The following is a 50075-nucleotide window of genomic DNA, read 5'->3' as shown; positions in this document are numbered from 1 at the left end:
GGCAGAGCTGATCGACGGCTGCCTCACCGAGACCGGATTACTCATGGGCGCCGGATGATCTACCGGCCCGCCACTGCGAGTTCAACCTCAGTACGACGGGTAGACGGGGGGTCGGCCGACCTGTCCTTCTTCGCGTGGTGGGAGGGCTTCGAGCGCGGTGGCGTAGAGGTCGGGGTTTCGGATGAGGTACTCGAAGCGCAGGTCGATCGTGAGGGGCGGGGCTTCGGGGCTACGTGGTGGCGGGGCATCGGAGGCGGAGCCGAAGGCGTCGTCGGGGATGGGGCCGAGTACGTAGCTCGGGTCTTCGGTGGTCTTCTTCTTCGCCGTGCGGCGTCGGCGCTTGGGGGCGCTCATGCCGTGTCCGCTTCGTCGGACTGCCAGTCCAGGGAGGCGAGGGCGGCGGCGCTGTCGAGGGAGGACAGGCCCAGGCGGCGGGCGACTTCCGAGAGCTGCCCGGTCTCCTCGAGGATGCGTCGGGCGACGTAGCGGGTGACGTCCTTGGGCTCGATGCGGCGCTGGGCGGTGGCCAGTCCGCTGCGCCGGGCGATGTCACCGAAGCCGGAGCAGACGCTGGCCTGCGACCGGTAGGCGGACGACGCGGCGGTGACCAGTCGCCGTGGAGAGCCGGTCTCGGTGCCGCGCAGCAGGTGGGCGCGGCGCAGCCACAGCACGCGTGCGCCCCATTCGTCCAGGGGGCAGCAGCGGCCGCGGGTGCGGGTGGCGCCGTCGGTCCATACCTCGGCTTCGAAGAGGTCGAGGAGGTTGAGTTCGTCGGTGGTCGCGGCGGCGATCTCGGCGCTGTGCAGGCCTGCCAGCAGCAGGGCCAGGAGGGCGGCGTGACGGGTGTCCGGCATACCGCGCTCCGAGTGGAAGCGGAGCAACTGCACGTCAGCGTCGCTCAGTTCGTTTCCCCTCTTGCGCGGGCTGCGCGGAATCGGCGGGAGATCCACGAGCGGCGCGGCCATGGTGATGCCGAGCGCCCGTGCCTCGGCGAACAGGGCCTCGAGCGCGGAACGGCGCTGCCTGCGGGTGCCGGCGGCCGGGTTGAGGATGATGCCCTGATGGCGGTCGTGGCCCGGCGCCTGGATGAAGTACAAGGCGAGGTCGGCGGTGATGTCGTCGAGCCGGGTGACGCCCTGCGCGGCTGCGAAGCGCAGGAGACGCTCGACGATCTGGGTGTAGAGAGTGACGGTTTCGAGACTGAGTTCTCCGGCTGCGGCGCGCTGCTGCCAGACGCGGGCAACGCACAGGAGCGCATCTTTGATCTTCGTTTTGGCCACGGAAGCCTTCCCGGTTCGTGACCGTGCCCGGATAACGGCACGGTGGATCACTGACATGAGGCGGCGCGGGCCCGCTACCGTGGGCGGTGCCCCTCGCCGTGTGTGAGGGCATGCCGAAGCCCCTCGTACGCGCGGTCCGTCCGCGCGGCGTGGTGTGGAGGCGGGGGTCCGGCAGCGCCACCCGGCCAAGGGAATGAGGCGCTGCCGGACCTGCTCTTTCCGGCGTTGGTCTTCTAGGGCATGGGGGGCCTCCTCAGCTTGGCGAGGATCACCGCCAGGTCCCGGATGTGGCCGTGGAGGGCTGTTACCTCCTCGGACGACAGGCGTGCGAGGTCGGCCAGCAGTACCGGCGGGCTGAGCAGGTTCATCAGGTCCTCGCCCGTCGGGGGCGCGGAGTTGTCGGCATGTGGGCGCGGTGCCGGGATCCCGCCCGCCGGTGCCACCGGAGCGTGGGCCTCCTCAGCGTCCGTACCGGCCACCTGGTCCTCGTTGGGCGTGGGGGCCTGGGTGCGCGGCTTGGGGACTGCGGGATTCTCGTGCCAGCGCAGGTAGCCGCCGTCTTCTGGGAGAAGCATGCCGACTGCCACCAACAGGTCGACCAGCACCTCGACGTGCCGGCGTCGTGACTCGCCGACCTGCGAGAGCGCCATCAGTTTGCTGACGAGACCGACCCGCAGCGCGGGCCCCTGCGCAAGCCGGGAGCGGGCGCACCGGGTGAACCAGGCCTTCTCCCAGACCTCGCGCAGCGCTCGCCGCCCGTTGCCTTCGCTCTGCCCCCAGGCCTTGGCCACGGCGGCGGCCGCCTTCGTCGCCCGGTAGGCGCCGCGACCGGGTGCCCGTTCGACCAGCCCGCAAGAGGACAGAAAACTCATGACGAGCCCGCAGCGGTGCGCCGAGATGCCGGTGAGCGCCTCCAGGTCGCGAGCGGTGAACGGGCCTTGGGTCGAGCAGGACGCCCGGGTGATCGCCAGATGCTCACCCGCCAGCACACGGTCCGTGGGCACCGGCTTCGCGGGTGCCGCGGAGACACCCTTGCGAGTGCTCACCACCGCTCACCTCCTTCCTCGCTCGCCCGGCTGATGACGACGCGGGACAACTTCCGCGTACGGGCGCGGGCGTAGTCCCTCACGAGCCACTGCAACTCAAGTAGCATGTGGGGTGGGTGGACGCACCTCGGCGGCCGCTCCGTCACACTGGTCGCATGCCTGGAGGAACGAGACGTGGCAAGAAGCCCCGTGAATATGCCGAAGACGGCGTCTGGCCGTACGCGGTGATGGACGAACTGCTCGGAGCGCGGGTCGCGCAGGCCGTTTCCCGTGCGCTTGCGGAAGCCATGGAGCGGCAGAAGATCAGTGCCAACGCGCTGGCCCAGGCGAGTGACGTCAACCGGCAGGTCATCGCCAACGTGTTGGCCGGGGTCGTGTGGCCCGACCTGCTGACGGTGGCGAGCCTGGAGGGGGCTCTGAGGGAGCGGCTGTGGCCCGATCACCTGGGCTGGCCGCAGGACGGGAACGGGAACCAGGCGCAGCCCCTGCCTGAGAAGATCAGGCGGCAGCGCGACCTGGAGACGGCCGAGCGCGAGGAACGCCGACCGCACACAAGCTAAGCGAATGGGCATGGGTGTTCGACCCTTCGGTGGGTGAGGTTGGCCGAACGCCCGACGAGCGCCACCGGAAGCCGGTAGCGTCGAAAGCGGCGGCCTGAGGGGCGCCGACCACCGCCGTGCCGAGGCTGCAGGGTTCCAATCCACGGGCCAAGGTGCGGCGGCGGTCATTTATGAAGTTGTGGGCTGGGTGACGGCTTCAAGGCCGTAGGGCGGTAGTCGTCAAGCCGCCTGCCAGGGGGCCGCGAGCTGGTAGAAGACCTTCTTCTTGCCCCGCCGGTCGCTGTCGTCGCTCTCCTGGCGTACTAGCGCTCCCCGGTCGCACAGAGTTTCGAGGACGGCGCGGTTGCGGCGTACCGCGTCGCGGGGCTCGCCGAGTTCCTCGGTGACGGCTTGTACGCTCCAGTGCCGGCGCGCGTCGGTCGAGATCACCTTCATGATGGTCACGGACCGTTCGCCTCCGATGCGTACGACCGGATTGCCCTCGGGCAGTGCCGGCGCTTCGCTCACGCTGCCTTCCGGAGCTGTGGGCGTGGCGGAGGGGTCCTCCGCATTGGGGACCACGTGCAGGTGTGCGTTCGGGGACTGGCCGCGGGCGGCCCGCAGCTGTTGTCCTTCCCGTACCGCCGAGTGCAGTGCGTCGAGCACCTGTTGGGCTTTGTTGCGGTTGTCGCACGCGCATTGGCGGTCCGACTCGATCTGGGCGATCGCAGTCCGGAGCCTGTGCAGTTGTTCGTCGTGGGACTCGATGAGGGCATTGCACTCGCGGAGCATCTGCTCCATCTCCTGAGCCACCCAGTCTGCCGAAGGCGGGCGGCCATCGTGCTGACTCATGCTGCAACAGTAGCGGTGAGGCAGGCGCGCCGTCTGCCCTTCGGGGAAGTGGAAGGCTGACACGGCTCCGCGGCGCTGGAAGCCGACGTAGGTGGGAAACCACGGATGGTTTGGCGACCTGCTCATTCAACTCTGTTGGTCTTAAGCGTCATTCGCCATTGGGGTTGCTCATCCAACCTGGTCTTTTGGGTCACACACTGCCTCCCTGCCCTGACACATGGGAGCAGCGGAGCGGACCTGCTTACACAGCGATGAGTTCGAGGTTCTGCTCGGTGATCTCCTCGTTTCCGGTGAGGATCGCCTCGATGGCCGCGGAACGCACGAGGTGGGCAAGGGCTCCTGGCCAGCCGCCGGTTATGGCGTGCAGCTCCTGCGCCAGCCGCACCAGAGAGCCAGGCTGGTGGTGACGCAGATGCAGGGCCTGGTCCAGAGTCTCCACCATCCGCACCCAGCCTGTCCCAAACGGGACAGGGGCTGCCCGCAAGTGAGTCAGGCGACCCTGACTCCTTCGGAAGGCGCTGCTCGGCGAGCTCTCCTGCTCTTCGACTCCCGCATACACGAACGTGGCCGGTACCTCGTCAGCCAGACTGCGCAACTGGTCAACTGGAGACGTACGGCCGGGAGATGAGGGCCTTGCGGCGAACGCGTCGTCCACCAGGACCACGCCGGTCCCCGACGAGAGCAGAGCGTTGCGCACCGTCTCGGCGACCAAGGCCGTACTTGTCCTTTTCGGCAGGCGGGCGATGGGCAGAAGCTCTGCCAGTTTGAGGAACACCATGCGGGTGCTGTCACCCGGCTGGATACGCAGGTAGATGGCCGGGACGCGGAGGAAGTGGTCAGGGTGACGGGAACGGTCGGCTTGCTCGAAACGCCGCCCCAACTCCTGCAGTGCAGTTGTCTTCCCGCTGCCGGGTGGCCCGGTGATCAGGAGGCCGTGGTGGCCGCCGATTGCCGCACGGTTCATCACGAAAAGCCGCTGTCCCAGCCTCAGGGCATCCTGAAGGAACGGCGTTAGCAGCAAGGGGAGTTGGGCGTGGTAAGCCAGACGCTCCTGGTCGTAGTCCAGGACAGGATGCGATGGTGGCATGAAGGTGATCGGAGGGCTCCAGCCCGCTCGGTAGACCGCGCTCTCGTCGTCAGTGCGCAGAGAGTGCAGGCCGCGGGACTCGGCCCCGGCCAACGGTACGCGGATCCGCACGGTGTCGCCGGTCTGCACCCACACCTGGCGCACGTCGTGCGGATCAAAACGCACCTGTACCTCAGGAGTTGGGGCACCCGATGCGCGCGAGACGGCAGCCCGCAAAGGGTCGAGGTCAGGGCAGTCGTAGCGGTGACCCCCGACATATACGCCGTTCCTGGAAACCCGCCGCTTCACACTCGGCAGGAAGGAATGGGCGACATTCGCGTCGGGAGGCAGGTGCACCCACCCCAGCCGCGCGACGCACGCGTCGTACGCCGCGCTGGGGGTCGGCTGTGCACCTCGGCCGGCCACGGTACGAAGCTCCTGTTGGGGTCGGTGCTGCCAGAACGACTCCACCCACCGTTCGGCACGTGTCTGGAGCCAGGCGATCAGTGACGCCTCATCAGAGATCCGGTCCGTCTCAAGAAGCGGCAGTTCCGCGTTGAACAGGGAGACGAGCTTTCCGGTAACGCGTTCACCCCGTGCCTTTCCCACGGGGTCCGGGGACATGACATTGATCCCCAAGCGGCGGCAGGCGTCTGTGAACGCACGCGGCCGACGGAGCGATCTCCGGTCGAGCAGCAGCGATTCGGGCATGATCAGAGGTACAGCCTCCTCCCGCATGCCAGGATCGGCGTCCCGCATAGTGGGTGGATCGCACAGGCGAGCCAGAAGGAGGACGCCGTCCAGCGGTCGTCGGGACGAGTGGACCATCACCGTGCAGACAGACATGGTCAGTTCGTCCACCGCGACCGTCATGACCACGGGCTGTGAGGCAAGGCGAGCGAGAGGCTGGGGGATTCCGAGGGCGACGGTGTCGACGTAGACCCGCTCACCGGGGCGGGACGACCGGATCCCCTCCTTGTCCGCCACGGGAACGCCCCTCACCCGGCCGCGCTTCGAGGTCAGTTCCTTCACCAGCCGCTGGAACGTCGAACGGGACGGCAGCTTCACAACCCCCGGGCCGTAGAGCGACGCCAGCATGGTGCCGGTGGCCCGCCGGTAGGCCTCCACCGAAGTGGTCCGCCGGTACCAGGTGTCGTCGACGACGATCATCGTCAGCACCTCCAGCACGCGCGGGTCCTGCCGAGAGCCTGGGGCACGCTTCCTGACCGCGCGTCCGTCGATCAGCCCCTCGACACCCAGTGCCTGGTAACGCTGACGCCGACGCCTCACGGTGCGCGCCGAAGCCCCCGACACGCCCTCCGCGGTGAGTTCGGCCGCCTTGGCCGCTTCCCGCTCCCCCAACGAGTGGACAGCCGGGTCGAACTCCGGACGAGGCGTGGCGTGGTCATCCGCCCCGGGCGGCAGGCCGGTGATGACCTCCACGATGTGCCGCTCCCACCACCGAGCCCGTTCCAGCGCGTCCCGCGGCAGGGTGCGGACGGAACGAGAACGAGGGCCGCGCTCCAGCACGTCGAAGTCCCCGGACAACACCAGTTTCGGCACGGCAAGCCAAGCCAAATCGCCCAAAGGGTCGGCGATTTCGACGCCCCCGTGGCCGAAGCCGGACACCACCCAGGCGCGGTCCTGGAACCGCACTCGGTCCCCCACGCCCAGACGCGGAGGCCACGACACATCCATCGTCCTTCCTCACCCGGTGCCAGACGGACTGACGGCCCGCACACCACCATGTGCCGCCTTGTGCACAAGGCGAGGGTGCAAGAATAAAAAGAATTAAGCAATTACGTCGACGCAACGCTGAAGACGCAACGCTGACGGTGCAACGGCCGCGATGTGCGTTCCACGGCGGCCCTGTCCGAGAGCGGCCGGCGCCGGAACCGCGGTCGGGCTCGGCGCTTTCCCGCCGCGTCGGCCGAACCGCGAGCACACCTGCGAGACCGAGAGGGACACCTATGAAAGTGTCCTGGTAGCACCGACGGAGGCGCTTCTTGATCCGGTCTGCTTTCTTCTGGAGCTTGGCGCCGTTCTTGTCCTGCTGAGTGGGGGCGAGGTCGCCGAGGACGAGGGGGTCCTTGTGTTTGGTGGTGCGGACGTGCCAGGCGGCGTCGGGGTCGGCGGAGGTGACGGGGCTGTCGGGGGCGAGGCCCTTGGCGTAGGTACCGATGACGGTGGCGTCGGCACACACCGAGCCGTCCCAGTGGCCTTCGAGGAGGGGCCAGGCCTCGCGCAGGGACATGGCGAGGATCATGTTTCTCACGCGGAGCATGAGCGTGCATTTGCGGGCGAGCTCGTCCGGGTTGGCTGGGGCGAGCAGTTTCTCGGCGTGGCGGCGGGCCAGGCGGTGGTTCTTGGGCAGTGGTGAGGGGTCGATGGCGTCGACGACGGCGGCCATCGCCCAGGCACTGGCCCGCGACCGCTCCACGCGGCGGGCACGGCTGGCCTGCGCCCTGAGCGGACTGTTCCGTGAGTTCACGCCTGAGGAGATCACGGTGGAAGCGGCGCAGAGGATCAACCGGATCTGACGAAGTCGTGCGCCTGCTCGCCGACGGTCACCGGGTTCCCTCCAGCGTGCGGTGATAGGGCGCGGCGCCGTTCGTCATCTACTGAGGTCGACGTCGGATCGTTGGCCGAAAACACCTATCGGGACGACGCTGCTGGACGTTCACGTGACCTGGCGGAGCTGGAGACGGCCCTCACATGATCTACCGTAGGCGGCAAGTAACGCTGTGAATACGTGAGTTCCGTGACTGACGACGAGACAGGGGCGGTGTGGTGCGGACCGGGTTTGTCGACCGCGTGGAGCACATGGACGAACTGCGCACGCTGATGGCGGACGTGGTTGCGGGGCGCGGCGGCCGGGCCGTCGTGGTCGACAGTGTCTCGGGCATGGGTAAGTCGGCGCTGCTGCGTGCGTTCGAGGCCGAAGCCGCCGCCTCTCAGGAGCCTGGCGCTCGGCGAGTGGTCTCCGTACGGTGTCAGCCGTCGATCGGACCAGGGCTGACCTACGAGGCGGTTGCCGATCTGCTCCTGCAACTGGCCCGGGACCAGGAGAACAAGCAGCCTGGCCGCTTCCGCCGCTTACTGAGGTCCACCCGAGAGGGAGCCGTCCGCTCCGCCCCGGAGATGCTGTCCGCGATCGTGCCCGGCCTGGGCGCGTTGTTCACCCTCGGCAGGGAAGTCGCGGAAGCATCTTTGGCGTCCGGATCGATGCCGTTCGACAGCCTGCTGCCTTTCCAGCAGGGAGTTGTCGCACAGATCGTGGACGCCCTGCTGGATCTCGTCCGGCAGGGTCCGCCCACGGTCGTGCTGATCGACGACATCCAGTACAGCGATCCGAGTAGCCTGCTGGTTCTCGACCGGTTGCTGCGGCGGTTGCCCGGTGAGCCGTTCGGACTGGTGCTCAGCCACACCACCGACGGGGCTTACGCCGACGGCCCGGGATCCGCGGTCGAGGATCTGCTGCACGACTGGGCGAAGGACGGACTCCTGCGCCGGCGGCTGATGCAGGGCCTGCCACGGGAAGCCGTCGCCGAGCTGGTACGTTCCCGGCACCCGCAGGCGCCGCCGTCTCTGCCGGAACAGCTGACCCGGCTGACCGCTGGACACGCCGTCTTCGTCACGCTGTGCCTTGAGGAGTGGCGTCCGGGTGACGGGTCCTCCGTCGAACTGCCCGGCACCCTGTCGCGTGTGGTGGAGGACCGCCTTCGGCTGCTCGCCGAACCGGATCGCGAACTGCTCATGATCGGGGCGACCCAGGGTGAGACATTCCTGTCCCGTACGGTGGCTGAGGCCAAGGGGATGCCGCACGACGAAGTGATGGAACGGCTGCGCCTCATCGCCGACCAGCACAATCTCATCCGGCAGGCTGACCTGCCCGGCTGGGCGCGGCGGGAGGCGTCCGACTGCTACCGCTTCGAGCACGGTGCCCTGTGGGGCGTGGTGTATGGGCGGCAGACGCCGCAGCAGATGCGGTCCCGGCATGCCCGTGTGGCGGCGGCGCTCACGTCCGGACCTGTGGACGGCCTGCCGCTGGAACGCCGGCTGGAGATCGCCCGCCATCTGCGCAGCGGCGGCACCGACTGCCTGCTCGCATCGGCCGAGGTCCACTACGGCCTGGCCAGGGACGCCGCGATGGAAGGGCTGTCCTTCGCCGAGGCGGAGCGTCACTGCGACGAGGTGATCAAGGCCGTCCAGGACCTGCCGGAGCAGGACGAAAGCCGGGACCAGTGGCTGATCCAGGCGGTGGAGCTGCTGCTGTCGCTGACAGAGGTGCGCTGGCGGGGCCAGCACCAGCCGGCCGGCGGCCCGGACATCGACGCCCTGGCCGCTGAGGCGGAAGCCGCAGCGAAGCGGCACGGTACGCCCGAACTGGTGATCCGTACGACGCTCCTGCGAGGCAAGACGCTGCTCGCCACGCAGGGTCTGGTGCCGTCCCTGGACAAGCTTCGCGCGGCCGTGGAGCTGGCCGAGCAGCACGGCGATCCCGTGCCGCTCTTCGTGGCGCGTGTCGAATACGGGCGGCAGGTCTCCAAGCGGCGGCTGGCCGACGGCCTTGCCCAGTTGCGGGAGGCAGAGCGTATGTACGCCTCCGACCCACGCCTCGGCGGCACCAGTGACCCGGTGCTCCAGCACGCTCGCAACCTCGGAGAGATGCAACTCGGCATCACCCTCTATGACAGCGGACACCTCAGCGAGGCGCTGACCCGGCTGAGTCGCTGCGTCCAGCGGCTGCGCGACGAACCGCTGAAGGCCGAGCTGCCCATCGCGCTCAACTACCTGGCGCAGGTGAACACGGGCCTCGGCGCATACGAGGATGCCGACGAGGCGCTGCGCGAAGCTGTCGCCTTCGAGACCGACCGCGGAGGCGACAGCGGCTGGCACGCCTACAACAAGGCCCTCCTCGCGCATCTCCTCGTTCACCAGCCGGCGCAACGCGACCAGGCCCTGGAACTGATCGCCGACGCATGGGCGGAGACAGAACGGACCTGGCTGGCTAACCTCGTCCCCATCGTCCGCAACCTGTACGCCGAGATCCTGCTGCTCGCCTCTGACGGAACCGGAGACCTTCTGGAGCAAGCCGACCGTCTGGCGGTGGCCACCTGTGTCGAGACCCAGCGCAGCGGAATGATCCGTAGCGAGATCGCCGCGCACTCCCTGCGCAGTCGCGTCCTCCTCCGCCAAGGCGACAGCGCAGGAGCCGAGGAACAGGCCCGCCAGGCGGTTCGCATCCTGGACGAGGTCGGGGCCATGCCGGCCCTGCGCACCGAGGAAGTTTTCTACCACTGCGCCGCGGTGCTGGCGGCCGGAGGCGCACGGGAGGAAGCGTCCGCACTTCTCGAGCGGGCCCGGCTCGAGCTCGCCCGCAAGGCGGAGCAGATCACCGACCCTGTGCTGCGCGACCGGTTCCTCACGCGCATTCCTCTCAACCACGCCGTTCTCCATGGCGAAGGGGTCGGCCAGTGACCAGGGCGGACGGCCAGCCAGGGGCTCTGACAGCAGGTGGCAGACTGGAGCCGTCATGCTGACGATCACCAAGGAGTTCCACTTCTCGGCCAGCCACGTCCTCGACCGGCTGCCGAGCTGGCACCCCTGCGCCCGCATGCACGGGCACAACTACGTCGTCGTGTTGGAACTGTCTGCCCGCCGCGAGGACCTCACCGAGGCAGGCTTCGTCCGCGACTACCGCGAGCTCGATGCCTTCAAGAAATGGATGGACGACACCCTCGATCACCGCCACCTGAATGAGGCGATGGGGGGGGTATCTCGCCGTCGGCAGAGAACCTCGCCGCGTGGATCTTCGACCTCTGGATCGAGCGGTTTCCTGAGCTGACCGCGGTCAAGATCTCCGAGACGCCCAAGACGTGGGCGGAATACCGACCCTCGGAGTGAGGCATCGCGACCGGAGACGGGTGCGAGCCGGAGGCAGTGGCCGTGCGTCCACCATGCGACGCTCATGCAGCCGAGAAGCCCGGGCAAGCAGAGGGCGATCTCAAGCGGACCGGCGCTCGTGCATGCCACAGACGGGCGGCTGGGCGGAGGCACCATACGCCCCATGGGCGAGCACATGGCTGCCGATACCGGTCTCCCGTCCGCTCAACGGTAAAGCCTGCTCTGTGCGACTTCTCCCGGCGCCCGCCAGCGTCGGGGATACTGGTTCGTCGGTGATCTCCCTGGCGCTCGCGGCGCTCGCTGTGACACGGTCCACCGGAGGGGATCACGGGGCTGGGTATGAGGCGTCGAAGAAGGAGTTTCGTCAGGTGGCGACCGGTACGGAACGTCCGCAGGGAACAACGAGCGGAACAAGGCGGACGGTGGCGCTGCCGCCAGTCCCGGAGCCGGGGCAGGTCGTCAAGGTCCGTGGCTCCACTTGGGCAGTGTCCGACGTGCGTCGGCAAGGCCTGCCACGGAGTCCCGCCGACGAGGGAGTGCCGGGCCTGACGCACGCGGTCAGCCTGCAGTCGCTGGACGAGGACCGGCTCGGCCAGGAGTTGACCGTGGTCTGGGAGCTGGAGCTCGGCCACACTGTCGAACCGGATCAGGGGCTGCCGGAAACCGTACGGCCCGAGGCCTTCGATGATCCGAACACGCTGGCCGCGTTCGTCGACGCGGTGCGCTGGGGCGCGGTGACCTCGGCGGACGCCAACTCGTACCAGGCTCCTTTCCGTAGTGGTGCGAACGTTGAGGCGTACCAGCTGGAGCCGTTGCGCAGGGCGTTGCAGTCTTCGCGAACGAACCTGCTGCTGGCTGACGACGTGGGCTTGGGCAAGACCATTGAAGCCGGTCTGGTCGTGCAGGAGTTGTTGCTGCGCCACCGGGCACGGACTGCCGTCATCGTCTGCCCGCCGAGCCTGGCGTTGAAGTGGCAGGACGAGATGCGGGAGAAGTTCGGCCTGGAATTCGTGATCGTCAACAGCGCGCTGATGGCGAAGGTCAAGCGCAGCCACGGACTGAACGCGAACCCGTTCCGGCTGTACCCGCGCGTCATTGTGAGCATGGCCTGGTTGCCGTCGCTGCGGGCGCAGCGTCTGCTGCGTGAAGTCATGGCTGATGTGCGCAGCGCGTCGACTGCTCGGCGGTTCGCCTTCGACATGCTCGTGGTCGACGAGGCGCACCATGTGGCGCCGGCCAGTCCGACAACGGCTCCGGGACAACGCGGGTACGCGGTGGACAGCCAGCGCACCACGGCGACGATGAGGCTGGCGGAGGCATGTGAGCACCGCCTGTTCTTGAGCGCGACGCCGCACAACGGCTACTCGGAGTCGTTCACGGCCCTCTTGGAGATGATCGACAGTCGCCGGTTCACCCGGGGCGCCACCATCGACGAGAAGGCGCTGCGCGACGTGGCAGTACGACGCCTGAAGAGCGAACTGCCGGAGAAGGGATTCAAGGCTCGCCAGCTCAAGACGATTCAGTTCGAGCCGTCGCAGGAGGAGCAGAAACAGTTCGAGAGACTGGAGCAGCTGCTTGCCGAGAGCGCCCGCGCCAACGGAAAGGGCAAGGGCGGCGACATCGTCTCGATGCTGCTGAAGAAGCGTTTCCTGTCCAGCCCTTGGTCGTTCGCCCGGACACTGGAGCTGTACGAGGCAGCCGATCCAGGCGACCGCCAGCTGGACCTGGACGACGACGCTGGCTACTACGCCGAGGTCATGGGCAGCGGACAGTCGGACTTGGAGGAAGGCGACGCCGACCACCCGGAGTTCACAGCCCTTCGGCACTCCAAGGGCTCGGACGCGTTGGTCGCGGCCACCGAGAGCGAGATCGTCTCGCTGGTCGAGTGGGGTCTGAGCTACGAGCACAAGCCGGACTCCCGACTTGAGGCCCTCATCTCCTTCCTCAACGCCCACTGCCGTACGTCCGACGGGAAACTCTGGACGAACGAGCGTGTGGTGGTCTTCACCGAGTACGCCGCCACACTCGACTGGATCGCCGGTGTTCTGCGCCAGCGTGGTTACAAGGACAGGTTCGAAACGATCCAGGGCTCGACCCCGGCTGAAGAGCGCGAGAAGATCCGGGCGCGGTTCACCGAGAGCCCCGACAAGCATCCGGTGCGCGTCCTGCTCGCTACTGATTCTGCGGGCGAGGGCATCGACCTCCAGACGCACTGCTACCGCCTGGTCAACTTCGATATCCCGTTCAATCCTTCCCGCCTCGAACAGCGGATCGGCCGGATCGACCGGTACGGGCAGACACAGAGTCCCGAGATCTACCACTTCGTACCCGAGTCGACCTCCACGACGTATACGGCGGACATGCAGTTCATGGGGATCATCGCCACCAAGGTGGGAACGGCGACCAACGATCTCGTGGGCAAGGTCAACCAGGTCATCGACTCCGACGTTCAGGAGCACTTCAGCCCGTCCGGCGGGAGCCGTAAGGCGCGACCCACTCCGCCCGACGATGGAAACGAAGTCATCAACCAGGCACTGGCCGGCGGCGTCGGGCTGAACCGCCAGCTCACCGAACTCGCCCGAAGCTACGACGACCGCAAGACGGCGATGCACCTGACACCGGCCAACGCCCGACGCGTAGTGGACACCGCGCTCGCCCTGGACGCCCAGCCGCCTCTGGAAGAAATCGGTGACGACCGGACCGAAGCGCAGGTCTTCGAGGTACCCCACCTGGGCCGATCATGGCAGTTCGCCCTGCGAGGCCTGGACACACGGTTGGATCCAGGCGTGCTGCGACCGATCACCTTCGACGATAAGGCAGCACAAGGACGCACTGACCTCGTCCACATCCACCTCGGCCATGCCCTGATGCAGCGCGCCACCCGCACCCTGCGCAGCGCTCTGTTCAGCGTGAACTCGCAGATCAACCGGGTCAGCGCAGTCGTCACGCCCGGGCTCACGGAATCGTGCGTAGCCGCTGTATCCCGGCTCGTCCTGGTCGGCCGCGGAGGTCTGCGGCTGCACGAGGAAGTGTTCCTCACCGGCATTCGACTGCGCGGGCGGGCGCTCGCCGAGGCCAAGGTCGAACAGGTACTGGATGAGACCTTGGACGCCGACAACCTGGAACTGGCCGACGAGCAGGTACGCGCCCACCTCGCAGCCCTCTGGAACGACGACGGAGCCCGACTGCGTCCCCGTCTGCTGAGCGCGATGGAGCGCAAGAGCGAGACTCTGCAGGAGAAGGTCACGCAAACCCTGAAAGACCGCGAACAGACAGACATCAAGCGGGCTCGCGAGATCTTCGACGCGTTCCGAGTCAACCTGCGGGACTCTCGCGACGCGCTGGAGCGGGCCATCCGTGCGGAGGAAGAGGACGTCCTCTTCAGCGACGACCAGCAGAAGCAGCGCCGCCGGGACCTCAACCACATGAACGAGCGCCTCGAGAGCTTGGACAACGAGGAGGCCCGCGAGATCGCCTCGATCCGGGAGCGCTACAGCGACATCAAGCCGTACGTTTCGGCCGCCGCCGTGGTGTTCGCACTGACCCCTGACGACGCGAGGAACGGAATGGTCGAGGCATGAGCCGCAAGTACCCCCCGACTGCCGCCGGCTTGCACCGCGGCTGGCTCGAACTGGTGGACACAGACGGCCCGTTCCTCGCCGTGCCCGCCCTCGAACGCGTCTGGCCCCAGGGAATCCCCCAGCCGAACCCCCGGGCCCTCGACGCACTCAAGGACGCCAAACCCGCCTTCGAGAAGGCATGGGAGAACTGGGACACCCACCGCGAAGACACGGCCGCCCTGGATCTGTACCGCGAGGCCCGGGACACCTGGGTCGACCTCGTACTGCGCCAAGGGCTGCGCTGGATCAACTCCTACACCGTCCCCGCGCCGGCCGCTGCCGAGGTGCGCTCACCCGACTACACGGTGACCGTCCGTGCCGACGGCGCCCTCGTCGAAGGCGAGACGACGGGTGCGCTTGTCCTGGTCACCGACCCCGTCGACTCCCTACGTGATCCGCTTACCGATGGCTGGTCCGCGAGCCCGATCGACCGCATGGAGGAGCTGCTGCGCGCCTCCGAGATCCCCATCGGCATCGTCACCGACGGTCGCTGGTGGGCGATCGTCAGCGCCCGCCCGCAGACCATGGTCGCCTCCGGAATCGTGGACGCCCAGGACTGGATCTCGGAGCCTCAAACCCGCAATGCCTTCATCGAACTCCTCCAACGCCGGCGCTTGGTCGGCGGCAAACCGGCCGACCGTCTCACCGAACTGTTCGGTGAATCCGTCACCGCTGCGGAGAAAATCACCGAGGCGCTCGGTACCCAGGTTCGACGCGCCGTCGAACTCATCGTGCAGGCTCTGTCGGAAGGCGGCCTTGACGCAGTACGCGGCGGCGAACCCGACCCGCTCCCCGACCGCCGTGGCGAGGTTTACGAGGCAGCCGTCACCGTAATGATGCGCGTCGTCTTCCTCCTCTTCGCGGAGGAACGAGGCCTACTCCCCGAGAACGAGCTGTTCGCGATGGGGTACGGCGTCAGCGACGAACTGGACCAGCTAGACGCCCGGCAGAACGAGGAAGGTGACCAGGCCCTCGACGCCACCTACCTCACCTGGCACCGCCTCCTGGCCACATCCCAGGCCCTCTACCAGGGCGCCACCTTCGAGGATCTGCGCCTGCCCGAGTACGGCGGCTCGCTCTTCGACCCCTCCCGCTTCCCCTTCCTCACCGCTCGCGACTCCCAGGGCGCCCTCGCCATCACCGTCAGCGACCGCGTGATGCACGAAGTGCTGCGCGCCGTTCAGATCGCTCAGCTGGCCGGTGGCGCCCGCCGCATCTCCTTCCGAGACATCGACGTCGAACAGATCGGCTACATCTACGAGGGATTGCTCGGATACTCCTGCGAGAACGTGGACGAGGTCATCGTCGGGCTCGCTGGCCGGGCAGGCTCCGAACCCGAGGTCCCGCTCGCCACACTCGAGGAGCTCGCCGAGGCAGCATCCGACGAGGTCGCTCTCGCGGAAGCCGTCCTGGCATGGGTCAAAGAGAACCAGCCCGCCGCCAAGCCTCCGACGAAGGCCGCTCTCACCAAGGCGCTCAAGGCTGGTGACACCCTTGACGACACAGAAAACGCCCTGCGCGACCTCACCGATGACGAACACCTGCGCGAGAGACTGCGCCCGTTCATCGGCATCATCCGCAGAGACCTGCGAAACCGGCCCCTTGTGGCTGAGCCTGGCGGTGTGCTTCTCGTTGAGACCCCCTCACGTGCCTCGGCCGGCGCGCACTACACACCCCGCTCGCTCGCCGAAGAGGTGGTTCGCCATGCTCTGGAACCACTCGTCTATTCGCCCGGCCCCCAGCAGACGGCCAATCAGGACACCTGGCAGCTGGTCTCCTCGGACGAGATCCTCGATCTCAAGATCGCAGACATCGCGTGCGGATCAGGCGCGTTCCTGGTCGCTGCAGCCCGGTACCTGGCCGCCAGGCTCGTTGAGGCATGGCGCCGTGATCATGTGGCCACCGGGAATGCACATGACCTGCATGTCCGCGCGATAAGGAAAGTTGTCGCGAGGTGCCTTTACGGCGCGGACATCAACGGCATGGCCGTAGAGATGTGCAAGCTGTCGCTCTGGTTGGTCTCCCTCGACCCGAAACTTCCGTTCTCGTTCGTCGACGACAAGGTGCTTCACGGCAACTCTCTACTCGGACTCACGGACGCGGAGCAGATCCGCGCGCTTCACATCACTCCGGGCAAGGGTGCGGCGACCCCCCTCTTCGACCTCGATGAGGGTGCAAGGGCGATCCGGCACCTTGACATCGACGGCGTACTCACCCGGGCGTCGAGGCTGCGCCAAAGTCTCGCGAGCGAGATCAACGTCGATGACCCACAGCGTTCAGCCACCACCAAGCGACGGCAGTGGCGCGAGTATCAAGACCTGACCCGACAGCTCACAGACGTCGCCGACGGTGTAATCGCGGCCGGCCTACGCGTCGGAGGCAAGCCGGGCAAGGCACTAACCGAGGCATACGAAAACCTCCGCTTCGCGGTCAGCCTGGCCCACCCCGCGGAGGAAGGTGGTAGGTCCAACCGCACCATGCTCGACGGCATCCTCGCCGCAGGCCTCACCCCCACAGTAGAGACCGACTACGCGCGCTGGAAGCCGTTGCACTGGATCCTCGCAGTGCCGGACGTCATGGAGCGAGGCGGGTTCGACGCGATCATCGGCAACCCACCGTTCCTGGGCGGCCAGAAGCTCACTGGAACCATGGGAACAAACGTCCGCGACTGGTTCGTCTCCGTGCTCGCGAACGGTCGCAAGGGAAGCGCGGACCTCGTCGCCTACTTCACTCTCCGGGCGCACCAGCTTCTCGCGGCTCGTGGATACACCGGCCTCATCGCCACCAACACGCTCGCTCAGGGCGATACGCGGGAAGTGGGGCTCGACCGCATCACGGAAAGCGGCGTGGATATCCGAAGGGCTGTCAAGAGCGCGCCCTGGCCGTCTGCCTCGGCGGCGCTGGAGTACTGCGCGGTGTGGACCAGTAAGGGACCGCTCGCGCCAGAGGCGATTCGTGTCCTGGATGGTGAGGAGGTATCCGGCATCACCTCCTCCCTCGACCGAAAGTCCCGAGTCTCGGGTAGGCCGTTCCGGCTGGTCGCCAACCGAGGCAGGTCCTTCCAGGGTTCCAACGTACTCGGCAAGGGTTTCATCCTCACGCCCGAGCAGGCCCAAGAACTCATCGAGCACGATTCCCGTAACAAGGACGTCCTCTTCCCCTACCTGAACGGCGAGGACCTCAACTCCCGGCCCGACTGCTCGGCGAGCCGCTGGGTGATCAACTTCCACGACTGGTCCGAGGAGCAGGCCCGGAGCTACCCCGAAGTATTCGACATCGTCGAGCGCCTCGTGAAGCCTGTGAGGATGTCGAATAATCGCAAAGTCTACCGCGACTATTGGTGGCAGTATGCGGAGAAGCGTCCGGCAATGATCAAAGCAATCTCGGGACTGGACCGAGTCCTGGTGGTAGCACGCGTAAGTCGAACGGCGATGCCTGCAATGGTGCCAACGGGACAGGTTATGAACGAGAAGATTGTCGTATTCCCAACCGATCAACTGGAGATGCTCACATTCCTTGACTCTACGTTCCATGTGCTTTGGGCTTGGAACTACTCAGCCACCCTGAAAGCGGACCTCCAGTATGCCCCGTCCGACGTTTTCGAGACGCTGCCTCGACCGGAATCGGGAGACGTCACCCTTCGAAATCTAGGGGATCACCTTGAGAAGACCCGAATTGAGATAATGCGAGACCGTAACGAAGGGCTGACTAAGCTATATAATGCGATTCACGACAGCTCCGTAATCGACAGTGACATTCAGCGACTGCGGAACATTCATGAAAACATCGACTATGCGGTCGCAGAGTCTTACGGTTGGCCAGATCTAGATACTGCACATAATTTCCATACATCGAGGCAGGGGCAGCGCCACACTCTCGCCCCAGACGTACAGGTTGAAATTCTCAATCGCCTTCTGGAGCTTAATCATAGTCGACATGGGTCAGAAAAGGAGGGCGCTGTGTCGTCAGCGTAACCCCACGGCATCAGCACGCTATCTCTCCGCCACCTCGCTGCGCTCATGGTTCAACTCTAGTAGACGATCGAGGATCTCTGTCTGAGTGGACTCACTAAAGGTTCGACGCGACCCGCCCTTGGTCTTTTGGAATACGTATTCCAGGTCGAGACCATTCCAGCCGTACGCGCCCGCTGCAGCTTGATCCACTTGAGTATGAATATTTCTCAGCTCAATTACCTCCCTTTCTCTTGCTGTAGGGTCATGAAATTTGCTGTACAGCTTCGTCAAGCCGAGGTCGAGGTCGAGCATTGTCGCAGATCTTGTCTCACTGAGGAGGCGCCCCAGGTCAGTTAGATTCTTCATCGCTGATGAGTCAGGTTGAGGGAATGTCTCGTAGACATCCGACGGTGTGTACCGCAGGTCTCCCTTTAGGCTGGATCCCCAAGCGCTGGCCCACAGGTAGTGGATATTGCTGCTAAGGAGTGCAAGTCCCGCGTGACCCTCCGCGAAAACTCCCAGCATATGCGAGAAGACCTGGCCAGTCGGCACGGAGCAGGGCATGGCTGTCTTGCTGACGAGCGCTACCACCAGGACACGGTCGATCCCTTGAACTGCCTCGTATAGCTTCGGCGCGCGCTCAGCGAACTGCCACCATCGTTCGCGGCGGGCCGCTCTGCTGTTCTTGGCGCGTACAGGCTTCACGAGGCGCTCGACGATGTCGAATACTTCGGGAAACGGAATCGGCACATTGTCCGACTGGATGGGTGGGCCAAGTTCGAGGAATAATCGACCTGTGATCGGTCAAGGATTGCGGCATGGTGATCGAGAGGTATGTAGCGGCTCAGCGTGCGGATGGCTACGCTGCCAACACCATCCGTGCTCGAGTGAACTGCATCAAGGCGATCGCGAAGTATTCAGGCTTGGCAGCTGACGCGATCCGTCCTGAGCATGTTCAGGCGTATTTCTCGACTCGTGCGCTTACGAACTGGACCCGGCGTACCTACCTCAACCATCTGGCGTCTTTTGGCAAGTGGCTCGGTAGTAACCTCATTGAAGGAATCCGGAAACCGCCGGCTCCCCGTGCCACCCCGGATCCCATTGCGGAGCGAGACCTCAAGGATTTGCTGGGCTCCACGGCTCAACCTGATCACCGTGCGTGGGTGCTACTCGGAGCCTACTGCGGGCTTCGTGCGCATGAGACGGCCAAGCTGGCTGCCGAGGATCTGCATGACAGCAGTGACGGGCAGACACTTCTGCGCGTAGTGGGCAAGGGAGGGCGGACCGACGTGGTCCCGGTGCCCCCTGTTGTGCTCGCTGCGCTCAACCGTCAGAGCAATGGGCGGTTCTGGCCCGATCTTCGTCCTGAGAAGGTCTCGCGCTCCATCTCGCGGGTGGCCAAAGCGATGGGGATGAAGATGCGCTATCACCAGCTTCGTCACCGCTTCGGGACCGCCGTCTACCGGGCTTCCGGGCAAGATCTCTTGATGACTCAGAGGCTCATGCGGCATGCATCCCCTGCGACCACAGCCGGTTACGCAGCAGTTGCTGATGATCGGTTCCAGGAGGTCGTCCGGGATCTTCCCGGTGCCCTTCACGTGTGATGGCCGATGTGCTGCGCGGCTGCGAGGGCGAGTGAAGTACATGCGCGATCGGGGTTCGACTGTCAGTGCGACCCGGTAGCGTCAGTCGCAGTGATCACGAAGAGGTAGGGGTGCGGCTGTGACGTTCACGAAGGTGGCCGGAGGCGCTGCAGTACGCTGCAGCCGGGCCCGCTATGCGGCGCAGGAACCACCTCGGACGGCTTTTGACAGGCTGCGGACGAGCCTGGGCGAGGAGTATGCCAAGTGAGTGTCCCCCACCCTCCGCACGAGCCGTCCTACTCGCTCGACTTCGAACCGGACGGGCGGTCCTGGACTGTCCGGGAGAACATGGTCGACATCCTGAGGCGTGAACTCCTCGGTCCGGCTGACGGCCCCGAAGAGATCATCGAAGGTGCTCCTGACTCCGCGTACCTGGTCGGCCGTATCGCCCCGGAGCGTCTCACGGCCGGCGAAGCCAACCCGACCCAGACAGATTCCGACGATGCCGCCACCGATGTCGGAGATGCTGTCGATGCGGCTGAGAGCCGGGGCATCCCGCTGACCGCAGTCGACGACAGCAGCGCGTCTTCGGAGGAAGACGACGTGGACGACCAGCCGCAGAAGCGCGGGCTGATGATTCCGGCGTCGATGGGGCTGCGCTGCCAGATCCCGGAGGACGTGGATGCGTTCACGGTGGTCACCGAGTTCGGGACGTATGAGCCCGTGAAGGAGAAGCAGGGTGAGGGCGACGAACCAGCGTCGCGCCTTCGTCGGTACCAGCGTATTCCGCACCGCTTCAGCACGACGATCAAGATCGCAGACCTTACGCCGTCTCAGACCAAGACGTACGTGTTGAAGGACCAGGTCCTCCTGCGCGTGGACCGCTATGACGACGGCGAACGGGGCTGTCGTCTGATCGAGATCGCCCTGTGCAATGACAAAGAGACTCCACGCCAGATTCCAGTGGAAGCGTGGCTCTACCAGACACAGCTGACCGCCAGGGCGTTGGACGGGGCACCCGTGTTCTTGCCGGTGAACGACGTACTCCTGGACACCCACGAGGAGCAGGACGACGAGATGCGTCGACTGCGGCTGCAGTACAGGAACCGACTGGAGTTCGCGGTGGGGCGGACGTGCTCGGTGGACTGGACGGAAGTCAAGGGCACTCGCCGTGCCTCCGAGGTCCGGACTTCGTGGCTGCCGGTTGCCGAGACACCGCAGACAGCAGCCGAGGAAATCAGCTCTGCCATGCTCGACATGCGGGCGCTGGAAGTGGCAACCCCAGCTGAACTGCGTGCTGGTCTGGAGCCCATCGTCGAGGGCTATGCCACCTGGCTGGACGCCGAGGAGCAGCGTGCTCGTGAGCTCCCGGACCACCTGAGCCCGGAAGGGCTTGAAGCCGTCGCCGACGCACGCCAGGTACAGAAGCAGCTCAGGGAGGGCCTGGAGTTCCTGCTGGCCGACGGGGAGAACTCTGCTGAAGCCTTGCGCTGCTTCCGATTCATGAACCGAGTGATGGCTGACCAGCGCGTTCAGTCCCAGGTGGCTCAGCGGCGCGCCGGACAGAGCGAGGAGAGCCGGGAGACCATCGACGAGGCCATCAGCGCGATCATTGAAGCCGAGGGCGTCAGAGCTCACTCCTGGCGAACCTTCCAGATCGCCTTCATCTTGATGCAGTTGCCGCTGCTGTTCGACCCGGCAGCCGACAAGAGATCAAGTGACCTTGCCAACGCCCAGCTGCTGTTCTTCCCGACCGGTGGTGGCAAGACAGAGGCATACCTAGGACTCGCCGCGTACACCTTTGCCGTGCGGCGGCGCCAAGGCATAGTGGACGCCTTTGATGGTCCACTGGACGGCCGTTCCGGCGTGGCTGTGCTGATGCGATACACGCTTCGGCTGCTCACCGCTCAACAGTTCCAGCGAGCCACCGCTCTGGTGTGCGCGGCGGAACGGGCACGTATGCAGGAACCGGAGATCTGGGGCGATGAGCCGTTCCGGATCGGGTTGTGGGTCGGCACGGACGTGAGCCCCAAGCGATATGACGAGGCCGCCAAACAGCTGGAGAGGGCCAATCAGGGGCATGGCTTTCGCCTGACGGTGCTGCAGGTTCAGCGCTGCCCCTGGTGCGGTACTCCCATCGAGGCGCGGAACGTCCGGGCCGATGAGGCCCGACGCCGGGTGTATGTGTACTGCGGTGATGAGCTCGCGGACTGCCCCTTCGCGGACGGTGGGGAGATCGACGAAGGGCTGCCTGTCCTGACCGTCGACGAAGAGATCTACCGCCTCGTCCCTGCCTTCGTGATCGCGACAGTGGACAAGTTCGCCCGCCTGGCTCGTGAGGGAGAGGCAGCCTCGCTGTTCGGGTACGTTTCGCGGCGCTGCGAGCGACACGACTTCGTCCACCCCGACTACTCACAGTGCTCGATCAAGGACGGCAGCAAGCATCCGAAGAAGGACGGCATGCCGGCCGCCTCAGTGCACTCTGTGCCCCGACTGCGGCCCCCGGACCTGATCATCCAGGACGAGCTGCACCTGATCACCGGAGCTCTCGGTACGACGGTCGGCCTGTTTGAAGTGGCAATCGACGTGATGACGCACTGGCAGACCGAGGACGGACGTCCTGTGCGCCCTCTGCTGGTCGCTTCCACGGCGACTGCCCGCAATGCTGCGGATCAGGTGACGGCACTGTACGGGCGGGGCACCACCATCTTCCCGCCGCAGGTTCTCGACGCCGGTAACACCTTCTTCTCCAAGGAGATCGATGTCTCGAAAGAGGCTCCCGGACGCCGCTACATCGGGATCAGCACGACCGGCGTACGGCTCACCACGGCCGAGATCCGCGTTGCCGAAGTTCTCATGGCAGGCGGCCAGTTGCTGCTTGACCGCTCGGGCAAATCCGCGGATCCGTACATGACCCTGGTCGGCTACTTCAGCGCGACCCGGGAACTGGCCGGTATGGCCCGGTACATGGGCGACGACATCCAGACGGCACTTGCCAAGCGCCGCCCCTGGTCCAGGCTGCCCAGCCGTACAGGCACCAACTTCGGTGCCTTGCATGTCGCTGAGCTGACCTCCCGCGTGGCCAGCGCGGACATCACCTCCACCCTTGACCGGATGGCCGTCAGGTTCGATCCCGACTTCGACTCCACCGCCGGAAAACGGAACTTGCGTGCCCTGAGAGACAACAAGGCCCGTACACCCGAGAGGGACGTGAACCCGTACGACGTCGTGCTCGCGACCTCCATGCTCCAGGTTGGTGTGGACGTAACCAGGCTCGGACTGATGCTGGTGGTCGGTCAGCCGAAGAACACCGCCGAGTACATCCAGGCCTCCTCGCGTGTCGGCCGTGACGGAGACCGCCCCGGACTGGTCGTGGCGCTCGGCAACTGGGCCAGGCCCCGAGACCTGGCGCACTTCGAACAATTCCGCCACTACCACGAGACGTTCTACGCCCAGGTCGAAGCACTGTCCGTCACCCCGTTCTCGGTGACGTCGCTCGAGCGTGGCCTGGACGGTGTTCTGGTCAGCGCGGCCCGCGTTCGCCAAGCGGTCCGGACGCAGAGCCTGTCCCCGGAGTCCGGAGCCGACCGGATCGAGACCGAGCGCCAATTCGCTGTGGATCTCGTTGACGCGCTGGCACGGAGGATTGCCAAGGCCGGGGACGAGGCCGCGGCCGAACGGGCATGGGAGCTATTGACTAACCGACTCGACCAGTGGAGCAAGCGCCGCAGCCATCTCATGGTCAACCGCAAGTCGCTGGTCTACGAGAAGGTACTCGACGACTCTCAGCACGAGGCGCTCATGATGAGCGCCGAGGATGCCAAGGCCGGCCGTTACAGCCAGGACGCTCCGCCGTTCGTCGTTCCCAACTCGATGCGCGAAGTACAGCCCGAGATCAACCTGCTGGTCAGCCCTATCAAGGAACGACTCGTGTATATCGAGCCCATGACTGCGCCCCAGTGGGAGATGCGGGAGGAGAGCTCGTGACTGACGACGGTCGCTTCGTCTACGACGCGAACAGGGCGGTCGACCCGCTGGGCGACCTGGATGAGGAAGCGGAGCGCCAGGCCAAGCACAACCGGGCCAAGGTCGGCTCGGCCAGGCCTTCCTCCCTTCTGTACACCTACGGCCCCGGTTCGATCATGGACCTTCCGCAGTTCACGATCATGTCCACCGGTCTTGATGACTGGGAACGCATCTGGCGCAGACGCGATTCGCTGCCACCGGTCATCCACGCACCGAGGCTGAAGGGCGTCGTACGGATGGCGCTCAGGTCGAACGACGTGGAGCTCCGGCCACACCCTTGGCAACCGAAGAAGCACAGCCGGTCTGCTGAGGGCAATGACCTCGGAGTGCCGGCCCGGGTCTTTCCGCAGTGGTTGCGGTGCACGGGTTGTGACCTGCTGGGAAAGCTCTCGCAGTTTGACTACAAGAACACTCATCCATTCCGTACAGACCTGGCCACGTTCGAGCACACGAAGTGCACGGGCCGTTCCGGCAACCGGAACAGACGGCCGATGCGCCGCCCCGCAGTGCCCGCGCGCTACCTCCTGGCGTGCGCCGACGGGCACCTGGACGAGTTCCCGTACGACCTGTGGGTTCACCACGGCCAGCAGTGCGCCAATGCAGAGCTTCCGGTCCTCAAGATGACCGACCACACCGTTGGTAAAGGCGCCTCGGCCGTCATCCGCTGTGAGTCCTGTGGGATGCGCAGGCCGATGAACGAGGCCCAGGGCGAGGCCGGCAAGAAGAAGCTGCCGAAGTGTCGCGGGCGTCATCCGCACCTGGATGCCTTCGATCACCGGGGCTGTCGGCACCAGACGCGCCTGATGCTGGTGGGTGCCTCCAACCTGTGGTTTCCCGCCACCTACTCGATCATTGTCATGCCGGAGTCTCAGCAAGAGCAGGAAAGTGACCTGGCCGATCGGATCCGCACCACACTGGGGGAGCGCCTCGTCAAGTATCGGGATCATCTCGACATGATTCGGGACTTGCTCGTGGATCGGGTGGACGTCACTGGACTGTCGGATTCCGAACTCGCTGCAGTGGTCGAGGCTGCCTGTGCTCCCCAGCCCACGGAGGAGGAGCACGCGGAACGGTTCAGTGACTGGGACCCGGTCGACCTGCTCGTGCCCGAATGGCGCTACCTGCTGCTCGATATCAATGGTTCTCGAGTTGAAGACCCCAAGAGCGGTCTCACGCTGGCCACGAGGCAACGCGGCCCCGAGCTCAGGCCAGAGATCACCCGTGTCCTCGCCGTGGAGAAGCTCCGTAAGGTCAATGCGCTCGTCGGGTTCACACGGATCGATGCCATGGACCGCGCCGGAGACCTGCAGAGCCGCTTGGCACCCCTCACCAGAACCCGCCGTCCCTCGTGGACAGTGGCGACCGAGGACCGCGGCGAGGGCCTCTTCCTGCAGCTCGACGAGGACTCCGTCACCGCCTGGGAGGAGCGCATCCTCAAGTCCGACATATGGGAGGCTCATCGCGCAGCCCATGAGCGGAACTTCAACCGTCGCTTCTCGGAGACTGCCGAGAAGGTCAAAGCCAACAGCAGGCTCAAGCCCCCGCGTTACTGGCTGATCCACACCTTTGCCCACACTCTGATCCGAGAACTCGCCCTCAGCTGCGGCTATTCGGCTGCCAGCCTCAGCGAGCGCTTGTATGCCTGGCCCGCCGAAAACCGGGAGCCCGCGGCTGGCTTGCTCATCTGCACCACGGCCTCCGACAGCGACGGAACCCTGGGCGGCCTCGTTCAGCTCAGCGATCCTGAGCGGCTGCAGCGCGTCGTAGCCGACGCCCTGCGCAAGGCACAGCGCTGCTCCTCCGACCCAATCTGCGCAATGCGCACCCCGCAGCCCCCGGAGGACTTTCTCCACGGCGCCGCCTGCCACTGCTGCGTCATGGCCTCGGAGACCTCCTGCGAACGGGCGAACCGGTTCCTCGACCGTCGCTTCCTGATCGACCTGCCCGGCAGCAACCTCGGATACTTCTCAGCCGATGAGTGACGCCCAGGCTGCTCTGCTCCTGGGCAGACTCCTCACTCGCAGTGAGGCCAAGGGCGTCGCAGACAGGCTCGCGGACGGCGACACGCTCACCGCTGCCCTCAAAGCGGTTGCCCCAGCCCGACGAGTTGAGGCGAGGAGATTCCTGGCGGCGGCTGGCGGAGGCCCTGGGGTGGAGGCCCAGCGCATTGCCCTGCTCCGGGCGATAGAGGGGGCACGGACGCTACCGACCACGCTCACACCATTGTGGACGATGCCTGGTCACCTCGCCCGGAGCGGGCCACTCACTACGTCCGTGCCCTATCTGATCGCCAACGCGCGCCTTGCGGTGACCTGCTCCACCTTCAACTTCCAGCGAACTTCTGGCTTGTGGACCGCTCTCCAGGACGTCGCACAGCGCTCCGAAGTCGCCGTACGGGTTTACCTCGACACCCGTGCGGCAGACGACCCAGGTGTCGTCCGAGCGCCGACGACCTCCGAGGTCGGCCAGCATCTCAAGCCGGCCGAGGTGTGGCGCACCAAGACGTTCGACGGCACGTACGTCCGCAATCACGCCAAGTTCCTTGCCATCGATCACCACCTGCTCCTGGTGACCAGCGCGAACTTCTCTTGGAGCGCGGAGAACAGCAACGTCGAGTTTGGAGTCGTGATCGACAACGCGAATCTCACGGAGACCGTCGAGCGCGAGATGCGTGAAGTGGAGGGAATCCTGTACGAACGAGTACAGGAGGGGTAGGCCGGTAGAAGCCCAGGGGTTCTGCAGCTGCTGCTGAGGGTCAGTCGGTGAGTCAAAAACCCTGCTCATCAGGTGACTTGAAACATCACAGCACCTGCTGTCACTCCTTGTGCAGTGCGCAACGAGCCGACTACTGTCCTAGCGGTGTCCAGCATTCCCGACCGAGTCCTGAGCCTGATTGAGAAGTCAGGTATGAGCCGCGCTGACTTCGCTCAGCAGATCGGCTTGGCCGAAACCCAGCTCACCGATTCCCTCGACGGTCCACGAGGGTTCTCGACCGTGGAAGTCGCGCGCATCGCGCAGGTGTGCGATGTCTCCGTGAAGTGGCTGATCACCGGTGCAGAGCCTCCACTGGCAGTGGCGGGCAGGACGACCACAGGGCAGGCCGGTGAGGCCGTTGCAGCGGCCCGCCGGTACACCTCGCGGCGTGCGGACCTGGCAGGCATCGGTTATCCCCTGCCCTGGCAGCCTGTATCCGTGAGTCTGAGCGAGGGAAGCTACTCCGACCAAGGAGAGAGGCTGGCCCGCAAGGCCCACGTTGCAGTAGTCGGCGCGGGCCGTTCGGCATGGGACGGCGATCTGGCGGAGGTCCTCGAAGAGGTCTTCGGTGTCGAAGTGGCTGTCGAGGAACTTGGTGAAGGTTTCGATGGCCTTGCCACGGCAACCAGCGAAGCCAAGCTGATTCTCCTGGCCACCACCTCGAATCCGGCGCGTCAGCGCTTCACGCTCGCCCATGAACTGGGGCACCTTCTTGCTGAGGACGATCAAGAAGTCCACCTCGACCGAGACATCTTCGACCCGGCCCAGAAGAAGGCGCCGAGCGAACAACGTGCCAACGCCTTCGCATCCGCGTTCCTCATGCCAGAACCTCTCCTACGAGAAGACATCGCGCGCCGTGGCAGCCTGACCCAAGCTGATCACGCTGCCCTGGCCAGTCGGCTGATGGTGACACCCGAAGCGCTCGCCTACCGGCTGCTTCGCCTACGAATCATCGACGCAGGTACCTGCGACCGCTACAAGCGCATGTCTGCCAAGGAGGCGGCTGACCTCATCGGCCGGGGTAAGGAGTTCGAGCGGCGATCAGCCGAATCGACAACGCGTAGGCTCCCAGGCCCACTTCTACGTGATACGCGCGCGGCCTACGATGCTGGCCGGGCCACGCTTCGACCGTACGCCAGCCTGATCGGGGTGGATGTCGACGAGCTCAGCCGCAGGCTCGAGGAACAGGCAGCCGGTGGTGAGTCATGAGCGAGTTCCTCTTCCCTGACAATACGGTCCTGTGCAACTTCGCCGCTGTCGACCGCCTTGATCTCTTGCGTGCAGCCTTAGACGGCCGAGGTAGATGGACGGCCGCCGTCGCCAACGAGGCCCAGAGCTCGGCGAGATGGATCCCTGCTTTGAGCAGCCTCGAACGGCAGGGGTGGCTGGGAGAGGCCATCCGGATCACGACTGCAGAGGACATCGACAAGGTTTTCGATGAGCGGAGCGCCGTGTTCGGCGGTACTCCCGAGAGGCTCCTCCAGCACCTTGGTGAGGCCGAAACGCTCTACATCATCAAGAACTGGGACGATTTCGCCGGCTCCTGGTGGATCTCGGACGACCGGGAGTCCCTGCGCTACGCCCAGCGACAGGGCATCACGACTGCGGAGACGGTCGACATGGTTCGTCTTGCGGTCGGCGACGGGCACATCTCGGCCCAGGATGGCTTCGATCTGATGAAGCAGATGTGGGATGTAAATCGTCGCCCGCGGCTGCCTGACTCTGTCTCAGATCTGAAGCCGTAACGAATTTCGTGCCGAAGTCCGTACTCATGGGGGAGTGACTCTGTGGAAGCTGAGTTGACAGCTCTTGCAGTATCCGGGGCCACGACACTTGTCGGGCTGATGGTTTCGGAGACCTGGACACAGGCGAGGGATCGAGTCGCTCGATTCTTCGCACGTGGTGGGGGCGAGGGACTCGCTGTGGAGGAACTGGGACGGTCTCAACAGGAACTCGTGGCAGCTCGTGCTGCCCAGGACGAACTCGCCGGAGCGGACATCGAGGCCGAATGGCGGACGCGACTGCGTCGCGTTCTGCAGGCCGACCCCCAAGCTGCCGAAGAACTGCGGAGTTTGCTCGCCGAGTTGGAACCGAGTATCGATGATAAACACGGCGCTTCCGTGCACAACAGCATCAGCGGGGGCGTGCAGAACGGCCCGGTCATCCAGGGGCAGCACTTCTCTGGCCTGACCTTCGGCAGTCCCGAACGAGTTTCGCCCGAGCAGGGGGCTGGAGGACAGTGAGGAGCGAGGGTCCTGAGGGCGTGCCCCGAGGATCGCAGGTCAGGAACGAGCTGTCCGGGAACGTCGACGGACCGGTCGTTCAGGCCCGGGAGGTCCATGGCGGCATCACGTTCCACGTCCATTCGGCACCGCTCGATGATCCGCTGTCCCGTCCTGATCAGATGCCACCGCTGCCCGGGCGGTACGTCAACCACACGGATGCGCTGTCGTTCCTGGACTCGGGTCTGGCCGATGCCACGCCTGATTCCTCCGGCATCGGCTTCAGCGTGGTCTCCGGCATGCCCGGTGTCGGCAAGACCACGCTGGTCTGCCGGTGGGCTGGCACGGTGCAGGACCGCTTTCCGGACGGACAGCTCTTCATTGACTACGCCAAACTGCGTCGGAAGAAGGGTGGCGCCGTGTCGGCAGCGGTCACAGCGTGCCTGAAGAGCCTCGGGGTACGCGACGCGTTCTTGCCGAAGTCCCTTGAGGACCTGACCGCGCTCTTCCGGACCCGCTCTGCCGGCCGCCGGATCCTCGTCGTGCTCGACGATGTCGACGAGCCTGCCCAGGTGCTGCCGCTGGTGCCGAAAGGGCCCGGTAGCGTGCTGCTGGTTACCAGCAACATCAGGCTGGGGGAGCTGAGTCTGGACGGCGCCCGCCCGCTGTACCTCGAACCGTTGGGCATGGACAGTGGGCTTCGGTTGCTGGCACAACGGTGTGGTGAAGAGGCTGTGGAGGCGGAGCGTGACGCTGCCGAACGACTCGTCGTGTTCTGTGCGGGCCTGCCGAAGGCGCTGCACCTGGTGGCGGCTCGCTTCCTGAACAGCAAGCGGATCACGATGAGCCGACTCGCCGAGGAACTGGCCGATGAATCCCGACGCCTGCGAGGGCTGTCTCTGCGAGGAGAACACTCCGTGGCCGCAGCGCTCGAGCTCGTTTACCGGGCACTCCCGCTCGATGCAGCGCGCCTGTACCAAGCCCTGGGCTGGATCTCGGGCCGTACCTTCGACGCCGGCACGGCTGCTGTTGCTGCGCATCTCGACACGGCACAGACAGATGGGCTTTTGGAGGTCCTGGAGGAAGCCAGTCTTGTTGATGTGACCGAAGATGGCCGCTTCCGCTTGCACGACCTAGTGCGCCTCCACGCACGCGAGCGCGCGACCGGAGCAGCCGCGCAGGACCCTGAGGTCGGCCAGCTGGCCGTGGTGGAGCGCGTGGCCACCCACTACTTGGCCCTCACTGCTTTCGCCGACCGTTCCATCAGAGAGGACCGGCTCAGGATCGGGGACTTGGCGGGCCTCCAGCGAGGTGTGCCAGACCCCTTCGCCATGGACGGCGGACCGGATCCGCTGGCCTGGCTGGAAGCCGAGTGCGCCAATATCCTGGCCGTTCTACGGGATGCGTCACGGCTCGGGCTCCACGCGTACGTATGGCAACTGGCGGAATGCTTCACGGTCCTGTTCCTGCACCGCAGGTATCTGGAGGAATGGACAGAGTCCCTGGAACTGGGCGTGACGGCAGCGGCCAAGGCAGTGGTGCCAGCCGCGGAGGGCCGGTTGCGCAGCCTATTGTCGAGGCCGCTCATGGACCTTGAACGGTACGAGAGGGCACGGGCAGAGCTGGAGAAGGCAGTCGCCTGCGCCGAGGTGTCGGGGCACACCGCACTGCAGGCTTCTGTGCAGGAGTTCTTCGGACGCTACTGGGACCGCTTCGACGCCGCCCGTGCGGTGGAGGCGTACCGGCAGTCCGTCGAGCTCAACATCGAAGCCGGGGAATGGCGAGGGGTGGCCATTGCTACCTACTTCCTCGGCTGTGCGCAGGACGCCGCCGGCCACCACGAGCAGGCACTGGACACACTCCGCCGGGCCCACCACGACCTGCTGGCCCGCAACGACAAGCGGATGGCTGCCAGGGCACTGGCTGCGATCGGGGCCGTCCATGACCATCTGGACGACCAGGACACGGCGATGCGCGTGCTCGGCGAGGCAGCAGACGCGTTGCGTGAGACGAAGGCGAGCCACTACGAGGCGCAGGCCCTGGTCCTGCTCGCTGACATCATTCAGCGCACCGGCGGAGCCCTGGAGACCGTACGGGAGCATCTCCGCCAGGCCTACGAGATCTACAAGACAGGCGGAAGCCTGGAGGCGGCCAAACTGCGGGAACGACTCGATCTGCTGGACGGAATCGGCTGACCGCTTACCTCAGCGCCCCGAGGCGGCGGGCAGAAAGCGCCTCAACCGAAGCCCGACGTCCTCCTTCATGACATCGCCGACGCGTAGCGTCACCAGGGACTCGTCCAGCGGCAGGCCCTCGCGCAAGCATGTGTAGACGACGGCAGCGGGTAGCCCAGGGTCGACCGTGGGTCCCGTGACCGTGGTCTCCACAATCCGCCCGTCGCGCAGTCCCACCAGACAACGGTTCCCTCCCAGCGCCGCGGTGGCGAGTCGACAGCCGGGAAATCGGCTCAGCGTGTCCCGGATCCAGGAAAGAGCACTGACCGTGTTCGCCATGTGGTGGCGGTGCACGACGACCGAGGCGCTCTCGGCCAGCTGGCGATCCCGCTCCTCCTCGTCACAGGCGAGGTGTCGGAACGCCTCCGTTCCCTCGTCGCACGTTCTGGAGACGGCTGCGGGGTGGCGGCGAACGGTGATCACCGACTGCCCGGCTCCATTGGACGTGGCCGAGCTCTCCACCGTCCAAGAAGTAACGGTGGTTCCTTCCGGTGTGCCCGGACGAGGCAACGCAAGTACGGGCGGCGCGGTCGGCGTGGGCTCCGCGAGCTTCATCAGGCTGTACAGGACAGTACGCAGCCTCGCGAGCGCTCGACCAGGTGCAGCGAAGGCGAGTTGGGAGACCTGGGAGTAGAGACCGGGGGTGTGGTCTGCGACGACGGACTCGATCTGCACCCGTAGGTCCTTGTGGGGGCTGAGACGGGGCGCGGTCTGTCCGAGCGTGGCCATCGCCGTGCCCGGCACCGAATCGTCACCGAACGTGGCAAGGAGCACTGGCTTGCCCAGGGCGGCCCCGTACAGGGTGACGGACCCATGGTCTCCGATGACGGCCTGGGCTGCGACCAGCGCCGATCGCCAGGCGTGGACGGTCGGCATGAGCAAAAGGCCCGCCTCCAGCGCATCGGCCAGAACGGCACGGATCTGCCATGAGCCGTGCGCCGACCACACGTTAGGGTGGATAATTGCCGCAAATTGGTATTCATCGTACGGCAGCTCGGCGAGCGCCCGTGCAGGGAGGCCCGGGTCCCGGCCGAGCAGCGATGTCGGGCCCCAGGTGGAGCTGAGCACGATGAGCCGCTTGTCGTCCGAGACTCCCAACGCGCGTTTGTACGAAACGGCGTCCGGGAGGCTGGCGGACAGTTCGTCGAAGCACGGATCTCCGATGAGTACCGTGCGGCCGCGCACTTGCGGGTGCGCAGCGAGCAACTGTCGTTCCTGATCCGGATGGGAGACCGCGATCCATGTGCGTCCGGCATCGAGAAGCGCGTCCGGCACGGCACCCGACAGCCGGGTCCGCGCGGTGCGGGAGTCCGGAACGAGTTTCTGGAAGCCCACACCGTGCGGCAGGACGAGCACGGGGCAGTCACCTGCGGGCAGGTCGATGTTCTCGCTGGCGGAGAGAATGAGGTCGGGTGTGATGGTGTCGAGCTGCGACCAGGGCATGACCCGGCAGCCGACGTCCCGGAGCAGTTCGAGGACTCCGTCGTTGAACGCGGACGTGTGGTCATGGGCGAAGACGACGCTGACCCTGGTGTCCCTGCGAAGCAGTGCCGGGAGCGACTCCAGAACCCGTACGGTCGAAGTCACGGTACGGGCTGCTACGACAAGGGTCTTCTCACTGCGGAACGTGTTCCACCGGTGGGCGTCCTGTCCTACCGGAGTCCGGAGGTCCCGCAGATGCGAGCCGACATTAGCGCTCACGGCCACCCCGAACGACTACGGGCAGTCCGTGGTCGGTCAGCGGCGGATGGGCACGATAAGCAGGCTCGCGGCTCGCGGCTCGCGGCTCGCGGCTCGCGGCTCGCGGCTCGCGGCTCGCGGCGATGATCCCCCTACCGTTTTGCAAGCCGCTTCGCAACCTCTCGCCTGTCGTTCCCGTCCTTTGTCGCCACCCATACCGTAAGACACCACGCGGCGCCTGGGTATCGCCGGGAGGAGCCCATAGCCGGGGTCGAAAGGTCGAACCGCGGCTCGCGAGTGGGGCACGTCCCACTAGGATCCTGCCCATGGCGGACGGCATGCGTATCGGCTTGATCTCCTTCGGTGCGGCAGAGTTCGCCGCTGTGCACGAAACGTGCGCCGTAGCGGGCCATGACCCGGTCGTCTACGCGTTCTCCCGTTCGATGCGCCCCCGCAAGCCCACGGACGAGGGCGCGGCACGCGTTGCAGGCGAGATCACCGCAGCACTGCCAGCTGGCGTTGACCTACTACTGCCGGGCAGTTCCGAGGGACTGGGTGCTTCGTTACGCGGTTATGATCTTGACCTGCTTGTCTGCTATGGATTTTCGTGGCGGTTGCCACGCTCTGTACTGCAGATCCCGCGCTACGGCGTGCTCAACATTCACTCCTCGCTCCTGCCCAAATACCGCGGGCCGGCCCCAGTGCTCTGGGCGATCCGCAATGGCGACGCGGACCTGGGCGTGACAGTTCACCGTATGGAGGAGGAATTCGACACCGGCCCGGTGCTGGCCCAGCAAGGCGGCGTTCCGCTGCCGGACGATGTGACTCCCCGGAGCCTGTGGACTGATCTGTCCCCCGTGCTGTGCCGACAGCTGGGCATTGCCTTGAGCCGGGTGCGAGACCCGTGGGAAGGCGAACCGCAGTCCGCCGACGGCGTCAGTTATGCGGGGTTGATGGAACCGGAGTTCTTCGCAGTCGACACTACAATGACCGCGCGCCAGGTCCACAACCAGGTGCGGACGTTCCATTTCATGGGCCCGAACCTCGGCCCTACGGCAACGGTCAACGGTCGTCGGCTAAAGGTCCTGCGGACCAGCCTCACCCCAGTCGACGGAATCCGTCTGGACTGCGCCGACGCGCCCGTATGGATTACGGCTTCGGAGCCCGTAGCGGCTGACGATTAGCTATCTGCCGTCATCACTCAGGCACTGTGCCACCTTCTCTGTGAGCGTGATAGCTCTGGGATCGTCGAACGAATCGAGAAGGTGCAGCGATTCCCTTCGGGCAGCGCGTGCCGATGCGTGATCGCCCAGGGACGTCAGCGCGTCGGCCAGATGTGCCTGGGCACGGACGAGCTGCCAGGGGGAGTCCAGTTGGCGGTAGGTATCCGCGGCGCGTCGGTGCAGCTCTGCTGCCTCCTCGAAGCGTCCGAGCGACTGGCATGCCCCGCCCGCCCCGTCCAGTGCGGCAGCCTCCCGGGACGCATCACCGAGCTTCTGCTGAACGGCGGCGTACCTCTGGAACAGGCGGAGGGCTTCTTCAGGATTCCCGAGTGCACTCTCGACTCGTGCCGCTTCGGTCCCCCAATGCCCCTGCCATACCTGGTTGTTCTCGTCATCAGCGATCGACAAGGCATCGCGGATCGAGTGGGCAGCCGCTTCGGGCTCGCCTGATGTGCGCTGTGCCCAGCTCAGCAGGCACAGAGCATTGCCCTCGCAAGCGCGGTCACCAAGTTGGCGGAAGTCGTCCAGCACCTGCTCGATGAGGGTCCGGGCCTCCTCACCCTGGCCGAGTTCGCACAGCGTCTCCGCGAGGTTGCTCCGCACCAATGCCGTCCATCGGCGGTCGCCCAGTTCACGGAAGATCTCTGCGCCGTCCGTGAAGTGCGCCTTGGCCTCGTCGAGCCGTCGCCGACGCAGTCCGAGCAGTCCGAGCGCGTTGATGGACACCGCCATGCCACGGCGGTCGCCGATGCGCCGGCGAAGGGCCAGCGAGGCGCGGTGATGCTCCTCCGCCTCATCAAGGTGCAATGCCTGGAAGGCAGCCTTGCCCAAAGATTCGAGCGCCTCCGCCTCACCATGCTGCTCTCCGGTGCGCGCTGCGGCCTCGACGCCGATCCGGGCAGTCGCCTCCCAATCATCGAAGGCGTTCTGATGCATGTAGACGGCCCGCAGCACCACGGCCAATCGCCACGCGATCTCCGGGAATCCGGCATCAGCGGCGGCGCGAGTGGCGGTGACCAGGTTGGCGCTCTCCGCGCGGTACCAGTCGAACGCGGACTGGTAGTTCTCGAAGCAGAGGGCCGTGGCGGGTGCGGGGATCCGGTCGTCCAGGTCATAACGGTCGAACGGCGCCATGGCGCACTGCGCCGCGTACGCGGTGTGGAGGTACCAGCCGAGACAGCGCCTGAGGATCTCAGTCCGCTCCCTCTCGCTCTCCTCCCTCCGGACCTGCTCCGCAGCATAGGCCCGCAGCAGGTCATGGAACTCGTAGCGACCGGCGGGGCGCCGCTCCAGCAGATGGGCTCGCACCAACGTGTCCAACAGGCCCCGTACGTGGGCCGGACCGCTCCCGGCCAGGCTCACGGCGGCGGGCAGGCCGAACTCGTTGCCAGGGTGCAGGCCGAGCCGTCGGAACAGCTGGGCCGCGGGGCCGGACAGCGCTCGGTAAGACCACTCGAAAACGCTGCGCATCGCGTCGGACCCCTCCTCAGCCTCGGTTGTCAGAACGCTCCACCGGGCCGATTCGTCGCGCAGGTCGTCGATCAGCTCGCCGAGCGGCATGGATGGCCAGCCCGCCGCGCGTTCGGCGGCGATACACAGCGCCAAAGGCAGTCCCGCGCACAGTCGGGCCAGCGTCGCCAAGTCTCCCCGATGGTCGCTTGTTCGGTACTCGGCGGTGGCGGCACTCAGCAGCTCTACGGCGTCCGTCGTGGGGAACGTTGTGACGTCCAGGCGTAGTGCGCCCTCCTGGCGGACCAGGCCGGACAGGTCATCCCGGCTGGTCACCACGACGAGGCAACCGGAGGTGGCTGGCAGCAGCGGGCGGACCTGTGAACTATCCGCGGCATTGTCGAGTAGGAGCAGCATGCGGCGCTCGGCGAGCAGCGACCGGAACATTGTCTCCCGGCGTTCCGGTTCGGACGGCACATGTGTGGCGGGGACGCCGAGGTCCTCCAGGAAACGGCCCAGTACTTCCTGCGGTGTAGCAGGGGGGCCCGCAGTGTAGCCCCGCAGATTGGCGTAGAGCTCACCACCTGGGAAGTGCGACCGGATGCTGTGTGCCCAGTGCAGTGCCAGCGAGGTCTTGCCGACTCCGGCAGTCCCGGTGATAGCCGCTACGCGCACCGCGTGCGGCTCGTCATGGCGGTCTGCCACAAGGCTGCTGAGGCGAGCCCGCTCCTCGGATCTGTTGACGAAGTGACGTACGGAGCTGCGTAACTGATGCGGCACGATGACAGGCGCGGGCAGCGGCACCTGGTGATGAAAATGCACCCCGCCACTGACCTCGCCAGCCTGCACGACCGTGTGTGCCGAAGCCGAGCCGTCGAACCGGTTGACGTGTCCTGGGATGTCTTCTCTCATCTCGGCGCTTGGCGCTGCGGGGCCGGAAGGGGCGCCACATGTCCGTTGAACCAGTGTGCCAAGGGCTCACCGGCGTTGTAGACGCTCACGATGAGCTCCCGGCAACGCAGGACGAGCTCGCGGTCGACAAATTTCAGCGCAGCCACCAGGATGCCCCGCGCGTCGTAGAGCGCCTGATACATCACCTGGTCTCCGAGGGTGCAGATCTCAGGCAGCGGGCTGTCTTGCTCGTACTGGGCCACCTGGGACGCGTCAGTGACATGGATGGGACCCCCGCACTGGTCGCGAATACGCAGTGCGTGGAGTTCCCACTGCATGTAGTCGCTGAGCGGTTCCTCGACCACGCGGGCCCGCCGGGCCACGAAGCCGTTCTGCTCGACTTTGCGGTGGTACTCCGCCATGTCCGCGCGGCCCGCCTCGAGTAAACGCAGGGACTCATCCCAGTCGCCCCGCCAGAATGCCTCCCAGCTGTCGTAGCCGGGTTCCTGGAACGTCTGCTGCCGCTCAAGCTTCCAGAATCCGAGATCGCCGCAGTGCCAGAAGTACTTCTCGAAGTCGGCGTAGTAGTCCTTGAGCGCCATGCGCTCTCCCACCGCACCGTGTAGCGGACTACGCATCCGGGATGTCCGCCTTGGCCGCGAGGATCGTTGCCCGGGGGATGATGACCAGTCGCTCTCCCGGATCGACCCGTACATCGTCCGGAAGCCGCCCCTCGTAGGAAGCGGTCAGATCCGCACCGATGACCGCGACATCTCCGTTGTCCAGCTCCCACATGTCAGGACAGCCGGTGTTCCCGGAAGTCTGCCCCAGCTCAAGAGACGACTTGCCCAGCCGCCGCGCGAAGGACGCTTCGGGATCGGCTTCCCACTTTGCCATGTCTCCTCCAGGTGCCAGCATCTGATGAAGGCTCAGCTCTGAGCGTGACGACATTATCACCTAGAGTGTTTGTTCGACTTCAGGATTCCCGCTCCTTAGTGGTGGCAGGCATGCAATGCCCTACCCGCCGATGCGGTGGAGTAGTCGCCCAGGATGCAGTCAGCGGCGAACAGGGCCTGCCGCCACCCGCCGAGCGGAACGATGGCATCGCACCTGGCGACCCACCTTGCTGTCGGCCTGTCGGCGCCCAGCTCGGTCACGTGCCGGCCGGGGGCCAGGCGTGGTGGTGGAGTTCGGCGGCGAGGGTGGTGAAGTGGCGCTGGTCGCGCCAGGCGTCGCGGTTGCCGATGACGAACAGGCGGCGTTTGGCGCGGCTGGCGGCGACGTTGAGGAGGTTGGGGCGGGAGGCGGCCCAGGCGCGGGCGCCGGGGCGGGCGGGGTCCGTGCCGAGGATCAGGATGACGACGTCGGCTTCCTTGCCCTGGGTGGTGTGGACGGTGCCGACCCGGTCCATGGGGAGCAGGCCGCAGCAGACCTGTCGGGCGCCGGCGACGACGGCGCGGAAGGGGCTGATGACGTACACGTGCCTGGTGGGATCGATGCCGTCAGTTGTGGAGAGGCGTTCCAAGATCTGCCGCAACGCCCGGCCTTCCTCGGGGATCCAGTGGCCTTCCGCCCGATTGGAGACGACGTCCACCCACGAGCTGGCAGGCCGGTAGCTGAAGGAACCGCGGTCGGGGGTGCCGTTGACCATGAGGCCGTCGTAAGCGATGGCGTTGTTGATGGTGAACATGGGGTCGTCGCAGCGGCGATGTACACGCAGTGGCGCGCCGACCCAGACCTCGGTCGAGCCGTCGGGCAGTTCGGCGGGCAACGTGGTGCCGAATCGGTTGCCACGGTCGGCCAGTTGCTGGACGGAGGTGCGGCCCGGCACCCACTCCTCGTCGACGCCGTAGTCGCGCCGCAGCGCCTGCTGGGCGGTCCAGGGCAGGGACACGACCGGCTCCAGCTCGAGGGGGTCGCCGACCACCACCGTGTGCTGGGCGCGCCACATCGCGCCCACGGCCATCTGGGGAGTGGCCTGCCCGGCTTCGTCGATGAACAGCCAGCCCAGCGCCCCGCGGCCGACTCCGGCGAACACACGGTCCAGGGAGGCGAAGGTCGTCGACACCACGGGGACGACCAGGAACAGGCTCTGCCAGGCAGCGCGCCGGACAGGCTCGGCGAGTGTGGCAGGCGCGCCGCCGGTGACCACGTCCATGGCGGCCATGAGATTGGCCCGCATGGTCTTGGCGGTGCATCGCAGGAACGCCTGGTGCAGGTCGAGCGCGGCGAAGAACAGCTCGGAACGGGCCTGGGTGATCTGAGGATCGGCCCAGGGCGCGGCCAGCTCCCGGGTGCTGTCGTCCGTGAGCCAGGCATCCTGCGGGACGTGCGCGCCTCAGGCGATCCGGGCCTCGGACACCGTATGGTCCAGAGCCTGCGTGTGCTCCACTGCGCTGGTGAGGGACTGCCGTCGTTCGCCGAGTTCGACGTCGGCTCGATCGGCGGCTGCCCGCGCGCGTCGAGCGGCCGAGTCTGTTTCCTGCCATGCTTCCTAATGCTGTTGTCAAGCTGCTGCGGCGGCCGGCGGGGCGACTTCGTAGCGCCGCCGGTCGCGGATCAGTGCCCAGATGACGTTGACGCGTCGGCGGGCGAGGGCGAGGACGGCCTGGACGTGCTTCTTGCCCTCGGCGCGTTTACGGTCGTAGAACTTTCGCGAGTTGGGGTCGTAGCGGACGCTGACGAGCGCGGAGGTGTAGAAGACCCGCTGGAGCCTTCGGTGATAGGTGCTGGGCCGGTGGAGATTGCCGCTGACCTTGCCGAGTCACGTGGTGCCGGGGCGCCGCCGGCGAAGGCCGCCAGGGCGTCCGGGGAGCCGAACTCGTCCAGGCCGCCGCCGACAGCGGCGAGGAACTCGGCGCCGAGGGTTGCGCCGATGCCGGGGACGCTCAGGAGGATGTCGGCGAGTTCGTGCTCGCGAAACCGGCCCTCGACGAGCTTGTCCGGGTGGATGTACGTGCAGGACTCGGCAATCGAAAGTATTTGCCACATACCTGAACGCGTAATTCTCAACTGGTCGGAACCGGTCAGTCCTCGTGGGTGCGGTGTGGAGATGTGAGTCCCGGCGGTCGGTTAGGCGGGTGGTGAGTGAGCGGCACACGAGGCGCTTGAGCCATGGGTTCCGCTGATCGGGCACAGAAAGCGGTTCGTCCGGAGACCAAGATCTCTAAGAAATGGGTTAAGGGAGATTTTGGCTGGTCAGGGGTTCTGGTTAGGTGAGCGGGGAGGCGCCCGGGGAGTTTCTTCGGGCTACGGCTGAGCGAGGTTGACGCGGCGTTGGTGAGATCAGCGGCGTTCTGCGGGGCGTGTGGTCGTGGGCGGGCATGGGTGAGCCGGCGCCTTCGGGAGGCGCCGGCTCGGGTGCGCGGGGGAGGGTGCTGTTCAGCGGTCTTCTGCGTGGGGCCCCTTGGCGGAGGTGTCGCCGGAGGCGGAGACGGAGTCCGGGTCGGGGATCACGAACGTGCTCTCGGTGGTCAGTTCGAAGTGGAAGCGGCCGCGCATGTTGATGTGGTGGTAGATCAACGGGGAGAGCTGGCGGATCTCGCTGTCGGGGATGACCTGGCCCTGGGCGCGTAGTTTGTCGATGATTTTCTGGATGTAGATGGTGTTGAAGAGGGCCACGGCGTTGAGGACGAGACCGAGAGCGCCGAGCTGGTCTTCCAGGCCGGGGTGGTACTCGGGGAAGGGCCCGTCGGTGCCGTGGCAGATGCGCTTGGCGAGTTCGTGGCGCTCCTTGTGAAGGCGGCTTTGGGCTTCGATCCGGCGCCGGAAGTCGGGGTTATCGTAGAGGCGGAGCAGGTGGCGCGTCTTCGCGATGCGTCCGAAGGCGGCGATCGCCGCGCCGAGGCTCGTGGGCACACCGTTGCGGGTGAGGATCCGCAGGGCTGTGTGCGCGCTGACCGTGCCGTAGTGGATCGAGCCGATGACACGCAGGATGTCTTCCCAGTGTTCGGCGATCAGCGCGAGGTCGATATGCCGCCGCGTCGCGTCCTGGAGGGGGCCGTAGTCCGCCGACCTCTCGATGCGCCACAGCCTGGTGTCCCGGATCTGGTGCGGGGCGGGCTGGTAGGAGTAGCCCGACAGGGTCAGGAGGCCGAAGACGAGATCCTCGTGTGTTCCGGCCTCGGCGACGATGGCGTCGGGGTGTCCCGTGTCGGGGGCGGTGATCTGGCTTCGGTGCGCGGTGAAGGCGCTGAGTGCCTCCAGCGCGGCACTGGGGCGGCCGCTGACCATTCGGCCGGAGAGCTGGATGGCCTGCTCGGTCAGCACGGTCATCCAGGAGAGTTCCGTTTTCCCTTCGGGGGCGACGCGCACGGGTGGCTGCGGTGTGGGGATGACGAAGTTCAGGCCGTCCACGGAGGCGAGCCGCCCCCCGTTCCACTGCTCGGTGACGGGAATGGCGCCCTGTTCCTGGAGCATGAGGGTGTTCAGCGCCTCGATCGTCTCGGCCCGGACATAGGTGCGGCTGACGCCGTCGAGCCGACGGGGTGTCAGGGCTTCCTTGTCGCTTGCGACGGCTTCGAGCCCCAGGTTGCACCCCTGTCCGACCAGCACGGCCGCCACCGACAGCTCGAACTCGGTGTAAGGGGCGGACTCGCCGTTGCGGGTGGTGAAGGCGGCGATCCCGCCGGTGCGGCGCAGTACCTCCAGCACCACCTGGGGCAGCTCCACCCTGGGCAGCATGCTGTCCACCTGCCGGCTCAGTTTGGAAGCGCGCGTCGTCTGGCCCTTCGGCAGATCCAAGTTCCCGTCAGCAAGGCGGACTTGGGCCCCGTCGGGGAGCCGTGACGCGACCTCGGTGAGGGCGGCGTGCAGGTCGGTGCGGGCTTGATCGAGGTACGCGGCGGGGCTGTCGGGCAAGCCGAGGCTGGTGAGCAGGCTCAGGCGGACACGTTCCCATTCCTCTCCCGACAGCAGAGCCGTGCGCAGGTCTGACCAGCGGAAGGATCCCTCCACGAAGATCTCCCGCTTGCACAACTGCCGATAGAAGGTCTCCAGGACACACAGGGCATATGCCTGCAGGTTCACGGTGTCCGGGGACATGTCCGGATCACCGAGCACGAGGCGAGCCCAGGAGCCCTTCAACAAGGTGGTGTCGATGTCGTCCGACCCGGCTTCCTCGCGGTCCAAAAGGCGCGGCAGGGCATGGAGGGCGGTGAGCGCCGGCAGCCCGGCGGGGGTCGCGCCGAAACGCACTCCGTCGACCATGACGGGTACGAGCTTGCGCACGGCCGGGAACTGCTCCACTGCCCTGGTACGGCGGGCCTCGTCGGTGTCGGAGTCCGGGGCCGGCATGTGCTCCAAGAAAGTCTTGGCCGCCTGCGTGAGGGTGTTCCGGTCGGCGACCGTCTCGAGCGCCGCCCGTGTGGAGTCGGTGTCGGTGTGAGGGTCGGTGATCTCGCCCGTTTCCTGGTCGACGTGTTCCGCCACCAGCTTCAGTACGGCGAGCAGTGCGTGGGCGGCCAGCGTGCCGGCGGGAGCGAACGTCGGGTAGGCCTCGATGAGGACCTTGTCGGCCCACCTCTTGGGCCGGGCGATGAAGTGGCCGCTGATCAGCTTGTCGAGCATGTCGACGGCATCGTCCAGGGCGGTCTTCTCCAGGAGCTTGACGGCCGCCAGCACCGCGGCCCGCTTGCCGCTCTGCTGCTTGAGGCGGGTCACCCGCTCGGTCATGGCGCGGTCTGCCAGGTGCGCGAGTCTGCGCTCGGAGATGTCGGAGACGTCCACACCCGCGAACCCGAGAGCGCGGACGTCCTCCGCGCGGGACAGCGTCTTGGCGAAGTTCGTCCATGAGGGCACACCGACACCACGGCGCAGCTGGTCCAGCCGACTCGTGCGCTGACCGGCGGGTACGTCCATCAGCTGGTCGATGACGCGGATCTGGGACTGGGTCAGCTTCGCGCAGAGTCTCTTCACCACAGCGTCCTCGACCCTGGTGCAGCACTCCACCGCCACAGCGCGCACGGTCGGCTGGCTGGGCAGCAGAACCCGGTTTTCTCGCAGCCAGGCCAACGCGGTGAGCGTCATCGCCCGCGGGCCATCCGGGGTGATGCCCAGCCGCGCTTCCAGATGTGCGACGAGCCGGGGCCTTCCTTCCGCGAAGGAGGCCCAGCCGTCTTCGTTCGTGATCTCCCTGGCGTGTGCCTGGACGGTGGCGAGGTTGTCCGCGTAGAGCCTGATCTCGGCGCGAGGGTCTGCCACGCCGAGCTGCTCGCCCACGCGCAGCACCACGTCGTCCGGGATCCGCGCGATGTCCGTCTGGAACCGGCCCTGGTAGCGCACGACCGTCAGTTGCACGGCGAAGCCGAGTCGATTGTGCTCGCCTCGTTTGTTGCCGATCAGCCGCAGATCGTCCTCATCGAGCTGCAGACGGGCCCAGTCGCTCTCCGGAATGCCCTCGACCAACGACGGATAACCCGCGCTGTGTTGTTGCCGCCTCTGTGCGGTTGCCATTGCCTCTCCTCCGACGATCGGATTACACGGGAGGGCAGGTTCGGGCCGCCGATCGGGCCAGGTCAAACCGCTCTGAGCAGGCGGAACCGCCTTAACCCACGTTTTCGAGATCTTGGTCGTGGGCCGGTCCGGGGCGGGGCTGTCCGGGTGGATCTCGCACGGTGAGGACGTCCTGGACTCCTACCGTCCTCGCCCATGGAGAACGTGTGGATCGAGCCGGGCGGGAGCCCTGATCCCGGCTACACCGATGAGCAGTTCACCCGGGCGAGAGCGTTCGCGGCACAGGACGTCCAGGCGTCACGGACGCAGCTCGCGGCACGCTTCGGCCTCGGCGACATCTGCGCCGAGATCGTCGAGCAGTCCGGCCTCGGTACGGCTGGCGCCCTTCAGCCGCTGGCACGCCAACTCGGCTATGTGGCCCACACCTTGGAGAAGTACCTGCGGGTGACGCGGCTGGCGGGAGCGGGACTCCGCGAACGCCTCACCGCTTCTGCCGTTCACGTCCCGTGGACGTGCGTGGTTACGGCCTGCGTCACCGACCCCGCCGAGCACGCGCGCCGGGTCGGACTGCTGCTCGGGAGACTGTCCGGCGCCGAGAGGTCGGGATGGCCGACCGTGCTCGATACCGCGGAGTACTGCAGGGCCGTGGGCCTGGCGGACCCAGCAGACTGCGGCACCCCGATGGCGGACGAGATCGCCGCCCGGCTCGGCCGCGAAGACGTCCGAGAAGCCGTCGTCGCCGAGCTGACGAAAACCCCTGAAGCCCTCCAGACCGTCCTGCGGAACCCGGCCGTGCGCGAAGCGCTCCAGGACCCGGGCGTCGCCCGCTACCTGCGCGAGCAGATGCGTCCCGCGCCTGACCCTGACGAAGAGCTGGTCCGTGACCTGATCGCCTCCGACGAGCGCGATCCGCGGTCCGACTGGACCATCCGCTACTTCGGCCTGGCCCACAAATGCCGGGAAATCCTCCTCCTCGGGCCGGACGACTTCGCGCACGTCGACGACCCCGACGTGTGGCAGTCCGTCGAATCCATCCGCGACTCTGTCGCCTCCTGGGCCGACCGCGTCCTGGAAAAGCGCCCCCGCACCATCCGACTCCTCACCGGAAAGTAGAAACCGTGCCCCTCCCTCACGCCTCCGGCCGCTACCCCAACACCGTGCGCGACGTCCTCGACCGGGAGGCCCTGCGCTGCATCCACCAGGGCGGCAACGAAGCCGAGCAGCTCAACCGGATGCAAGGTGTCGTCCGATCGAAGATCAAAGTCCTCTCGCCCGAATACGGTCCGGTCGTCGACCGCGCGGTGAGATCGATGTGCGCCACCTCGTTCCACAAGGTCCTCAAGGAGCTGCGCAAGGCCGCCCTCGCCGGACCGGACGGGGCGGCCACCGGCGTGAGCCCCGGCTGCGGGAGCGGAACAGCAGGCCCTGACGACATCCAGGTTCCCCCCTTCCTCGGCGGCGGCGGATCCGATGACGAGAACGTCGTGGCGAAGGTCCTGATCGGCCAGGGCGGCGAGCTGACGGAGAAGACGGCCCAGCAGCTCGTACTGGAAGACCTCGACCGCGTCATGGAAGTCCTCCCTCCCCTTGCCGAGCGCGAGTTCATGGAGGCCGACCGACTCGACCGCGCGGCCAAGGAATCAGCCCAAGGCGCCAAAGAACACCGGGCCCGCGGCAACCGCATGCTCGCCCTGTTCAAGCGCTACGACCGGCTCGTCGTCGGCATCGACAGCCTTCCCGGCATCTTCAACCTCGCCGACTACCTCGCCGAGGTCGGCCCGCCGGCCCTCGGCCTGGACGAGGAAGACGCCGAACTCCTCCGCTACGCGAGCGCCCTGTGACCGAGTCCCCCTGGCACAAAGAGATCAAGGACTGGGGCGTGGCCACCGAGATCCCGTTCGGCAACCGCAGAGCCGACTGCATGCTGCACTGCGGCAAACGAGCGGAAATCCAGGCCCGGCCGCTCACCCCAGCCGAAGTCGCCGGCCGCGAAGCACACACAGACCTGTGGATCCTCGACTGCAGGGCAGCCCACCGAACCCATCGCCTCCTGGTGTGGGACAACCCGGACTTCGGCCAGCTGTTCCGCTGGGACCGCACCTGGCAGGGCTTCGTGATCGCCAAACGGCCCGTCTTCCTCAACCTGGAAATGGACATCAGCACAGGCGTCGGAAGCTTCCTCGAGGTGACGGGCTGGGCCTTCGATGGACACCGCGCTCTCGGATCGGGCCGACTCCACACCGCGACCGCCATGCGGTCCTGGATGCGCTACGACATCCCGCTCGTCGCGCACCCGGCGGTGACCCGATGACCTGGGAACCAAGCCTCGCACCGGCGAAAAGGCGCCTCCGCACCGTGCTGATCGAACTGGACGGTCTCCTGCGGCAGGTACCCGCCGAGTACCACGCCACCGGTGCACTCGCGGGACGCATGGTGACAGCCAGAGCCTTCTACGCCGAATCCCCCTACGGCGAATGCCCGGTACCAGTGCCCATGCCCCTGCACCGGCCCACCGCTCGCACCGACCCGAGACTGATCGTCGTGGATGACTTGGGCGAACAGTGGGTCATGGGCTTCCACGTCCTGTACAAACAACTCCGCTTCCGCATTACCGGCTTCTACCCCACCGGCCACTCGGAACCTTTCGATTCCGCTTGACCTTTGATGACGTCACGGCGCCGACGACACTCTGTGTGATCCTGAGCGGGGGACTACCAACCGATCTCCGTCTGTACGGGCAGATGCGTGTCGACCTCGTTGCGCACCGCCAGTGCGCCAGTGATCGGGATGTCGAGCTTGTTCGCGATCGGGGTGTACAGGTCGGTCTCGACTTCAGGGGTCTCCAGCGACACCAGGAGCGCGTACCGCACGGGTCGGCCCACACGGTCGGTGCGGTTGTTGTTCTTCCACCAACCGCCGGAGGGATGGACGGCCAGGACACCGCAGTCGGCCAGCTCCGCCGCCGAGCCCTGCCAGACATCGGTATGGAGCGATCCCTGATTGCGGCCCTGCGGGCCGACCAGCCAGTTCTTGTCCCCCTCGAAGGCCTTGGCGTGAGAAGGAGTATCGCTCTCGGCCTCAGCCTGGGCGGTGATACGTCGCTCGAAGCCGTCCACGGATTCGCCGGGCGCCCTGATCGCGAAGCGGAGCCGGTGGGAGGCGTAGCTGTACCTGCCCCGCATACCGAGGCGTCCCGGATTCGGCTCGATGAAGTACGACAGCGTCACCCGGAGAGCGACGGTGGCCGCCCCCAGCTCCCGCAACTGCTCCAGTGGCCACGGCAGTTCGTGGAACTGGAGCTCTGCCAAGCGCACGCCGCCACTGTTGTCCCTCCGGAACGGGATGAGCTGGCTCTGCACGATGAGGGTGACGGCGTTGGCGGCGCTGGACAGCACTCGCTCTGTGCTCGGCACCCCCCAGCCGTAGCGGCGGATGACCTGCTTCATCAACTCCTTCTTCCCCAGCTTGGGGCGCCCGGTCTTCGTGTACAGGCCGTCGCCCATCATCGCGGGTGTCCAGCGCGCCTCGTGCACCAGCAGCCCACGTACGGCCTCCGGCGACAGGCCGGGGTAGGCGGCATGGACGAGAGCGGCGAGGCGCGCGGCCTGGGCGGTAGCGGAGCTGGTCGCGTTCGCGGAGGAGATCTGCCGGAAGAAGTCCTTGCCGGTCGTGGTCACACTGACCACGGGATGGGAGTCCAACAGAGTCTCTCCCGGGTCGACCAGGAGGTTGCCGCCCTCCATGACGATGTCCGGCTTGATCACGGGCACACCGGTCAGGGCGACCGACGTTCGGCTGAAGGGCGAGAGCTGACCGGGGGCAGCGAGTGGCCGGAAATCCGCGAAGGACGGGTCGTCGGGGACGCCTGTGAGCTGGGTGAAGGCTCCGACGGTGAGGATGTTGTGGGCCTGGGCGGGCTCCTCGATCCGCGAGAGGTCACACATCGTCAGGTGGTCCAAGCGTCCCTGCGGGGTGCGGATGTCCCGGGGTGCCAGGTCTCTGATGTTGCCTGCGCTGACCACGATCAGCCGTGAGGCATCCGGATCGGGAGCCCCGATCAGCTCGATACGGTCCTCGTGGGCCGCCACGTCTGTTCCCGCGGCGAGTGCGTCAAGGGCGGCGGACCACAGCGTCGGGGTCCCGTCGACCCCGTTCGTGCCGTCCCTGGACTGATCGGTGACCGCCATGGAGAACACCCGTGCACGCGGCGGACCTGCGCTCAAGGCCTCGATCTCGGCCGTCGCCACCGCGTTGGCCGTCACCTCGGCGTAGGTACGCGGGTGCGCGGGGTCCCCTGTCACGCCGTCCAGGATTTTCACGGACTCCAGCCCGTGTGTCAGCACCACGGGGTCCGCACTCTCCAGCGGTCCGGCGAGATCTCCGTAGAGGGCGAGGCCAGCCATCTCGGAGCCGTGACCGTGCCGGTCCGCCGCGGTGTGACGTGGCAGCGCGCTGTGCGCACGTCCGTGCAACGAGGCTTTCAGGAGAGGGTGTTCCTGGTTCACCCCTGTGTCCAGAACGCACACCGCGGGAGCGTCAGGCGGGGCGGCCTCGACGCGTTCGGCAAGGTTGTCCACCAGCTCGTGCTGGAGGGAGCGGTCTACGGAGTGCAGTTCCTGGGCGAAGGTTGGCCGACGGATCTCCACAGGAGTGGCGTTGGTCCCCATGAGAGCCTGCAGATCCTCGCCGGAGGCATGCACATGGGCGACGAGTCGCTCGCCGACTGCCAGAGCGACCTCTGTCACGGACCAGTGATGCGCCGAGGCCAGCTCCTTCAACGTCACGACGGGATCGGATTCAACGATCTGCGGGTCGAACCACAGCTCCCACCAGCGGTGCTCCTCCAGCGGCGGCAGTGGATCAGCTTCCTGCCACAGATGCTCGAAGAGGGCTCGCTGAACCTTCTCCATGTTGGCGACCAGCGGAGCCTGCTTGGGAGCGCCGCTGTCGGTGTCCTCGGTGAACTGCTTGATACGGCGGGAGAGATCCCCGACCTTCTCGTACGGGACCCACACCAACGCATCCTCGGGACGCTCGTCGGTGCGCGGATGGACGCTCATCAGCGTCAGCCCCGAGCTGTCGAAGGCCTCCAGTTTGAGGGCGTGCCCGGCCGCGGCCTCGACACGAACCGCGAAGCCGTCCGCCCGGTACGACTCGGGGATCTCGGCACGGACGTCCACTGCCTCATCACGGGCCTGCTCCAGCCCACCGACCAGGCGGGACACATGCCCCTGCCGGTCGGCAGACCGATCCATCGGGTCCTTGTCCCTTGCAGGCCGGGGCTGCTTGGGCCGCAAAGTGCGAGCAGGCCACGGAACGATGAGATGCGGAGCGGTAGGGGACGAGTGCGGCTCAGGCATGGTGGAGCGCGCGCCGCTCACTCAGAGCATCCAGCAACAGGCGATCGTCGATCACTTCAGCACCCCCCAAAATGGCCTGCTTGGCAGCGGACTCGGCAGCCTTCACGAGTTCCGCATGGCTCAACCCGGCCACGCTCCTGGTTACAGAGGGCCACCGTACTGCGCTGGTGTCCATTCCCGCGAGTCTCCGGCGCATCACCTCCACCGCCTGCTCCGGCGTGGGTGCCTCGTAGGCGATCACCAGATCGAAGCGCCTGAACAGTGCCCGGTCCAGGATCTCGTGGTGATTGGTGGCCGCCACGACGAGGCTTTCAGAGGGGGCCTCGTCCAGGAACAGCAGGAAGGAGTTGAGAATGCGCCGTGCCTCGCCCACGTCGTTGCCACCAGCTCGCTGTGCACCCAGAGCATCGAACTCGTCGAACAGGTACACGGCGCGGGTCTGCGCCACGGCATCGAACACCAACCGCAGCTTCGACGCAGTCTCGCCCATGAAACGGCTGATCAGCGCGTCCAGACGGATGGTGAACAGTGGAAGGGACAGCTCGCCAGCCAGCGCAGCCGCCGTCATGCTCTTGCCGGTTCCCGGCGGACCAGAGTGCAGAATCCGATGGACGGGGGTGAACCCGAAGCGCTCCAGTCGAGCACGCTGCCGCTGCTCGTGGAGTACGCGATCCAAGGTGGCCCGTAGATCAGCAGAGAGCGTCATGTCGTCGAGCCGGATATCGGGATACCAGGCGGTCAGGAGGCTGGACAGTTCCCCACGGGGCTGGACCACAGGCGTCGGCCCGACGGTGCCCAGGGTCTTCGCGCCCTGTTGCCGCATCGATTCGACGAGCTCTCTCAGCTCTACTGCGAACTTGCCGTGTCCCTGGCGGGCGGACTTGGCCGCCACCTGCAGGGCGATGCTGTAGAAACGGTCGTCGTCGGCCTCGGCGTGTGCCCGCACAAGAGCTTTGAGATGTTCAGCGCTGGCAGCCATCCGCGTCACACCTCCCCCAGCCACCGATGCGGCCAAGTAAACTAACCGCCACTGACAACGCATCGTACGAGGATCTCGTCCCACGCACCCACTCGACGAAACCGCCCACGCCTATCTATTCGGTTTCGATGGCATCGTTGTCGAACGGTGGGATGGGGCGCTCGGCAGGGCGAGGCACCTCCAACTCGCGCTGTACGCGCTCACGGCGCCCCCTGGGGAACTCGCTCAGGAGCAGCCACCTCCCGGCATCCGGATCCGGGCCCGGCACCAGCCACGCGGGCACGCCGCTGAGCAGGCCCCGCAGGCACATGTCGGATGTCCCGCCGGCCCCAGGATCGAACTGGCTGTGGAGGCGATGACCAGCGACGGCTGCTCCGCCAGCATCCGGGTGTTCCGCTCGGGCCCCGCCAGCCGCCACGTCCTTGGTCTGGCGCGACGCTCGGACTCCCAGTCGACGGGGTGACACCGATGCCGGTCCATGCCCAAACCCCTCCGCCGGCACCACCGGTGCGCCGCGCGGTCGGCACCGTTCGCAGCGCCCTCGATCACAACGAGCCGATCACCGTAACGGGCTGCCAGGCGGTCCAGCACTGCGGCGACGGTGCCAGGCCAGAGCCATCTCCGGTCCCCGCACACCAGCACGCGGGGCTCAGCCAGTTTCATGCTGCTCCCCGTCCTCCCCAGTCCCGTCATCGGTCGGCCTCTCCTGGACCGCTTCATCGTGCGGCATGAAGGATGATGAGTCGGCCTTCCGCTGCTCACATTCAGCAATCGCGAGCGTGTCTTCGAGTTCCCTTAGCTCTCGCTCGCTAACCAGCGAGGCGATGGGTCCGGAGATGTCGGTGAAGACGAGACGTGTTCCGGTGTCGCCGTTCCGTGAACCGTGACCCCCTATCGGTCGATGAAAAGTGACCCCTTCCGTGATCGAGTGATCAGTCTGGCTCCATGGGAGTCAGGT

The 50075-nt window shown here is 66.4% G+C and carries 33 protein-coding genes and 2 pseudogenes; 19 read left to right on the top strand and 16 right to left on the bottom strand.

From position 1 onward, the window contains the following. Nucleotides 1-87: 87 nt before the first annotated feature. The 3 genes from ACWD3C_RS37265 to ACWD3C_RS37255 all read right to left on the bottom strand — a co-directional run bounded on the left by ACWD3C_RS37265 (nucleotide 88) and on the right by ACWD3C_RS37255 (nucleotide 2326). Nucleotides 88-354, bottom strand: coding sequence for a hypothetical protein (locus tag ACWD3C_RS37265; RefSeq protein ID WP_451151165.1), 267 nt, complete (start codon nucleotides 352-354; stop codon nucleotides 88-90). Continuing rightward, nucleotides 351-1280, bottom strand: coding sequence for a hypothetical protein (locus tag ACWD3C_RS37260; RefSeq protein ID WP_451151163.1), 930 nt, complete (start codon nucleotides 1278-1280; stop codon nucleotides 351-353). The genes ACWD3C_RS37265 and ACWD3C_RS37260 overlap by 4 nt, the downstream gene beginning before the upstream one ends. Nucleotides 1281-1513: 233 nt before the next feature. Continuing rightward, nucleotides 1514-2326, bottom strand: a complete 813-nt coding sequence (locus ACWD3C_RS37255) for a hypothetical protein (RefSeq protein WP_451151161.1) — start codon at nucleotides 2324-2326, stop codon at nucleotides 1514-1516. Between the two features lie 155 nt (nucleotides 2327-2481). On the opposite strand from ACWD3C_RS37255, the gene ACWD3C_RS37250 reads away from it, so the two are divergent. After that, nucleotides 2482-2886, top strand: a complete 405-nt coding sequence (locus ACWD3C_RS37250) for a helix-turn-helix domain-containing protein (protein ID WP_451151159.1) — start codon at nucleotides 2482-2484, stop codon at nucleotides 2884-2886. 219 nt (nucleotides 2887-3105) lie between these two features. On the opposite strand, the gene ACWD3C_RS37245 is transcribed toward ACWD3C_RS37250, so the two are convergent. Together ACWD3C_RS37245 and ACWD3C_RS37240 are read right to left on the bottom strand one after the other, a co-directional pair. After that, on the bottom strand, nucleotides 3106-3717 hold the full coding sequence (locus ACWD3C_RS37245) for a hypothetical protein (RefSeq protein ID WP_451151157.1): 612 nt from the start codon (nucleotides 3715-3717) through the stop codon (nucleotides 3106-3108). A gap of 241 nt (nucleotides 3718-3958) precedes the next feature. Then, nucleotides 3959-6481, bottom strand: coding sequence for an AAA family ATPase (locus tag ACWD3C_RS37240; protein ID WP_451151155.1), 2523 nt, complete (start codon nucleotides 6479-6481; stop codon nucleotides 3959-3961). Between the two features lie 689 nt (nucleotides 6482-7170). Between ACWD3C_RS37240 and ACWD3C_RS37235 the strand changes: the two genes are divergently transcribed. The 5 genes and pseudogenes from ACWD3C_RS37235 (at nucleotide 7171) to ACWD3C_RS37215 (ending at nucleotide 18284) form a co-directional block, all read left to right on the top strand. Beyond that, nucleotides 7171-7323, top strand: coding sequence for a hypothetical protein (locus ACWD3C_RS37235; RefSeq protein ID WP_451151153.1), 153 nt, complete (start codon nucleotides 7171-7173; stop codon nucleotides 7321-7323). A gap of 250 nt (nucleotides 7324-7573) precedes the next feature. Continuing rightward, entirely contained in the window at nucleotides 7574-10264 is a 2691-nt protein-coding gene (locus ACWD3C_RS37230) for an AAA family ATPase (RefSeq protein ID WP_451151151.1), read from the top strand. 55 nt (nucleotides 10265-10319) lie between these two features. Further along, a pseudogene (locus ACWD3C_RS37225) lies at nucleotides 10320-10690 on the top strand (6-pyruvoyl trahydropterin synthase family protein). A 368-nt stretch (nucleotides 10691-11058) separates the two neighbouring features. Then, on the top strand, nucleotides 11059-14271 hold the full coding sequence (drmD, locus tag ACWD3C_RS37220; protein WP_451151149.1) for a DISARM system SNF2-like helicase DrmD: 3213 nt from the start codon (nucleotides 11059-11061) through the stop codon (nucleotides 14269-14271). Further along, the gene (locus ACWD3C_RS37215) at nucleotides 14268-18284 is read left to right on the top strand and encodes an Eco57I restriction-modification methylase domain-containing protein (RefSeq protein WP_451151147.1); all 4017 of its coding nucleotides are present in this window, start codon (nucleotides 14268-14270) and stop codon (nucleotides 18282-18284) included. The genes drmD and ACWD3C_RS37215 overlap by 4 nt, the downstream gene beginning before the upstream one ends. 18 nt (nucleotides 18285-18302) lie before the next feature. Here ACWD3C_RS37215 and ACWD3C_RS37210 read toward each other — a convergent pair whose 3' ends face one another. Then, a complete protein-coding gene (locus ACWD3C_RS37210) occupies nucleotides 18303-19013 on the bottom strand; it encodes a type IIL restriction-modification enzyme MmeI (RefSeq protein WP_451151145.1) in 711 nt (236 codons plus the stop codon). A gap of 68 nt (nucleotides 19014-19081) precedes the next feature. On the opposite strand from ACWD3C_RS37210, the gene ACWD3C_RS37205 reads away from it, so the two are divergent. The 8 genes from ACWD3C_RS37205 to ACWD3C_RS37170 all read left to right on the top strand — a co-directional run bounded on the left by ACWD3C_RS37205 (nucleotide 19082) and on the right by ACWD3C_RS37170 (nucleotide 31043). Then, on the top strand, nucleotides 19082-19867 hold the full coding sequence (locus tag ACWD3C_RS37205) for a tyrosine-type recombinase/integrase (protein WP_451151143.1): 786 nt from the start codon (nucleotides 19082-19084) through the stop codon (nucleotides 19865-19867). A gap of 327 nt (nucleotides 19868-20194) precedes the next feature. Then, the gene (gene drmA, locus ACWD3C_RS37200) at nucleotides 20195-23833 is read left to right on the top strand and encodes a DISARM system helicase DrmA (RefSeq protein WP_451151141.1); all 3639 of its coding nucleotides are present in this window, start codon (nucleotides 20195-20197) and stop codon (nucleotides 23831-23833) included. Beyond that, nucleotides 23830-25854: a DrmB family protein gene (gene drmB / locus ACWD3C_RS37195; RefSeq protein ID WP_451151139.1), complete on the top strand. Its 2025-nt coding sequence runs from the start codon at nucleotides 23830-23832 to the stop codon at nucleotides 25852-25854. The genes drmA and drmB overlap by 4 nt, the downstream gene beginning before the upstream one ends. Then, nucleotides 25847-26587, top strand: a complete 741-nt coding sequence (drmC, locus tag ACWD3C_RS37190) for a DISARM system phospholipase D-like protein DrmC (protein ID WP_451151137.1) — start codon at nucleotides 25847-25849, stop codon at nucleotides 26585-26587. The genes drmB and drmC overlap by 8 nt, the downstream gene beginning before the upstream one ends. 144 nt (nucleotides 26588-26731) lie before the next feature. Next, the gene (locus ACWD3C_RS37185; protein ID WP_451151135.1) at nucleotides 26732-27835 is read left to right on the top strand and encodes an ImmA/IrrE family metallo-endopeptidase; all 1104 of its coding nucleotides are present in this window, start codon (nucleotides 26732-26734) and stop codon (nucleotides 27833-27835) included. Then, entirely contained in the window at nucleotides 27832-28371 is a 540-nt protein-coding gene (locus tag ACWD3C_RS37180; protein WP_451151133.1) for a hypothetical protein, read from the top strand. The genes ACWD3C_RS37185 and ACWD3C_RS37180 overlap by 4 nt, the downstream gene beginning before the upstream one ends. 177 nt (nucleotides 28372-28548) lie before the next feature. Continuing rightward, nucleotides 28549-28869: a hypothetical protein gene (locus ACWD3C_RS37175; RefSeq protein ID WP_451151131.1), complete on the top strand. Its 321-nt coding sequence runs from the start codon at nucleotides 28549-28551 to the stop codon at nucleotides 28867-28869. A gap of 161 nt (nucleotides 28870-29030) precedes the next feature. Next, a complete protein-coding gene (locus ACWD3C_RS37170; protein WP_451151129.1) occupies nucleotides 29031-31043 on the top strand; it encodes an NB-ARC domain-containing protein in 2013 nt (670 codons plus the stop codon). 9 nt (nucleotides 31044-31052) lie between these two features. Here the strand turns inward: ACWD3C_RS37170 and ACWD3C_RS37165 are convergent, their stop codons facing one another. Next, nucleotides 31053-32669, bottom strand: a complete 1617-nt coding sequence (locus ACWD3C_RS37165) for a hypothetical protein (protein ID WP_451151127.1) — start codon at nucleotides 32667-32669, stop codon at nucleotides 31053-31055. Nucleotides 32670-33088: 419 nt separating this feature from the next. Between ACWD3C_RS37165 and ACWD3C_RS37160 the strand changes: the two genes are divergently transcribed. Continuing rightward, complete coding sequence (locus tag ACWD3C_RS37160) at nucleotides 33089-33946, top strand: methionyl-tRNA formyltransferase (protein ID WP_451151125.1); 858 nt, start codon at nucleotides 33089-33091, stop codon at nucleotides 33944-33946. Here ACWD3C_RS37160 and ACWD3C_RS37155 read toward each other — a convergent pair whose 3' ends face one another. The 6 genes and pseudogenes from ACWD3C_RS37155 to ACWD3C_RS37130 form a co-directional block, all read right to left on the bottom strand. Next, a complete protein-coding gene (locus tag ACWD3C_RS37155) occupies nucleotides 33947-36283 on the bottom strand; it encodes an ATP-binding protein (protein ID WP_451151123.1) in 2337 nt (778 codons plus the stop codon). It lies immediately after the preceding gene. Nucleotides 36284-36342: 59 nt separating this feature from the next. Further along, on the bottom strand, nucleotides 36343-36927 hold the full coding sequence (locus ACWD3C_RS37150) for a DUF6879 family protein (protein WP_451151121.1): 585 nt from the start codon (nucleotides 36925-36927) through the stop codon (nucleotides 36343-36345). Nucleotides 36928-36955: 28 nt separating this feature from the next. Further along, nucleotides 36956-37222: a hypothetical protein gene (locus tag ACWD3C_RS37145; RefSeq protein ID WP_358597452.1), complete on the bottom strand. Its 267-nt coding sequence runs from the start codon at nucleotides 37220-37222 to the stop codon at nucleotides 36956-36958. 256 nt (nucleotides 37223-37478) lie between these two features. Further along, on the bottom strand, nucleotides 37479-38507 hold the full coding sequence (locus ACWD3C_RS37140) for a DEAD/DEAH box helicase (protein ID WP_451151119.1): 1029 nt from the start codon (nucleotides 38505-38507) through the stop codon (nucleotides 37479-37481). A gap of 324 nt (nucleotides 38508-38831) precedes the next feature. Then, nucleotides 38832-39268 (bottom strand): annotated as a pseudogene (locus ACWD3C_RS37135) (transposase); the annotation flags it as partial. Nucleotides 39269-39706: 438 nt separating this feature from the next. Continuing rightward, nucleotides 39707-42778, bottom strand: coding sequence for a Tn3 family transposase (locus ACWD3C_RS37130; protein WP_451151117.1), 3072 nt, complete (start codon nucleotides 42776-42778; stop codon nucleotides 39707-39709). Between the two features lie 195 nt (nucleotides 42779-42973). Between ACWD3C_RS37130 and ACWD3C_RS37125 the strand changes: the two genes are divergently transcribed. The 4 genes from ACWD3C_RS37125 to ACWD3C_RS37110 are packed head-to-tail and all read left to right on the top strand — an operon-like array spanning nucleotide 42974 to nucleotide 45436. Then, a complete protein-coding gene (locus ACWD3C_RS37125; RefSeq protein WP_451151115.1) occupies nucleotides 42974-43891 on the top strand; it encodes a hypothetical protein in 918 nt (305 codons plus the stop codon). A 5-nt stretch (nucleotides 43892-43896) separates the two neighbouring features. After that, nucleotides 43897-44619: a hypothetical protein gene (locus ACWD3C_RS37120; RefSeq protein WP_451151113.1), complete on the top strand. Its 723-nt coding sequence runs from the start codon at nucleotides 43897-43899 to the stop codon at nucleotides 44617-44619. Further along, on the top strand, nucleotides 44616-45089 hold the full coding sequence (locus ACWD3C_RS37115) for a hypothetical protein (protein WP_451151111.1): 474 nt from the start codon (nucleotides 44616-44618) through the stop codon (nucleotides 45087-45089). Before ACWD3C_RS37120 ends, ACWD3C_RS37115 begins: the two co-directional genes overlap by 4 nt. 44 nt (nucleotides 45090-45133) lie before the next feature. Continuing rightward, nucleotides 45134-45436, top strand: a complete 303-nt coding sequence (locus ACWD3C_RS37110) for a hypothetical protein (protein ID WP_451151109.1) — start codon at nucleotides 45134-45136, stop codon at nucleotides 45434-45436. A 53-nt stretch (nucleotides 45437-45489) separates the two neighbouring features. On the opposite strand, the gene ACWD3C_RS37105 is transcribed toward ACWD3C_RS37110, so the two are convergent. The 3 genes from ACWD3C_RS37105 to ACWD3C_RS37095 all read right to left on the bottom strand — a co-directional run bounded on the left by ACWD3C_RS37105 (nucleotide 45490) and on the right by ACWD3C_RS37095 (nucleotide 49780). Next, nucleotides 45490-48033, bottom strand: coding sequence for a S8 family peptidase (locus ACWD3C_RS37105; protein WP_451151107.1), 2544 nt, complete (start codon nucleotides 48031-48033; stop codon nucleotides 45490-45492). 97 nt (nucleotides 48034-48130) lie between these two features. Next, on the bottom strand, nucleotides 48131-49117 hold the full coding sequence (locus tag ACWD3C_RS37100) for an AAA family ATPase (RefSeq protein ID WP_451151105.1): 987 nt from the start codon (nucleotides 49115-49117) through the stop codon (nucleotides 48131-48133). 225 nt (nucleotides 49118-49342) lie between these two features. Then, the gene (locus ACWD3C_RS37095) at nucleotides 49343-49780 is read right to left on the bottom strand and encodes an SLOG family protein (protein ID WP_451151103.1); all 438 of its coding nucleotides are present in this window, start codon (nucleotides 49778-49780) and stop codon (nucleotides 49343-49345) included. Nucleotides 49781-50075 lie beyond the last annotated feature (295 nt).

It is taken from the genome of Streptomyces sp. NPDC002845 (genome assembly GCF_053591955.1).
Note: the sequence above shows the minus strand (reverse complement) of the source record. Positions and strands in the feature narration are given on the sequence as shown.

Coding starts and splice junctions, on each gene's coding strand:
- ACWD3C_RS37125 (WP_451151115.1), top strand. CDS start 42,974: ATGGAGAACGTGTGGATCGAGCCGGGCGGGAGCCCTGATCCCGGCTAC.
- ACWD3C_RS37145 (WP_358597452.1), bottom strand. CDS start 37,222: ATGGCAAAGTGGGAAGCCGATCCCGAAGCGTCCTTCGCGCGGCGGCTG.
- ACWD3C_RS37160 (WP_451151125.1), top strand. CDS start 33,089: ATGGCGGACGGCATGCGTATCGGCTTGATCTCCTTCGGTGCGGCAGAG.
- ACWD3C_RS37170 (WP_451151129.1), top strand. CDS start 29,031: ATGCCACCGCTGCCCGGGCGGTACGTCAACCACACGGATGCGCTGTCG.
- ACWD3C_RS37095 (WP_451151103.1), bottom strand. CDS start 49,780: ATGAAACTGGCTGAGCCCCGCGTGCTGGTGTGCGGGGACCGGAGATGG.
- ACWD3C_RS37205 (WP_451151143.1), top strand. CDS start 19,082: ATGGTGATCGAGAGGTATGTAGCGGCTCAGCGTGCGGATGGCTACGCT.
- ACWD3C_RS37235 (WP_451151153.1), top strand. CDS start 7,171: ATGGCGTCGACGACGGCGGCCATCGCCCAGGCACTGGCCCGCGACCGC.
- drmC (WP_451151137.1), top strand. CDS start 25,847: ATGAGTGACGCCCAGGCTGCTCTGCTCCTGGGCAGACTCCTCACTCGC.
- ACWD3C_RS37180 (WP_451151133.1), top strand. CDS start 27,832: ATGAGCGAGTTCCTCTTCCCTGACAATACGGTCCTGTGCAACTTCGCC.
- ACWD3C_RS37250 (WP_451151159.1), top strand. CDS start 2,482: ATGCCTGGAGGAACGAGACGTGGCAAGAAGCCCCGTGAATATGCCGAA.
- ACWD3C_RS37105 (WP_451151107.1), bottom strand. CDS start 48,033: ATGGATCGGTCTGCCGACCGGCAGGGGCATGTGTCCCGCCTGGTCGGT.
- ACWD3C_RS37100 (WP_451151105.1), bottom strand. CDS start 49,117: ATGGCTGCCAGCGCTGAACATCTCAAAGCTCTTGTGCGGGCACACGCC.
- ACWD3C_RS37240 (WP_451151155.1), bottom strand. CDS start 6,481: ATGGATGTGTCGTGGCCTCCGCGTCTGGGCGTGGGGGACCGAGTGCGG.
- ACWD3C_RS37140 (WP_451151119.1), bottom strand. CDS start 38,507: ATGCGGGCCAATCTCATGGCCGCCATGGACGTGGTCACCGGCGGCGCG.
- drmA (WP_451151141.1), top strand. CDS start 20,195: ATGGTCGACATCCTGAGGCGTGAACTCCTCGGTCCGGCTGACGGCCCC.
- ACWD3C_RS37245 (WP_451151157.1), bottom strand. CDS start 3,717: ATGAGTCAGCACGATGGCCGCCCGCCTTCGGCAGACTGGGTGGCTCAG.
- ACWD3C_RS37265 (WP_451151165.1), bottom strand. CDS start 354: ATGAGCGCCCCCAAGCGCCGACGCCGCACGGCGAAGAAGAAGACCACC.
- ACWD3C_RS37150 (WP_451151121.1), bottom strand. CDS start 36,927: ATGGCGCTCAAGGACTACTACGCCGACTTCGAGAAGTACTTCTGGCAC.
- ACWD3C_RS37215 (WP_451151147.1), top strand. CDS start 14,268: ATGAGCCGCAAGTACCCCCCGACTGCCGCCGGCTTGCACCGCGGCTGG.
- ACWD3C_RS37130 (WP_451151117.1), bottom strand. CDS start 42,778: ATGGCAACCGCACAGAGGCGGCAACAACACAGCGCGGGTTATCCGTCG.